This window comes from Burkholderia sp. Ax-1720, from assembly GCF_011753035.1.
In the GTDB taxonomy this organism is placed as follows: Bacteria; Pseudomonadota; Gammaproteobacteria; order Burkholderiales; family Burkholderiaceae; genus Burkholderia; species Burkholderia gladioli.
In genome coordinates, this window is the sequence record NZ_VWWK01000029.1 from 1 (window position 1) to 57,671 (window position 57,671).

Sequence of the window (57,671 nt, forward strand, 5' to 3'; positions counted from 1 at the left end):
GGCTTCCTCGATTTCGTCGGCGAGGGCTGCCTCGGCTAGCCAAGTGGCGGCGGCTGCGGCTTTAGCCGCGTCGTCGGCGACGGCCGCATCGCGCAGTCAACTCGCGGCAGCGGCCCCGGCTTCCGCCGCGAGCGCCGGCTCGGCCGCTGCCGCGTCTTCCGCGTCCGTTGCGCAGCACGGCGCCGCCGCGGACAAGTCGCCGCTGGTGGTGGCCGGCACGCTGTCGGTGGTCAATGCCGCGCCCGGCACGCTGGCCGAGGGCAAGGTCCCGCTGGTCGACATCCACGCCAGGCTGCGCCTGGATGCCCACACGCAGCGCATCGACGATTTCGTGATGCGCATGCTGCGCGAGGGCAGCGTGACGGGCGGCGGCGCGCTGGCCGCCTCGCGCGGCCGCTTCGACCTGAAGCTGGCGAATCTCGACCCGACGCTGTTCTCCAGCGCGGTGCGGCCGATGCGGCTCGGCGGCCCGGTCGCCGTCACGCTCGACGGCGGCTCGCAGCGCGCCACGGTCGAACTGAGCGATCCGAAGCTCGCGCTGGGCCTGAGCGCTGACGTCACCACCGACGCGAACGCCACCACCATCCAGCGCGCGCGCGTGTCGGCGGGCAAGGGGCGCGTCGACCTGAGCGGCGTGCTCAAGCACGACAAGAACTCGAGCTACGAGCTCAAGGCGAACCTGGTCGACTTCAATCCGCTGGCCTTCTCGACGCTGAACCCGGGCAGCTCGGCCGCGCCGAAGGGCGGGGCGGGCGGCAAGGGCCGGGCCGCCGCGACGGCCAACGCGAAGCGCGGCGCGACCGCCACCGCGAAGACCGCGAAGACCGCGACGGCAAGCGCGACCAGGACCGCCGCGGCGCCGTCCCGCGCGGGCCGGCCCGTCGATGCGCGCGTCAACGGCACGCTCACGGCGAGCGGCGCGCTCGCGCCGGCCCTCACCACGAAACTGCAGTTCCGGCTCGGCGACAGCGTCTACGACGGCGTGCCGATGACAGGGCAGGGTACCGTGCAGGTGGCCGGCACGCGCCTGTTGCCGAGCACGGCCGAACTCTCGGTGGCGGGCAACCAGGTCTCGCTGAACGGCAGCTTCGGCGCGCCGGGCGACCGGCTGCGCTTCGCGATCGACGCGCCGCAGCTCGACCGGCTCGGCTTCGGCCTGCAAGGGCTGGTCGCCGCGCACGGCGAGGTGACCGGCAGCATCGCGCATCCGAACCTCGCGGCCGACTACCGGGCCACCGGCGTGGTGGTCGGCAGCAACCGGATCGGCTCGGCCGAGGGCAGCGCCGAGATTCGCGACGGCGCGAATGGCGCGCTGTCGCTGACGGTCGATGCCAGCGACCTGGCGCTCGGCTCGCTCGACCTGAAATCGGTCAAGGCGAAACTGGCCGGCACCCGCGCGCGACATACGCTGCAGGCCTCGGCGATCGGCAATGCCGAAGGGCGCGTGATCAACCTGCAACTGGCCGCGGCGGGCGGCCTGGTCGAGACGGGCGGCGGCAGCCGCTGGGACGGCACCGTCTCGCAACTGGTCAATCGCGGCACGCCGGCGGTTTCGCTCGACGCGCCGCTGACGGTTTCGGCCGGCGCCGATCGCGTGATCCTGGGCGCCAGCAAGCTGACCGTCGAGGGCGCGGTGCTCACGCTGCGCAGCTTCGCGCTCGACCACGGCACGATCCGCACCGCCGGCACGCTCAGCAACCTGTCGATCGCGCGCGCCCTGCAGGTGCGCGAGTTCCTGACCGGCGAACGCGCGCCGGTGCGCACCGACCTCGTGCTCGATGGCGACTGGGACCTGACGCTGGCCGCCAACGCCAGCGGCCACGTGCAGATCCGCCGCCGCGCCGGCGACGTGACGATCGAGGCCGGGCGCGGGATCGCCTCGCTCGGCATCACGGCGCTGGAGGCGCGCGCCGAGTTCGGCGCGGGCAACCGGCTCAATGCCACCGTGCATGCCAAGGCGAGCCGGATCGGCACCGCCGACGCGACGCTCGGCATCCCGTTCGCGATGCGCGACGGGGTGATCGGCGTGGCCGAGAACGGCCCGCTGTCGGGCAAGATCGACGTCGACCTGCCGGCGCTGCGCACCACCGGCGGCCTGCTCGGGCCGAGCTACCTGTTCGACGGGCGCGCCGCGCTCAAGCTGAGCGTGGACGGCACGCCGGCCAAGCCGGACCTGTCGGGCATGCTGACCGGCGACAATCTCTCGGTGACGGTGGTCGACCAGGGCGTGCAACTGAAGGACGGCATCGTGCGCGTGAAGCTGACCGACAACCTGGTCGATTTCCAGCAGGTCGAGTTCCACGGCGCCGACGGCACGTTGCGCGCGCTGGGCCGCGTGCGGCTCGACGGCAGCGCGCCGGACCTGGCCGCCAGCGTGGTGGCCGACAAGCTCGAGCTGTTCGCCTCGCCCGATCGCAAGCTCTCGCTGTCGGGCAGCGCCAGCGTGAAGAACGACGGCCCGCGCGGCCAGCTCGCGATCGACGGCAAGTTCACGGTCGATCGCGCGCTGTTCGACCTGCCGGAATCCTCGGCGCCCTCGCTGTCGGACGACGTGGTGATCGTGCGCCCGGACGGCACCGTGCCGGGCGAGGTCAAGACCGTGGCCGGCGTGCCGAAGTCGATCGGCGAGAAACCGGCGCCGGCGCTCGGGCCGCGCGCCAACGTCGATATCGACCTGGGCAACCAGTTCCGCTTCAAGGGGCACGGCGCCGACCTCGGCCTGCGCGGCACCATCACCGTGATGAGCGCGCCGGGCACGCCGCTGCGCGCGGTCGGCAACGTGCGCGTGACCGAGGGCTCCACTTACTCGACCTTCGGCCGCAAGCTGTCGATCGAGAACGGCTTCTTCACCTTCAACGGGCCGATCGCGAACCCCGGCATCAACATCCTCGCGATGCGCCGCAACCAGGAGGTCGAGGCCGGCGTGCAGGTCACCGGCACGGTGCAGTCGCCGACCGCCAAGCTGGTATCCGAGCCGAACGTGGCCGACAACGAGAAGCTGTCCTGGCTGCTGTTCGGGCACGGCACCGACCAGGGCAACAACCTGGGCCAGCAGAACACCATGACCACCGCGCTGGCCCTGCTCGGCAGCGCCACCGGCAAGCGCGTGGCGCAGACGGTCGGCCTCGACGAGTTCACCATCGGCCGCAGCGACGTGGGCCTGACCGATCCGCAGGTGGTGCAGCTCTCGAAGGCGATCAACGAGCGCTTCGTGCTCGGCTACGAACAGGGCCTGCAGTCGGCCAGCAATGCCTTCAAGGCGACCCTCAACCTGTCGCGCTTCTGGGCCGTGTCGGCCTATGGCGGCACCTTCCAGGGCGTCGACCTGAACTACACGCGGCGCTTCGATCGCTGGTGGTGGGCGCGGCGACGCTGAAGCGCGGCCTCGATCCGGCAAGCCGCAAACCCGACCCGCTCGCTCGCGAGCGGGTTTTTTGTTGGCTGCCTGTGGGCCTTCCGTGGCGTATTGGTAAGGAATTCGAAAAAACGATTCGAGGCGGAAATATTGCGTAAATTTGCGCGGGCCGCGCGGCCGCGGCGTGTAACGAATGTGTCACGGCAGCGGGAGAAGAATCGCGGTTTTCCATCGGGAGATCGAGAACAACATGCAGCTTCAGCCAACCCGCCGCCACCTGCTCGGCCTGACGACGATCGCCGCGGCCTGCCTGCTGGCCGCCTGCAACGGCTCCGACGATTCGTCCGCGCCCGCGGCTTCCGCGCCGCCGTCTTCCCCGAGCTCGCCGTCCACGCCCGCGACGCCGGCTGCGGCCGCCTTCGCCGCCGGCAACCTGGTGGTGGCGCGCACGGTCTACGACCCGGCCCTGGTGGTGAGCGGCGCGCTGCCCTTCGACGCCACGCCCGAGGCGAGCAATCCGCCGGTCTCGACGGTCAACGCGGTGACGCCCGGCACCTTCCCGAACGTCTTCACCAACGACAGCAACGACGCCGACTTCGGCGTCACCACCAGCATGTACCTGGACCAGTGGGTGCCCGCCGCCGCGAGCCCGGCCCAGACCACCAACGTGACGGCCGCGGCCGCCGCGCTGCCCGCGCCGGAGAATTTCTCGGTGAGCTTCGCCTCGCAATCGGGCATGGGCCTGAACGTCTCGCAGGACGGCAAGTCGCTGGTCTTCATGGGCTACAACGCGGCGACCGACCGGCTCGACGTCTCCAATTCGAACACGCCCGGCGTGGTGGACCCGAGCAACAACGACATCCAGGCCGCGACCTACCGCAGCGTCGGCCAGCTCGCCTTCGCCACCGGCCAGCTCGCGTTCACGCATACCAATGCCTACAGCGGCGACGATGCGCGCGCGGCGGTGCTGGCCAACGGCATGTACTACATGGTGGGCGCGGCCGGCAACTCGGGTTCGAGCCCGAACCCGACCTACGGCGCGCTCGACACGCTGTCGATGGACACCGGCCTGCAGAGCATCGTGCCGGGCAGCGCTTGCGCCTTCACCCAGGTGATCGGCGCGTTCCAGACCGGCAACGGCAGCAGCTACGCGCCGGCCGCGGCGGGCAGTTGCGCGCTGGGCACCCTCACCGACGCGCTGGCGAGCCAGACCTATGCCAAGAAGACCAGCATGGGCGGCAACCAGTTCGGCTTCACGCTGGCCTCGCTGAGCGGCCAGAGCTTCGACAAGACCAGCAAGGACGACAACCTGCGCGGCCTGTTCGTCGACGCGAACGGCACGATGTACGTGTCGAAGGACAGCGGCAGCAACGGCGTGGACACGGTCTATCAGGTCGGCGCCGCGGGCGCGCTGGCCGGCGGCAACACGCTGGCGCAGAACACCGCGATCACGATCGCGCCGGGTTTCCCGACCTCGACGCTGAGCGCCGCGCAGGGCGAATCCTCGTTCCCGAATCCCTGGCCGCTGGCCAACGGCGTGGGCTTCCCGTCCGGCATCTGGGTGCCGTCGAACAATACCGGCCTGATGTTCGTGGCCGACGAGGGCGACTACGACGACAGCGGCACCCAGTCCTACGCGGCGCTCGGCAGCGGCGGCCTGTGGGTCTATCGCAACCAGGGCGGCACCTGGAGCCCGATCGCGCATCTCACGGCCGGCCTGAACCTCGGCACGCCCTACACGGTCACCGATACCGCGGGCACCTACGGCACGCCGGGCGCCAGCTATACCACCGCGCCCGACGGCCTGCGCCACGTCACGGGCCGCATCAACGCCGACGGTTCGTACACGCTCTACGCCACCACCTCGACGATCGGCAACAGCCTCGGCAAGGCCTTCGATCCGGGCGCGGACTCGAACCAGCTGGTCGCCGTCACGGTATCGGTCAACGGCTCGACCGTCACCGCCACGGGCGGCGGCTTCGCCGTGATGCAGACGGCGCCGTTCGGGCAACTGCTGCGCGGCGTGGCCGTGGTGCCGGGCGCGGCCTCGTAGCCAGGGCGCGCGCCATCCCGCCGGGCCGCTCGCGGCCGGGCGGGGCGCGATGGCGGCGCGGCATGAAAAAAGCCCGCTCACGAGGAGCGGGCCTTGCGTTTCGACCAGCCTGGCGGCGTGTCGATCAGCTCACGCGCATGCCGGGCTTGGCGCCGCTATGCGGCTCGAGGATGTAGAGACCCGGTTCGGCGTTCTCGTCCTTCGACGAGGCGGCCAGCACCATGCCTTCCGACATGCCGAACTTCATCTTGCGCGGCGCGAGGTTGGCGACCATCACCGTCAGCTTGCCGACCAGGTCTTCCGGCTTGTAGGCCGACTTGATGCCCGAGAACACGTTGCGGGTCTTGTCCTCGCCGACGTCGAGCGTCAGTTGCAGCAGCTTGTCCGAGCCCTCGACGGCCTGGCAGGCGACGATCTTCGCGATGCGCAGGTCGATCCTGGTGAAATCGTCGATCGAGATGGTGCCGTCGCCGGCCGGCGCGGCGGCTTCCTTGGCAGGCTTCTTCTTCGCGTCCTTGGCGTCCTTCGAGGCCTTGGCCGCGCCCTCGGCGCCGGCGGCCGCGTCGGTGGCGCCCAGCGAGTCGCGGTTGGCGGCCAGCAGCGCTTCGATCTGCTTCGGGTCGACGCGCGTCATCAGGTGCTGGTAGGCGTTGATCGGCTGCGTCGAGGACAGCGGCGTGGCCGCGCTGGCCCAGCTGAGCGGCGCGATGCCGAGGAAGGCCTCGACGGCCTCCACCAGCGTCGGCAGCACCGGCTTGAGCGCGAGCGACAGCAGGCGGAACGCCTCCAGGCTGACGCTGCAGGTCTCGTGCAGGGCCACCGCGTTGGCCGGGTCCTTGGCCTGCTCCCAGGGCTTGGCGGTATCGACGTAGCCGTTCACCGCGTCGGCCAGCTCCATGGTCTGGCGCAGCGCGCGGCTATACTCGCGCGCCTCGTAGTGCGCGGCGATCTGCGGGATCGCCTCGCGCAGCGAGGCCAGCAGCGGGTGGTTCATCGCGCTGTCCTGCACGCGGCCCTCGAAGCGCTTGATCAGGAAGCCCGCCGCGCGGCTCGCGATGTTCACGTACTTGCCGACCAGGTCGCTGTTCACGCGCGCCTGGAAGTCCGCGAGGTTCAGGTCGAGGTCCTCCATGGTCGCGTTCAGCTTGGCCGCGTAGTAGTAGCGCAGCCATTCCGGGTTCATGCCGGTGTCGATCACGCTCTTGGCGGTGATGAAGGTGCCGCGCGACTTCGACATCTTCGCGCCGTCCACCGTCAGGAAACCGTGCGCGAACACGTTGGTCGGCGTGCGATGGCCCGAGAACTCGAGCATCGCCGGCCAGAACAGCGTGTGGAAGTACAGGATGTCCTTGCCGATGAAGTGGTACTGCTCGGCGGCCGAGCCGGGGCGCGTCCAGGCCTCGAAATCGAGGCCGAGCTTGTCGGCGAGGTTCTTGAAGCTCGCGTAGTAGCCGACCGGCGCGTCGAGCCAGACGTAGAAGTACTTGCCGGGCGCGCCGGGGATCTCGAAGCCGAAGTAGGGCGCGTCGCGCGAGATGTCCCAGTCGGCCAGCCTGGCCTCGCCTTCGTCGCCGAGCCATTCGCGCATCTTGTTGGTGGCCTCGGGCTGCGCCAGGCCGCCCACCCAGCCGCGCAGGAAGTTCTCGCAGCGCGGGTCGGACAGCTTGAAGAAGTGGTGCGTCGAGGTCTTGCGCACCGGCGTGGCGCCGGACACCACCGAGTAGGGATTGATCAGCTCGGTGGGCTGGTAGGTCGAGCCGCAGACCTCGCAACTGTCGCCGTATTGATCCTTGGCGTGGCACTTCGGGCACTCGCCCTTGATGAAGCGGTCCGGCAGGAACATCTCCTTGACCGGGTCGTAGGCCTGCTCGATGTCGCGCTCGGCGATCAGGCCCGCTTCCTTCAGCGCGAGATAGATGTTCTCGCTGAGGACGCGGTTCTCCTCGGAATCGGTGGTGTAGAAATTGTCGAAGGAGATCCCGTAGCTGTCGAAGTCGCGCTTGTGCTCGCCCCAGACGCGCTCGATCAGCTGCTTCGGGCTCAGGCCTTCCTGCTCCGCGCGCAGCATGACCGGCGTGCCGTGCGTGTCGTCGGCGCCGATGTAGTAGACCTCGTGGCCGTGCATTCGCAGCGTCCGCACCCAGATGTCGGTCTGGATGTACTCGACCAGGTGGCCGATGTGGATTTGCCCGTTCGCATAGGGCAGTGCGGAGGTGACGAGGATCTGGCGGCGGCTCGAAGGCGCGCCGGCCTGCACGGTATTGAGGTCGGATGCGGACATAGGGTCGTCTGGAAAGCCGCGAGGTGCGCGGCGGTACGGGGAAACGCGTAGGAATCTGCGATTCTAGCAGGCGGGCGGGAATCGATCGCCGCCTCGCGCGCGGGCCGCCGGAATGGGCCGTTTTCGTGCTGTTTTCAGCCCGGAAACGCGGCAAAGCGCGGATTCTTCCGCGACGACCGTGACAGTCTTACGACGTGCTTTCGTCGATGCCGGGCTCGATGGCGGTAGCGGTTCGCCGGCACTGGGCAGCCGCTTCGGGAAGGGAAAAGCCTGGAGGAAATCGACGCGTCATCGCCTGGATTGCTGCGTTGCAGCAGGCGAGCGGCAGGCAAAAAAAACCGGGGCGACTTTTGCCCCGGAGCAACAACGACAAGAGGAGAATGGTGACGCGTCTGCAAAGCAACAGTCGCGTACCGTAAGGAAAGACCCGGCGCTTTCGAATAAGTTCGAAAAAATTTGCGAATCTTCACAGACAGCCGTGAAAGCCTTGCCGGGCGGGCCTGTGCGCATCGCGCACGGCGGCCCGCCCGTCCTCCCGCGAGTCGTCCTCGCTTATTGCTGCTGCTGTTGCGGCGCGCGCAGGTAGATCTCGACGCGACGGTTCTGCGCGCGGCCGGCCTCGGTGGCGTTGTCGGCCACCGGGTTCGAGGCGCCCATGCCTTGCGCGCCCAGGCGGCCGCCCGCGACGCCGCGCTGCACCAGCGCGGTCACCACGCTGGTCGCGCGGTTCTGCGACAGCGACTGGTTATGCGCGGCCGAACCGGTGCTGTCGGTGTAGCCGACCACCGAGGCGGTGACCTGCGGGTTCTGGTTCAGCGTCGAGGCCAGGTCGTTGAGCAGCGGGGCGAAGGCCGGCGTGATCGCGTACTGGTCGGTCGCGAATGTCACCGAGCTCGGCACGTTCAGCTTCAGCGAGCCGTCCGGCTGTTCCGTCACCTGGGTGCCGGTCTTCTGGGCCGACGGTGCCAGGCGGTTCTTGATCGCCTGCCAGTTGTAGCCGGTCACGCCGCCGACCAGGGCGCCCACGCCGGCGCCGATCGCCGCGCCCTTGCCGCCGCCCGCGAGAGCGCCGATGCCTGCGCCGAGTGCCGCGCCGGCACCCGTGCCGACGGCGGTGTTGTTGCCTTGCGGCGAGGCGCAGCCAGCCAGCAGGGCGCCTGCGAGGGCGAAGACGGACAGGCGCGTCGCGATTTTGGTATTCATGTCGAGTTCCTCTCTGAAGTGAACGAGTCGGTCACTACGCGGTGGAGCGCCTCGCGTTGACGAGGCGCCTCAGGCGGGCCGCATGCCCCGTTCGGGACCAAGGCTGTTCGGACGGAGCGGCGTCCAGCCTCTACAATATAGGCGCTGCGGGGCCGATGTGGCCCCGACCTGCGCCGCTCGCGATCATTGCGCCGCGGCCGGTTTCGCGCAATGTCGTGCAATAAATTCTTTCACTTTTCCCGCCCGCCGCGCCGCAATCTGACGATTGATGACGTTTCGTCGGCAGAATCGTCGGTATCGAGGCGATTTCGTGACATGCGGGCGAGGTGGTACCCACGGAGTTTCGATGAGTATTGAACGGGCCACTGTCGACGCCGCGCTCGCGGCGCTCGTCGACCCCAACACCGGCCGCCCCTATGCGGCCAACAAGGGCATTCGCGAGGTCTCGATCGACGGCGACACGGTTTCCGTCAGCGTGGTGCTCGGTTACCCGGCGCTCAGCCAGCACGAGGACGTGCGCCAGCGCGTGGCCACCGCGCTGGCCCAGGTGCCGGGCGTGCGCGCCGCGCGCGTGGCGGTCAGCCAGGACATCGTCGCCCATACCGTGCAGCGCGGCGTGAAGCTGCTGCCGAACGTGAAGAACATCGTGGCGGTGGCCTCGGGCAAGGGCGGCGTGGGCAAGAGCACCACCGCCGTCAACCTGGCCCTGGCGCTGTCGCAGGAAGGCGCCTCGGTGGGCATCCTCGACGCCGACATCTACGGCCCCTCGCTGCCGACCATGCTCGGCGTGCACGGCCGCCCCGACTCGCCCGACGACAAGTCCATGAACCCGCTGGTGGGCCACGGCCTGCAGGCCAACTCGATCGGCTTCCTGATCGACGAGGACAATCCGATGGTCTGGCGCGGGCCGATGGCGACCTCGGCGCTGGAACAGTTGCTGCGACAGACCAACTGGCAGGACCTGGACTACCTGATCGTCGACATGCCGCCGGGCACCGGCGACATCCAGCTCACGCTGGCGCAGCGCGTGCCGGTGACCGGCGCGGTGATCGTCACCACGCCGCAGGACATCGCCCTGCTCGACGCCAAGAAGGGCCTCAAGATGTTCGAGAAGGTGGGCATCCCGATCCTCGGCATCGTCGAGAACATGAGCATCCACGTCTGCTCGAACTGCGGGCACGAGGAACACGTGTTCGGCGCGGGGGGCGCCGCGCGCATGGCGGCCGACTACGGCGTGCCGGTGCTGGGCAGCCTGCCGCTGGACATCGCGATCCGCGAGCAGGCCGACAGCGGCACGCCGACCGTGGCCGCCGCGCCCGATTCCGCGGTGGCGGCGCGCTATCGCGAGATCGCGCGGCAGGTGGCGATCGCGATCGCCGAGCGCGCGAAGGACATGAGCGCGAAATTCCCCTCGATCGTGGTTCAAAATACGTAAAACCAGGCGCGCGGCGATGTTTCACGCGGGGCAGCCGGGGTATGATGACGACTTTTCCCCTGGTCCCCTTTTTCTGTACGGCCAGCGCGGCTGCCTACCCGGCAAGCGCGCCGGCGTGAGGATCGCATGAAACAACGATTCGACGGGACGGCTGGCGTCACCGCGCTCGCCGTCCTGGCCGCGACGGTCCTGCTCAATGGCTGCACCTCCTTCGCGTCGACCCACGAGAAGCGCGCCGACGCGATGCTGCAGCCGACCGTCGGCAGCCAGACGCGCGGCGCGGTGAGCTTCGTCGAGCGCCCCGACGGGGTGCAGGTCACCTACAACATCGTCGGCCTGCCGCCCAACAGCGACCACGCGCTGCAGATCCACGAGCGCGGCGACTGCAACGCCGTGGACGGCTCCAGCGCCGGCCCGGTGTTCGCGCCCGCGGCCGACCGGCTGCGCGCCGGCGCGCGCGTGGCGGGCGACCTCGGCAACCTCCATGCCGATTCCACCGGCGTGGCGGCCGGCTTCATCGTGGCCCCCGACCTCGCGCTCGACGGCGTGCGCTCGGTGCTCAACCGCTCGGTCCTGATCCATCGCGACGCCAGCGACCCGGCCTTCCCCCAGCACGGCGCGGGGCCCGGCCTCGCCTGCGGCGTGGCGCGCCAATGACGCGCCGCCGCGCGGCGGCCGCGATCGCGTAAAATGTGCGCCTTTCCCAGCCGTCGGCCCGCCCGGCGGCGCGACCCCGATCTGTAGCCCTATCTGGCGCCTTTTTATGAGCATCAAGTCCGACAAGTGGATCCGGCGCATGGCCGAGCAACACAAGATGATCGAGCCCTTCGTGCCCGACCAGGTCCGCGCGTCCGAGGACGGCCGCAGGATCGTCAGCTACGGCACCTCGAGCTACGGCTACGACATCCGCTGCGCCGACGAATTCAAGATCTTCACCAACATCAATTCGACCATCGTCGATCCCAAGAACTTCGACGAGGGCTCCTTCGTCGACTTCAAGGGCGATGTCTGCATCATCCCGCCGAACTCGTTCGCGCTGGCGCGCACCGTCGAATACTTCCGGATCCCGCGCACCGTGCTGACGGTCTGCCTGGGCAAGTCCACCTACGCGCGCTGCGGCATCATCGTCAACGTCACGCCCTTCGAGCCCGAATGGGAAGGCTACGTGACGCTCGAGTTCTCGAACACCACGCCGCTGCCGGCCAAGATCTACGCGAACGAGGGCGTCGCGCAGGTGCTGTTCTTCGAGAGCGACGAGGTCTGCGACGTGTCCTACGCCGATCGCGGCGGAAAGTACCAGGGCCAGCGCGGTGTCACGCTGCCGAAAACCTGATCTGGTTGTTTACCCGCTACGCCAACCAGTGACCGGGTGACCGCTGTGCTTCGCGCGCCGCGGTCGTTCTTTTTGGAGATTCGCCCATGAAGTTTCGTTTTCCCGTCGTCATCATCGACGAAGATTTCCGCTCCGAGAACATCTCGGGCTCCGGCATCCGGGCACTTGCCGAAGCGATCGAGAAGGAAGGGGTGGAAGTCCTCGGCCTGACGAGCTACGGCGATCTGACCTCGTTCGCGCAGCAGTCGAGCCGCGCGTCGTGCTTCATCCTGTCGATCGACGACGACGAGCTGATGCTCGGGGAAACCGGCCCGGACGGCGAACTGCCCGAACTGGCCACCGCCATCCTGGAACTGCGCGCCTTCGTGACCGAAGTGCGCCGCCGCAACGCCGACATCCCGATCTTCCTGTACGGCGAGACGCGCACCTCGCGCCATATCCCGAACGACGTGCTGCGCGAGCTGCACGGCTTCATCCACATGTTCGAGGACACGCCGGAGTTCGTGGCGCGCCACATCATCCGCGAGACCAAGGTCTACCTCGATTCGCTGGCGCCGCCGTTCTTCAAGGAACTGGTCAAGTACGCCGACGAGGGCTCCTATTCGTGGCATTGCCCGGGGCACTCGGGCGGGGTGGCCTTCCTGAAGAACCCGCTCGGCCAGATGTTCCACCAGTTCTTCGGCGAGAACATGCTGCGCGCCGACGTCTGCAACGCCGTCGACGAGCTCGGCCAACTGCTCGACCATACCGGCCCGGTGGCCGCCTCGGAGCGCAATGCCGCGCGCATCTTCAGCGCCGACCACCTGTTCTTCGTCACCAACGGCACCTCGACCTCGAACAAGATCGTCTGGCACGCCAACGTGGCGCCGGGCGACATCGTGCTGGTCGACCGCAACTGCCACAAGTCGATCCTGCACGCGATCACCATGACGCATGCGATTCCCGTGTTCCTGACGCCGACGCGCAACCACTTCGGCATCATCGGGCCGATCCCGCGCGACGAGTTCAAGCCGGAGAACATCCGCAAGAAGATCGAGGCGAACCCGTTCGCGCGCGAGGCGCTGCAGAAGAACCCGAACGCCAAGCCGCGGATCCTGACGATCACCCAGAGCACCTACGACGGAGTGATCTACAACGTCGAGCACATCAAGGACCTGCTGGGCGACCTGCTCGACACGCTGCACTTCGACGAGGCCTGGCTGCCGCACGCGGAGTTCCACGAGTTCTACCGCGACATGCACGCGATCGGCGCGGGCCGTCCGCGCACCGGCTCGCTGGTGTTCGCCACGCACTCCACCCACAAGCTGCTGGCCGGCATCTCGCAAGCCTCGCAGATCGTGGTGCAGGACTCGGAGAACCGCACCTTCGACAAGCACCGCTTCAACGAGGCCTACCTGATGCATACCTCGACCAGCCCGCAGTACGCCATCATCGCCTCGTGCGACGTGGCCGCCGCGATGATGGAGCCGCCCGGCGGCACCGCGCTGGTCGAGGAGTCGATCGCCGAGGCGATCGAGTTCCGCCGCGCGATGCGCAAGGTCGACGCCGAATACGGCGACGACTGGTTCTTCTCGGTGTGGGGCCCGGACACGCTGCCCGAGGAAGGGATCGGCTCGCGCGAGGACTGGATCCTGCGCCCGAACGACCGCTGGCACGGCTTCGGCCCGCTCGCGGAAGGCTTCAACATGCTGGACCCGATCAAGGCCACCATCATCACCCCGGGCCTGGACGTGGACGGCGAGTTCGGCGAGACCGGGATCCCGGCGGCGATCGTCACCAAGTACCTGGCCGAGCACGGCATCATCGTCGAGAAGACCGGCCTCTACTCGTTCTTCATCATGTTCACGATCGGCATCACCAAGGGCCGCTGGAACTCGATGGTCACCGAGCTGCAGCAGTTCAAGGACGATTACGACAACAACCAGCCGCTCTGGCGCGTGCTGCCCGAGTTCGTGGCGCAGTTCCCGATCTACGAGCGCGTCGGCCTGCGCGACCTCTGCACGCAGATCCACGACGTCTACCGCGCCAACGACATCGCGCGCCTGACCACCGAGATGTACCTCTCGGACATGGAGCCGGCGATGAAGGCCTCGGACGCGTTCGCCAAGCTCGCGCACCGCGAGATCGACCGCGTGCCGCTCGACGAGCTGGAAGGGCGCGTCACCAGCATCCTGCTCACGCCGTATCCGCCGGGCATTCCGCTGCTGATCCCGGGCGAGCGCTTCAATGCCACGATCGTCAACTACCTGCGTTTCGCCCGTGATTTCAACGAGCGTTTCCCGGGTTTCCATACCGACGTGCATGGCCTGGTGGCCGAGGAAGTGAACGGGCGCGTCGAGTACTACGTCGACTGCGTGCGCGACTGACGATGAGCAGGCTCGGGACCTCGGCCCAGGCGCGCGGCTGGCGCGCGCACGCTGCCTTCGCGTCGGCGGTGCTGGCCTTCGCGGGCTGGCTCGGCGCGGCCGCGCCGGCGCGGGCCGAGGTCGCGGCCGCCGATCCGGTCGACGTGGCGATGCGCCAGTGCCTGGCGCGGCGCGACCGCTCCTCGACGGTCGGCCAGATCCAGTGCATGGACGAGGCGCGCACCAAGTGGCTCGCGGCCGTCGACGAGGCCTTCCAGCAACTGACGAACGTGGCGCCGCCGGCCGCCAGGCGCGGCTGGCAGGAAAGCCAGCGGCGCTGGCTGCTGTGGCGCAAGGACGAGACCCTGCTGACGCAGGCCGTCTACGCCACCACCAGCGGCACCATGTACGCGATGGCGAGCGCGGACATGCGGATCCAGCCGGTGCGCGATCGCGCGCTGTCGCTGCGCGACGCGGCCGATCGTTATGCTCGGCCCAACGGCGGCGCCGATGCCGTGCATCGCGTGCGGGCCTGCTCGGACGACGCGGCCTGCGAGCACGCGCTGTTCGACCTGAACCGCTATTACGTGAAGCTGCAAAAGCGCATGCCGGCGCGTTCGCGGCCGATGCTGGTGCGCGCCCAGCGCGCCTGGGTGAGCTTCCGCGACGGCACCACGCCGATGATCAGCGAGGAGCAGCGCGTCGACCTGATCGGCGCGCGCGTGGCCACGCTCAAGCGGCTGTCGGAGACGGTCAACAACAAGTGAGCCTGGCCCTGCCGTCGGCGGGCGCCATGAAAAAAACGGACGCCGAGGCGTCCGTTTTCGTTTGGGCGGGTGCCCGCGCGCCGGGCTCAGTCGAGCGCCGCGCGGGCCGCCGCGATCGCGGCGCGCACCTGCTCGGGCGCGGTGCCGCCCGGGTGGTTGCGGCTCGCCACCGAGCCTTCCAGCGTCAGGTAGCCGAACACGTCGTCGCCGATCAGATGGGCGACGTTCGGCAGTTCCTGCTTCATTTCCTCGAGCGTCAGGTCGGCCAGGTCGATGCCGCGGTCGTCGCAGACCTTGACCGCGTGCGCGACCGCTTCGTGCGCGTCGCGGAACGGCAGGCCGCGCTTGACCAGGTAGTCGGCCAGGTCGGTCGCGGTCGAGAAGCCCTGCAGGGCGGCCGCGCGCATCGCCTCGGCCTTGACCGTGATGCCGGCCACCATCTCGGCGAAGATCCGCAGCGTGTCGGCCACCGTGTCGACGGTGTCGAACAGCGGCTCCTTGTCTTCCTGGTTGTCCTTGTTGTAGGCCAGCGGCTGGCCCTTCATCAGCGTCAGCAGGGCCATCAGGTGGCCGTTGACGCGGCCGGTCTTGCCGCGCGCGAGCTCGGGCACGTCCGGGTTCTTCTTCTGCGGCATGATCGACGAGCCGGTGCAGAAGCGGTCGGCGATATCGATGAAGCCCACGCGCGGGCTCATCCACAGCACCAGCTCTTCCGAGAAGCGCGAGATGTGCGTCATCACCAGCGCGGCGGCGGCGGTGAATTCGATCGCGAAGTCGCGATCGGACACGGCGTCCAGCGAGTTGGCGCAGATCCCGTCGAAGCCGAGCGTGGCGGCCACCGCGTGGCGGTCGATCGGGTAGCTGGTGCCGGCCAGCGCGGCCGCGCCCAGCGGCAGGCGGTTGACGCGCGCGCGGCAGTCGCGCATGCGGCCCGCGTCGCGCGTGAACATCTCGACATAGGCCAGCAGGTGATGGCCGAAGGTGACCGGCTGCGCCACCTGCAGGTGGGTGAAGCCCGGCAGGATGATGGCGGCGTGCTGCTCGGCCAGCGTCAGCAGCGCGCGGCGCAGCTCGACCAGCAGCTCGCCGATGCGGTCGATCTCGCCGCGCAGCCACAGGCGGATGTCGGTGGCGACCTGGTCGTTGCGCGAGCGGCCGGTGTGCAGGCGCTTGCCGGCATCGCCGATCAGCGCGGTCAGGCGCGCCTCGATGTTCAGGTGGACGTCCTCGAGGTCGAGCTGCCACTCGAATTCGCCGCGCTCGATCTCGCCCTGGATCTGCGCCATGCCGCGCTCGATCGCGGCCAGGTCGTCGGCGCTGATGATCTTCTGCGCGGCGAGCATCTTCGCGTGCGCGAGCGAGCCGGCGATGTCGACCAGGGCCAGGCGCTTGTCGAAGAACACCGACGAGGTATAGCGCTTGACCAGTTCCGACATCGGTTCCGAGAAGCGGGCCGACCAGGCCTCGCCCTTTTTGTGCAATTGGGACGTCATGGCGATTCGTAAGGAGGGTGGAGCGGCGCGAGCCGCAGAGCAGATGCGGATTCTAGCATTCGACGGCGCCCGGCCCGGCCGGGCGGCGCCCGGCGCCGTGGCGGCCCGGCGGCGGCGTGTGGTCAGCGCGGCGGGGCGGCTTCGGGTTCGAGCGCGGCGGCTTGGCCCGCCTCGGCCGGCGCGCCGGGGATCAGCACCACGAATTTCAGGTCCTCGCGATGCGCGGGCTTCAGCGTGGTCTGCTGGTAGACCAGGTGGCCGTCGCGCGGGTGCGTGAAGGCGCGTTCGCCGCCCTCGCGCTCGACCACGTCCTGCGAGGCCCAGTAATGCGCGAAGGCTTCGCTGCCGGCCAGCAGCGCGTCGATCAGGCCGCGGGTGGGCGCGTCGTTCAGGTGGCGGATCGAATCGGCGCGGAATTCGGCCACCAGCCGCCGCGCGCGCGTGTCCCAATCGACGATCAGCGCGCGCGCGGCCGGCGAGAGGAAGGTGAAGCGCAGCAGGTTGCGGTCGTGGTCGCCGTCCAGCCAGCCCGCGAACAGCGCGGCGGCCGGCGCGTTCCAGGCCAGCGCGTTCCATTGGCGGTCGAGCACGTAGGCGGGCGCCGCCATCAGGTCGACCGCGGCCACCAGCGTGTCGGGCACGTCGGCGGTGGCCAGCTCCGGCTCGGCCGGGTCGCGCTGGGCCGCCAGCTCGAACAGGTAGGCGCGCTCGGCGCGCGACAGGCGCAGCGCCACGGCGATCCGCGCCAGCGCGTCGGCCGAGGCCGAGACTTGCCGGCCCTGTTCGATCCAGGTGTACCAGGTCGGGCTCACGCCGCAGAGCTGGGCCACTTCCTCGCGGCGCAGGCCCGGCGTGCGCCGGCGCGGACCCGGCGGCAGGCCGAGCGCCTCGGGCGTGAGGCGCTCGCGGTGGGCGCGGATGAAATCGCCGAGCGCGCGTGCCGGGGTGGCGTCGAGCGGGGGCGGAGCGGGGCGGGACGGGCTCATGGGCGGGGCAGGGCGGGTCAGGACGAACGCTGGGGCGGAACGGGGCGGGCGCGAGGTGCGCCGCCTTGGTGGCGGGTAGTGCAGATACCGGGATACATCCCGGATCGATACTGGTACCCGCGCGTTCGCCATTGTAGCGGGTCGTCGCGCGCGGCGTGCCGGCACTGGGCGGGACGGGGCGATGGACACGAGGGCGCGCAGCGGCGCTCGGGGCGTGGATCGTCGGCCGGGCCGCCCGCGTGAACGGCGGCCCCTGAAACGACGAGGCGCGGACGCCGTTGCCGATGTCCGCGCCTCGTCAGTGAGTACCCTGACAGCCGGCCGCGCGAGAGCGCCGCCGGCCATCGAGCTCCGTCTTGCGCCTCAGCCGGTATTGCGCAGGCCCGCCGCGATGCCGTTGATGGTCAGATGGATCCCGCGCCGCACGCGCGCATTGGTGTCGCCCGCGCGGTGCCGCTTGATCAGCTCGACCTGCAGGTGGTTGAGCGGATCGAGGTAGGGGAAGCGATTCTTGATCGAACGCGCCAGCAGCGGGTTGGCCGCCAGCCGCGCCTGGTGGCCGGTGATCTCGGCCAGCGCGGCGGCGGTGCGCTCCCATTCGGCGACGATGCGCGCAAACACGTGCTTGCGCAGCTTCTTGTCGGCCACCAGCTCGGCGTAGCGCGAGGCCACGGCCAGGTCGGTCTTGGCCAGCACCATGTCCATGTTCGACAGCAGGTGCGAGAAGAACGGCCAGCTGCGGTTCATCTTCTGCAGCAGGGCCAGGCGCTTGGCGCGCTCGGCCGCGGGGTTGGCCGAGTTGGCCGCGCCGTCGAGGTAGGCCGCGAAGGCGCTGCCGAAGCCGTACCAGCCGGTCAGCAGCAGCCGGCACTGGCCCCACGAGAAGCCCCAGGGAATCGCGCGCAGGTCCTCGATCTTGCGGTTCTTCGGGTCCTGCAGCTTGCGCGAGGCCGGGCGGCTACCGATGTTGAGCTCGGCGATCTCGCTGATCGGCGTCGAGGAGAAGAAGTAGTCCTTGAAGCCGGGCGTCTCGTAGACCAGCGCGCGGTAGGCGCCCATCGCCGCGTCCGACAGCGTCTGCATGGTCGCCTCGAAGGCCGGCAGTTGCGCGGGCGCGTTGTTGCGCGGCAGCAGCGAGGCCTCCAGCGTGGCGGCCACCACGGTTTCCAGGTTGCGCCGGCCGATCTCGGGGTTCGAGAACTTGCTGGCGATCACCTCGCCCTGCTCGGTCAGGCGGATCTGGCCGTTCACGGTGCCCGGCGGCTGCGAGAGGATCGCCTGGTAGGTCGGGCCGCCGCCGCGGCCGACCGTGCCGCCGCGGCCGTGGAACAGGCGCAGCTTGATGCCCTGGGCGCTGAACAGCTCGACCAGGGACAGCTCGGCGCGATACAGCTCCCAGTTCGAGGTCAGGAAGCCGCCGTCCTTGTTGCTGTCCGAGTAGCCGAGCATGACTTCCTGCTCGCCGCCCTGGTGGGCGACCAGCGCCTGCATGCCGGGCAGCGCGAAGTAGTCGCGCATGATCTCGGGCGCGTTCTGCAGGTCGGCGATGGTCTCGAACAGCGGAATCACCATCAGGCCGTGCCGGGCATGGCCGTGCGCGCCGAAGCTGCCTTCCAGCAAGCCGGTTTCCTTCTGCAGCAGCAGCACCTCGACCAGGTCCGACACCGTTTCGGTGTGCGAGATGATGTAGTTGCGCACCGCGCGCGGGCCGAACTGGGCACGCACGTCGCGGGCCTTCTCGAGCACGCCGAGTTCGCTCTTCGCGAGATCGGAATAGTCGAGGTAGGGGATGCGCAGCGGGCGCGGGTCGGCCAGCGCGGCCAGCAGCACGCGCAGCTTGTCGGCTTCGGCGAGCGCCGCGTAGTCGGCCTCGACGCCGGCGCGCGCGAACAGCTCGGCGATCACCGCCTCGTGGATGTCCGAGCTCTGGCGCAGGTCGATGCTGGCCAGGTGGAAGCCGAACACCTCGGCGGCGCGCACCAGCGGTGCCAGGCGCGGCGTGGTCAGCGAGGCGCCGTGATGCGCGACCAGCGATTCCTGCAGCACGCGCAAATCGCGCGCGAAGGCCTCGGAATCGGCATAGGGCGTGGCGCGCACCGGCGGCGCGCCGCGGCCGGCGCTGCGCACCGCCACCACGCCCTCGCCCAGGCGCACCCGGGCGCTGGCGGCGATGCGCGTGTAGATGCCGATCAGCGCGCGCCGGTAGGGCTCGTCGACGCGATGCGGCGACTGGTCGGGCGAGGCCGCGGCCAGCGCCTTCACTTCGTCGCTGGCGCCCACCAGCAGGTGCGAGACCGACAGCTCGGCGCCGAGCTTGTGGACCTGCTCCAGGTAGTGCTCGAGGATCACCGTGCCTTGCCGATGGATCGCCTCCTCCAGGGTGGCGGCGGTCACGTTCGGGTTGCCGTCGCGGTCGCCGCCGATCCAGCTGCCCATCTGGAAGAAGGCCGGCACGCGCGCGTCCAGGCCGTGCTCGGCCAGCGCTTCCTCGATGTCGGCGTAGAGCGCCGGCAGCTCGTCGAGGAAGGTGGCGCGGTAATAGGACAGCGCGTTGTCGATCTCGTCGCCGACCGTCAGGCGCGCGTCGCGCAGCATGCGGGTCTGCCACAGCGAGGTCACGCGCGCGCGCAGCAGTGACTCGTTGTGCGAGCGCTCGCGCGTGGTCAGTTGCTGGTCGCGCTCGGCGAGCAGGCGGGCGATGTCGTGCTGGGCGTCGAGGATGCTCTTGCGCTGCACCTCGGTCGGGTGGGCGGTCAGCACCGGCACGATCAGGGCCTCCTCGAAGAAGCGGCGGATCACCTCGGCCGAGGCGTCACCGGCGTCCTTCAGCGTCTGCAGCGCGAAGCCGACCGTGCCGGCCTGCGGCGTCGAGCCGGCCAGCGCGTGGATGCGGCGGCGGCGGTTGTGATGGCGGTCCTCGGCGATATTGGCCAGGTGCGAGAAGTAGCTGAAGGCGCGCACCACGCTGACGGTCTGCTCGGGCGTGAGCTTGCGCAGCATGCGGTCGAGCGTCTGCGCGGCCTCGCGGTCGTCCTCGCGGCGGAATTTCACGGCGTGCTGGCGGATCGTCTCGACCACCTGGAACACCGCGTCGCCTTCCTGCTCGCGCACCACGTCGCCGAGCAGGCGTCCCAGGTAGCGGATGTCCTCGAACAGCGGCAGGTCCTTGTCCTCGCGCGTACGGCCGTTCGTTTTCGGCGCGGCGGCGCGCTTGGGCGAGGTGGTCGAGCGGGTCGAGGTGGCCGGGGCGGCGGGTTTCGTGGTCGCGGCGCTTGCCTGCTTGGTTTCCGGCTTGGCGGCCGCCTTGCTGGCGGTCTTGCGGGCCGGTTTCGTCGTGACTGGGCCGGCCGGGCTGGCGGCCTGCTTGCCGCGCGCTTGCGCGGGCGCTTCGGCGGACGCCGGCGCGGTGACGTTGGACGAGGCAGTATTGCGGCGCGCGGCGCGCGCCGATCCGGAGGACTTCACGATGGGTTTCCTTGGGAAAGCACGAGTGAACGGGAGACTTCGGGCACTGACTGCGATACGGGAAACAGCGGCGGCGGACCGCCGCGCACCACGCCGGCCGCCGGCGGGCGGCCTCGCTCGCGCGCCGCGCCGCCCGGGAAAAGGGGACGGGCGTGCGTGCTACCATTGTCCGATCCTGATTCCCGTCCTTCGATGCCGCTGCAATGAATTCCGAGACTCTTACGGCCGACGCTCCGGCGACGCTCACCATCGCTTCGCGGGAAAGCCGCCTGGCGATGTGGCAGGCTGAACATGTGCGTGATGCGCTGCGCAAATTATATCCAGCTTGCGACGTGAAAATCCTCGGGATGACCACGCGCGGTGACCAGATTCTCGACCGTACCTTGTCAAAGGTCGGCGGCAAGGGTCTATTCGTGAAGGAACTGGAGAATGCGCTGGCCGACGGCCGGGCCGACCTGGCGGTGCATTCGCTCAAGGACGTGCCGATGTCGCTGCCCGAGGGCTTCGTGCTGAGCACCGTGATGAGCCGCGAGGATCCGCGCGACGCCTTCGTCTCCAATGATTACGCCTCTCTCGACGATCTGCCCACCGGTGCGATCGTCGGCACCTCCAGCCTGCGCCGCGAGGCGATGCTGCGCGCCCACTATCTGGACTTCGACGTGCGTCCGCTGCGCGGCAATCTCGATACGCGCCTGGCCAAGCTCGATCGCGGCGACTACGCGGCGATCATCCTGGCCGCGGCCGGGCTCAAGCGGCTCGGGCTCGGCGATCGGATCCGCGCGCTGATCGACGTCGAGACCAGCCCGCCGGCCGCCGGCCAGGGCGCGCTCGGCATCGAGATCGCGGCCGCGCGCACCGACGTGGCGCGCTGGCTCGCGCCGCTGCACGACAGCGCCACCGCGCTGGCCGCCGAGGCCGAGCGGATGGTGTCACGCGCGCTGGGCGGCAGTTGCTCGGTGCCGCTGGCCGCGCATGCGATCTGGCACGGCGAGCGGCTCGAGCTGACGGGGCGCGTGTCGAACACCAGCGGCACGCGCGTGCTGACGGTGCGCCAGGACGCGGCCGTGACCACCCCCGACGAGGCGCTCGCGCTCGGCAAACAGGTGTCCGACGAACTCGAACGGCAGGGCGCCTTCGAGATCATCGAGGCGCTGCTCGGAGACCAGACCCGATGACCCGGACCCGCGCGTTCACGGCAGTGCTGACGAAGCCCGAGGGGCAATCGGCTGCGCTCGCCGCGCAACTCGCGGCGGCCGGCATCGAGGCCTTCGACTTCCCGCTCATCGACATCGCGCCGGTGGCCGATCCGGCGCCGCTCGACGCGGCCTTCGCGCGGCTCGATGCCTATGCGCTGGTGGTGTTCGTCTCGCCGAACGCGATCGACCGGGCGCTGGCGCGTTTCAACGCGATCTGGCCGCATTCGCTGCCGGTCGGCGTGGTCGGTCCCGGCAGCGTGGCCGCGCTGGCGCGCCACGGCATCGCGGCGCCCGCGCATCGCGTGATCGCGCCCGGCACGCAGCCCGAGGACAAGGGCGGCGACGAACCGCGCTACGACTCGGAAAGCCTTTACGCGCAGATCGAGCGCGCCTTCGTGCCTGTCGTGCCGCGTGCTTCGTCGGGCGCCGGCGCGGGCGTCGCCACCGACGACCATGGTCGTCATGGCGGCGATGAATGCAGCAGCGAGGGCGCGAAGCCTGTCGTTCCCGGCGATCCAGCCGGCGCCGCGGCCCAGCCTCTCGCGAACCCGGGCCCCGATTCCTTCCCTTCGTCCGATTCCCCCGCAGCGTCGGCCGCGGTCGGCCCGCTGGCCGGCAAGCGCGTGCTGATCGTGCGCGGCGACGGCGGCCGCGACTGGCTCTCGAACCGGCTGCGCGAGGCCGGCGCCGAGGTCGAGCTGGTGGCCGCCTACCGCCGCATCGTGCCGGAGCCTTCGATCGGCGCCTGGGAGCGCGTGCACGCGCTGCTGGCGGGCGAGCCGCATGCCTGGCTGGTGACCAGCTCGGAAGGCGTGCGCAACCTGCGCGAGCTGGCCGACGAGCACCTGACCGGCACCGAGCGCGACGCGCTGCGGCACGCGCCGCTGGTCGCGCCCCATCCGCGCATCGCGGATACGGCGCGGGCCATGGGTTTTGATACGATTACGCAGTCCGGCGCGGGCGATGAGCGCATCGTCCACGCCTTCCGAACGTTGGCCGACTCGGCCGCTCACGCGGCGCAAGCCGCATCGGTGCCCTCTCGCATGACAGATACCAACGATTCCAGCAAGGCTTCCTCCCAGGCCGCCGCCGCGCCCCCGCGGCCCACGACGCCGTCCAATGCCCCCTTCACGCCCTTCGAGGCGCAGCCGCCGCGCCGCTCGGGCGGTACCGCCGGCGTGCTGCTGTGGTGCGTGGTGGTGGTGCTGGCCTGCGCGGCAGGCGCGGGCGGCTTCGTGCTGAACCGCAAGATCGAGAAGCTCGACCAGCTCGCGGTGCAGCGGCAGAAGGCGCTCGACGCGGCGACCGCCGAGATCCGCAACAAGTCCGACCAGGCGCTGGCCAACGCGCACCAGGTGGACGGCCAGCTCTCGCAGCTCGCCGGCAAGCTGTCCGACGCGCAGGCGCAGCAGCAGGCGCTGCAGCAGCAATACCAGGATCTCTCGCGCAATCGCGACGCCTGGCTGCTCGACCAGGTCGAGCAGACCCTGTCCGGCGCGAGCCAGCAATTGCAGTTGACGGGCAACGTCCCGCTGGCCCTGGTCGCGCTGCAGAACGCCGATCAACAATTGGCGACCTCGCAGGGCGCGCAGGCGATCGCGGTGCGCAAGGCCATCGCGCAGGACATCGACAAGCTCAAGGGTGCGCCCTCGGTGGATCTCACCGGCCTGGCCATCAAGCTCGACGACGCGATCGGCCGGATCGACGCGCTGCCGCTGTCGGGCGAGGCGCCGATCGGGCAGGCGCGGCCGCGCGCCGCCCACCCGGGCGATATCGCCAGCGAGGCGGCCGCGACCGGCCAGCCGCGCTGGAAGGTCTGGTGGCACGAGGTGAGCACCGGCATCGGCGCGCAACTGACCAGCCTGGTGCAGGTGCGCCGCATCGACAATGCCGATGCGATGCTGACCTCGCCCGAGCAGGGCTACTTCGTGCGCGAGAACGTCAAGCTGCGCCTGCTGACGGCGCGCCTGTCGCTGCTCGCGCGCAACGATTCGGCGATGAAGTCGGACCTGCACGCGGCGCAGGCGGCGCTCGCCCATTACTTCGACGCCTCGTCGAAGGACACCCGGACCGTCGAGGATCTGTTGAAGCAGGTCGATGCCGCGTCGCTGTCGGTGGCGGTGCCGAACCTGAGCACCAGCCTCAACGCCATCCAACAGTTCAAGAGCCGGGGTTGACGATGACGCTGCGAGGAATCCTCTGGCTGGCCGTGCTGTTCGCGATCGCCGTGGCGCTCGCGACGGTCGGCCGCTTCGACGGCGGGCAGGTGCTGATCGTCTACCCGCCGTATCGCGTCGACGTATCGCTGAACCTGTTCATCGTCTCGATCGTGGTGCTGTTCGTGGTGATCTACGCGCTGTTGCGCATCGTGCGCAACATCTGGCGCATGCCGCAGCGGGTGGCCGCCTATCGCAAGCGGATGCGCCACGAGAAGGCGCATGCCTCGCTGCGCGAGGCGATCGCCAATCTCTACGCGGGCCGTTTCTCGCGCGCCGAGAAGGCCGCGCGCGACGCGCTGTCGGTCGACGACAACCAGAGCGCGGCGGGCCTGGTGGGCGCGGTCGCCGCGCATCGCATGCACGAGTACGCGCGCCGCGACGAATGGCTGGCCCGCGTCGATGCCAACGAATGGCAGGAGGCGCGCCTGCTGGCCACCGCCGACATGCGCGCCGAGGCGCGCGACGCCGAGGGCGCGCTGGCCGCGCTGGCCGAGATGCAGGCTTCGGGCGGCAAGCGCATCCATGCGCAGCAGGTCGCGCTGCGCGCCCAGCAGCAGTTGAAGAACTGGGCCGAGGTGCTGAAGCTTGCCAAGGCGCTGGAGAAGCGCGAGGCGCTGCATCCGGCCGCCGCGGTGCGGATGCGCCAGCAGGCCGCCGAGCATCTGCTGCGCGACCGTCGCCACGACGCCGATGCGCTGCTGGAAGTGTGGCAGTCGCTGTCGGCCGCCGAGCGGCAATCGCCGCGCCTGGCCGACCTGGCCGCCGAGCTGCTGGTCACGCTGGAGCGCCAGCCCGAGGCGCGCCGCATCGTCGAGGACGCGCTGGCCCACAACTGGGATGCGCGCCTGCTGCGTCGTTATCCCGACACGGCTGGCAGCGATGCGCTACCGCTGATCCAGAAGGCCGAAGGCTGGAAGCGCGATCATCCCGACGACGCCGAGCTGCTGGTGGCCCTGGGCCGGCTCTGCCAGAAGCAGCAGCTGTGGGGCAAGGCGCAATCCTTCCTGGAATCGGCGCTGAAGCTGTCCGACAGCGAGGCGCTGAAGGTTCGCGCGCATCGCGCGCTGGCCAGCCTGTTCGAGCATCTCGGCGACCAGGAGAAGGCCGCGCGCCATTACCGCGAAAGCGCGCTGGCGGCACAGCTCGGCTGAGGCAGGCGCTTCGCGCGCCGCAAACGCAAACGGCAGCCCTGGAGGCTGCCGTTTTGCATTGTCGGCCTCGGCCGGCTGGCCTCAGCGGTTCACCAGCGCCTTCGGCACCGACAGCGCCAGCAGGCCGCCCAGCACGCAGAACGCGGCCAGCATCACCATCCCCGCGTCGTTGCTGCCGGTGGCCTGCTTGAGCCAGCCGATCATGTAGGGGCTCAGGAAACCGGCCAGGTTGCCGATCGAGTTGACCAGGGCGATGCCGGCCGCCGCCGCGGTGCCGCCCAGGAAGGCGGTGGGCAGGCTCCAGAACAGCGGCAGGGTGGTGAGGATGCCGATCGTGGCGAGCGTGAGGCCGACCATCGCCAGCGCGGTCTGGTGCGCCCAGACCACCGACAGCAGCAAGCCGATCGCGCCCAGCGCGGCGGGCAGCGCGACGTGCCAGCGGCGCTCGCGGCGGCGGTCGGCGCTGCGCGCGATCAGGATCATGCCGACCACGGCGGCCGCGTAGGGGATCGCCGAGAGCAGGCCGATCGTGAACGAGTCGGTCACGCCGGTCGACTTGATGATGGTCGGCAGCCAGAAGCCCACGCCGTACAGCCCCATCACGAAGGAGAAGTAGATCAGCGCCATCAGCCACACGCGCGGGCTGGCCAGCACGCGGCCGATCGAATGGTCGTCCTTGAGCGCCTCCTCGGCCTGCACGTTGCGTGTGAGCAGCGCCTTTTCCTCGTCGCTCAGCCAGGCGGCCTTGGCGATGCGGTCCTCGAGCGCGGCCAGCACCAGCAGGCCGACCAGGATCGAGGGAATCCCCTCCAGCAGGAACAGCCACTGCCAGCCGGCCCAGCCGTTGCTGCCGTGGAAGGTCTTGAGGATATAGCCCGACACGGGGCCGCCGATCACGCCCGACAGCGCGATCGCGGTCATGAAGAAGGTGGTCATGCGCCCGCGCCGGTTGGCCGGGTACCAGTAGGTCAGGTAGAGGATCACGCCGGGGAAGAAGCCGGCCTCGGCCACCCCGAGCAGGAAGCGCATCACGTAGAACATCGCCGGCGTGGTGACGAACATCATCAGCGCCGAGATCAGCCCCCAGGTGATCATGATCCGCGCGATCCAGACGCGCGCGCCCACCTTGTGCAGGATGATGTTGCTCGGCACCTCGAACAGGAAGTAGCCGAAGAAGAAGATGCCGGCGCCCAGGCCGTAGACGGTGTCCGACAGGTTCAGGTCGGCGGCCATCTGCAGCTTGGCGAAACCGACGTTGACGCGGTCGAGGTAGGCGACCACGTAGCAGAGCATCAGGAGCGGCGCGAGCCGCCAGGTGACCTTCCTGTAGGTGGCCGTCTCGAACGCGGACGGCTGGCCGGGATAGGCCGGTGCGGTGCTTGCCATGGGTCGTCTCCTTGCGTTGTCTTGATTTTTGAGGTCCTGCCGGTGCTGCCGGTACCGCTTTGCCGGAAGGGCCGGGCGCATCGCGGCGCCGCGGTCTCCGCGCCGCTCAGATGCAGCGGCCGCCGTCCACCTCGAGGCAGGTGCCGGTGATGAACTCGGCTTCGTCCGAAGCCAGGTAGAGCGCCGCGTTGGCGATGTCCTGCGGGGTCGAGAGGCGGCCCAACGGGATCGTCGCGAGAAAGCGCTGGCGGTTCTCGGGGGTGTCCTCGACGCCCATGAACTCGGTCATCAGGCCGGTCTCGCCGAGCACCGGGTTGATGCAGTTGACGCGGATCCGGTCGGCGCCGAGCTCGGCCGCCAGCGCCTTGCTGGCGGTGATCATCGCGCCCTTGGTGCTGTTGTACCAGACCAGTCCCGGGCGCGGCCGGATGCCGGCGGTGGAGGCGATGTTGACGAACACGCCGCCGCCGGCCTGGCGGAAATACGGCACCAGGGTCTGCACGCTCCAGAACAGGCTCTTCATGTTGACCGCGTAGACGCGGTCGTACTCGGCCTCGCCGACCTCCAGCACCGGCTTGTTGCGATGCGTGGTGCCGGCGTTGTTGACCAGGATGTGGACCTGGCGGAAATCCTCCAGCGTGGCGGCCAGCAGGGCGCGCCAGTCCTCGCCGCGCGAGACGTCGCCGGGCACCGCGATCGCCTTGCCGCCCGCCACCGCGATCTCGCTGGCCACGCGCTCGGCGGCCGCGCCGTTCAGGTCGTTGACCACCACGTTCGCGCCCTCGCGCGCGTAGGTTTTGGCGATGCCCTCGCCGAATCCCGAGCCGCCGCCCGTGACGATGGCTGTCTTGCCCGCAAGCCGCATGAATCGTCTCCTGTCTCGTGTCGATGATCGGAAGGCGCGCCGGCCTCGCCGCCGGGCGCCGCTTGAAACGTGCCGCGCCGCGTGCCGACTAGCCGTGCTTCAGCGCGATGGTCTTGAGCACGGTGAAGCCGTAGAGCGCCTCGAAGCCCTTCTCGCGCCCGTGGCCCGAGCGCCCGCTGCCGCCGAAGGGCAGCTCGACGCCGCCGCCCGCGCCATAGTTGTTGACGAACACCTGGCCGGCGCGCACGCGCCGCGCGAGGCGCATCTGGCGCGCGCCGTCGCGGGTCCAGATGCCGGCCACCAGGCTGTAGGCGGTGCCGTTGGCGAGCGCCAGCGCTTCGTCTTCGTCGCGAAAGCGCATCGCGGCCAGCACCGGGCCGAACACCTCTTCCTGCGCGAGACGATGCCCGGGCGGCACGTCGCGCAGCAGGGTGGGCGCCTGGTAGAAGCCGCTTTCGGGCGCCTCCGGCACCACCTCGCCGTGCGCGGCCATGGCGATGCCGTCGTGCTGCGCGTCGGACAGGAAATCCCAGACGCGCTGCTGCTGTTTCGCGTTGATCAGCGGGCCGCAGTCGAGGTCGGCCAGGCCCGGGCCCACGCGCAGCGCGTTGAAGGCGGTCGCGAGCCGGTCCAGCAGCGGCTCGTAGACGCCGTGCTCGATCAGCACGCGGCTGCCGGCCGAGCAGGTCTGCCCGCCGTTCTGCACGATCGCCGAGACCAGCACCGGCAGCGCCGCGTCGAGGTCGGCATCGGCGAACACGATCTGCGGGGACTTGCCGCCCAACTCCAGCGTGACCGGCACGTGGCGCTCGGCGGCGGCCTGCGCGACCAGCCGGCCGGTGTCGGGCGAACCGGTGAAGGAGATGTGGTCGATGCCAGGATGCGCGGACAGCGCGGCGCCGGCCTCGTGGCCGTAGCCGGTCACGATGTTGAGCGCGCCGCCCGGCAGGCCCGCCTCGGCCGCCAGGCGCGCCACCAGCAGCAGCGACAGGCAAGCGTCCTCGGCCGGCTTGACCACGCAGGCATTGCCGGTGGCCAGCGCCGCGCCGACGCTGCGGCCGAAGATCTGCATCGGGTAGTTCCAGGGCACGATATGGCCGGTGACGCCGTGGGCTTCGCGGATCGTCAGCACGGTATAGCCGTTCTGGTAGGGCAGGGTCTCGCCGTGCAGCTTGTCGGCCGCGCCGGCGTAGAACTCGAAGTAGCGCGCCAGCGCCGCGGCGTCGGCGCGCGCCTGCTTGAGCGGCTTGCCGGTATCGCGGCATTCGAGCTGGGCGAGCGCCTCCTGCTGCTCGGCCACGCGCTGCGAGAGCCGGAACAGCAAGCGGCCGCGTTCGGCCGCGCTGGTGGCGCCCCAGGCGCCCTCGAAGGCACCGCGCGCCGCGCGCACGGCGGCGTCGATGTCGGCGGCGCTGCCGCGTGCCAGGCGCGCGAACGGCGCACCGTCGGACGGGTCGATCACGGCGATCGTCTCGCCGTTCGCGGGCGCGACCCATTCGCCCGCGATGAAGTGCCTTGCCTCTTCCATGCCTGCTCCTGGCTCCTGGGTATCGAGGTACGACCGAAGCTGCTGCGGATGCTGGGGCGGTGATGCATGGCAGGCCAGGCGCGGCGATCACGGCAGCCGCGGGGCCTGCATTTTGTTCGCGCCGCGGGCAAGTGTGCACCTAACTTCGCCGGAGCGCCATCGGGTGATTGGCTATAATGGCGGCTCTTCGCGGGGGCGAGATCGTTTGCGCCCCGTCCCGTTTTCCCATCGTCATGCAGAGAGCGCTCATGAGCTTCAGCAATGTTCCGGCCGGCAAGGATCTGCCGCACGATTTCAACGTCATCATCGAAATTCCGGCGCAAAGCGACCCGGTCAAGTACGAGGCCGACAAGGATCTCGGCCTGCTGGTGGTCGATCGCTTCGTCGGCACCGGCATGCGTTATCCGGTCAACTACGGCTTCATCCCGCAGACGCTGTCGGGCGACGGCGATCCGGTCGACGTGCTGGTGATCACCCCGTTCCCGCTGCTGGCCGGCTCGGTGGTGCGTTCGCGCGCGCTCGGCATGCTGCAGATGACCGACGAGTCGGGCGTCGACGCCAAGCTGATCGCCGTGCCGCACGACAAGGTGTGCCCGATGACGGCCAACCTCAAGTCGCTGGACGACGTGCCCGAGTACCTGAAGGACCAGATCAAGCACTTCTTCGAGCAATACAAGGCGCTCGAGAAGGGCAAGTGGGTGAAGGTCGACGGCTGGGCCGGCATCGAGGCCGCCCACAAGGAAATCTCGGAAGGCGTGGCCAACGCCCAGAAGTAAGCCCGCGTCGCGGCGCCGGGCCGGCGTGCCGAGAGGCCGCGCCGGGCTGCTGCCGCCGACTTGCGCGAAACCGCGCGTGTCCCGTCTCGGGGCCGCGCGGTTTTTTCATGGGCGCGTGCCCGGTTAGCGGGTTCAGGCGGGTTCAGGCGCGCGGGGAGCGGGTGGTGCGGGAGCGGCGGGCGCGTTTGGGCGGGGTTGCGTCGAGTGCCGGTTCGGCCTGGACCTCGATGCCGACTTCGATCGCGGCCGGGCCGGCTTCGGGTGCGGTTGCCGCGAGCGGAACCTGGGCGAGCGCTGCGTCGATGGCCATGTCGAGCGGCGTGACGGTGGGCTCGATTGCCTCGATTGCCTCGATCGCCTCGTCATCATCGACCGCGATCACGGCCGGCAGCACCGAATCCAGCGAACGCCGGCCGCCGGCCAGTTCGCGTTTCTGCGCGGGCGTCAGGCGCTTGACCCAGTATTCGGCGCGCGAGGCGCTGGAGCGGTCGGCCAGCTCGAACGAGGCCAGCACCGCACGCGGCTTGCGCGAGCGCGTGTAGCGCGCGCCGGTGCCGTTGGCGTGCTGGGCGAAGCGGGCGTCGACGTCGGTGGTGATGCCGGTGTAGACGCTGCCGTCCTCGCATTCGATCAGATACAGGTACCAGGACATGGCGCGGCCGGGGAAGCGAAGCCGTCAGTGTCTCAGAAAAACCGCGCCGCGCGCCGGCGGCCTCATCGCGTGCCGCCGTCCTTGAAGGGATTGTGCTCGCGCAGCTCGTCCACGTAGGCGTGGATCTGCCCGGTCTCGCGCTTGAGGAAATCGCCCACCGCGTCCGAGAAAGCCGGGTGCGCGAGCCAGTGCGCCGAGTGCGTGACGGTCGGCATGAAGCCGCGCGCGAGCTTGTGCTCGCCTTGCGCGCCGCCCTCGAAGGCGCCGAGCTTCTCCTCGATGCAGAACTCGAGCAGCTGGTAGTAGGCGGTCTCGAAGTGCAGGCAGGGCACGTGTTCGAGCGCGCCCCAGTAGCGCCCGTAGAGCGTGCCGCCGCCGTCCTCGCCGCGCGCGTAGACGGCCAGCGCGCTGGCGATCGGCTTGCCTTCGGCCTCGGCGATCACCAGCAGCAGGTTCTCGGGCATGGTCTCGCCGATCCGGCGGAAGAAATCGAGGTTCAGGTACGGGCTCGAATGGTGCTCGCGATAGGTTTGCCGGTAGCAGCGCGAGAAGAAGCGCCAGTCGGCGTCGCTGGCATCCTCGCCTCGCACGCGGCGGAAGCTGACACCAGCCTCGGCCACCTTGCGCCGTTCGGCGCGGATGTTCTTGCGCTTCTTCTGTTCGAGCGTGGCGAGGAAATCGTCGAAATGGCGATAGCCGTCGTTGAGCCAGTGGAACTGCACGCCCTCGCGCAGCATCATGCCCATCTCGGCCAGCAGGCCGGCTTCCTCGCCGGTCGGGAACAGCACGTGCAGCGAGGACACCTCGCTCTGCTCGGCCAGCGCCACCAGGGTGGCGGCGAGCTGGCGCCGCGCGCGCTCGTTGGCGGCGATCAGGCGCGTGCCCTGCACCGGCGTGAAGGGCACCGCGCAGAGCAGCTTCGGGTAATAGGGCACGCCATTGCGCTGGTAGGCGTCGGCCCAGGCCCAGTCGAACACGTACTCGCCGTACGAATGCTGCTTGGCATAGACGGGCGAGGCCGCCACCAGCGCGCCCGTGTCGGCCTCGCTCAGGGTGAGGAAATTCGGCGACCAGCCGGTCTCGCCGACCGCGCAGCCGGTGGCGTGCAGCGCGGCGAGGAATTCGTGGCGCAGGAAGGGCGTGGGATGCGCCTGTCGAGCCAGCAGGGCGTTCCACTCGCCGGCATCCACTTCCAGCGGAGAGCTCAGGAGCCCCATGCGATAATCGATGCGTTCGTGTTTCAACCGTCTGAGATCCGTTTCGATCGGCATGCGCGCGACAGGCGCGGCGCGCCGTTGATGCGCCCGGAGGCATTCGTCACGCGGCCCGCCCGGCCGCGCAGGTTCCGTCATGAAAACCCGTATCGCTCTTGCCCAACTGAACGTCACCGTCGGCGATTTCGCCGGTAACGTCGTCCGCCTCGTCGAGGCCGCGCGTGCCGCGCACAAGGATGGTGCGCAGCTGCTGGTCGCGCCGGAGCTGGCCTTGTCGGGCTACCCGCCCGAGGACCTGCTGCTGCGTCCGGCCTTCTTCGCGGCCGCTGCCGAGGCGCTGGCCGAGCTGGCGGCGCGCCTGGCGCCGCTGGAAGGCCTGGCGGTGCTGGTCGGCCATCCGCTGCGCGAGTCCAGCGCCGATGGTAATGCAAACCGCCCGATCGAGCGCGGCGCCGCCCCCGTCGGCACCTACAACGCCGCCTCGCTGATCGTCGGCGGCAAGGTGGTGGCGACCTATCGCAAGCAGGACCTGCCCAATACCGAGGTGTTCGACGAGAAGCGCTATTTCGCGACGGATCCGCAACCCTGCGTGTTCGAGCTGAACGGCACCCGGTTCGGCATCGTGATCTGCGAGGACGTCTGGCACGCCTCGGCCGCCCAGCTCGCCAAGGCGGCCGGCGCCGAGGTGCTGCTGGTGCCGAACGGCTCGCCGTATCACATGAACAAGGACGCGGTGCGCGTCGACATCCTGCGTGCGCGGATTCGCGAGACCGGCCTGCCGATGGTCTATGTGAACCTGGTCGGCGGCCAGGACGAACTGGTGTTCGACGGCGGCTCCTTCGTGCTCGACGGCGCGGGCGAGCTGGTGGCGCGCATGGCGCAGTTCGAGGAAGGGCACGCGATCGTCGAGTTCGAGGGCGCGCGGCCGCTGCCCGGCGAGATCGCGCCGGCGCTGTCGACCGAGGCCCAGGTCTATCGCGCGCTGGTGCTCGGGGTGCGCGACTACATCGGCAAGAACGGTTTCCCCGGCGCGCTGATCGGCCTGTCGGGCGGCGTCGATTCGGCCCTGGTGCTGGCGGTGGCCTGCGACGCGCTCGGGCCCGATCGGGTGCGCGCGGTGATGATGCCCTCGCGCTACACGGCCGATATCTCGACCACCGACGCGGCCGACATGGCGCGTCGCGTCGGCGTGCGCTACGACGAGATCGCGATCGCGCCGATGTTCGACGCGTTCCGCGCCTCGCTGGCCGCCGAGTTCGCCGGCCGCGAGGAAGACGCGACCGAGGAGAACATCCAGGCGCGGATCCGCGGCACGCTGCTGATGGCGCTGTCGAACAAGTTCGGCTCGATCGTGCTGACCACCGGCAACAAGAGCGAGATGGCGGTCGGCTACTGCACGCTTTACGGCGACATGGCGGGCGGCTTCGCGGTGATCAAGGACATCGCCAAGACCCTGGTCTATCGTCTCTGCCACTACCGCAACGCGGCCGCCGAGTTCGGCAGGCTGGCGGTGATCCCGGAGCGGATCCTCACGCGCGCGCCCTCGGCCGAGCTGCGCGAGAACCAGACCGACCAGGACAGCCTGCCGTCCTACGACGCGCTCGACGCGATCATGCGCATGTACATGGAGGAGGACCGGCCGCTGGCCGAGATCGTCGCGGCCGGTTACGACGAAGCCGACGTGACGCGCGTCACGCGCCTCATCAAGATCAACGAATACAAGCGGCGCCAGGCGCCGATCGGGATCCGCGTCACGCACCGCGCGTTCGGCCGCGACTGGCGCTACCCGATCACCTCGCGCTTCACGGAACGCATCGACTGATGGGGCGTCGCGCGTAGAATCCGTCCAGGACGTCCCCTTACCCGGAGCATCATCATGAAACGCATTACCGCCATCATCAAACCGTTCAAGCTCGACGAAGTGCGCGAGGCGCTCGCCGAGGTCGGCCTGACGGGCCTCACCGTGACGGAAGTGAAGGGCTTCGGCCGCCAGAAGGGTCATACCGAGCTCTATCGCGGCGCCGAATACGTGGTCGACTTCCTGCCCAAGATGAAGATCGAGGTGGTGGTGGCGGCCGACCAGGTCGACCAGGTGATCGACGCCGTGATCGGCGCGGCGCGCACCGGCAAGATCGGCGACGGCAAGATCTTCGTGTCCGACGTCGAGCGCGTGATCCGCATCCGCACCGGCGAGGAGAACGAAGCGGCGGTCTGAGCGCCGTTTTCGTGACGGCTCGCGCGCTGCCGCGCGGCGAGCCGGTTTCGGCATGGCCCGGGTTCGCCGGGCCATTGTCGTTTACGGCGACGGCCGGCGCGAGGCCGGTGTTCGTCGTCGGGAATTCCATCAAGTTGCGCGCGCACCAAATAAAAAACGGTGCGATACCCCTTCGGGTACCGCACCGATACGCGCCTCTCGCAGCAGCGTGAAACTCGATGTCTTGTAATGCCTGATGCGTCTCGCGACGATCAGAACAGGTGCTGGATACCTGCGTAGACGCCGGTCTGCGAACCGCCAGCCTTCGGGTTGCCGGTCGAAACCGCCGTGCCCGCCGGATTGGCGTTCAGGCCGAAGTTGGCCGTCTTGCTGTTGCGCAGCGTGGCAGCCTGCAGGTCGAGCAGGGTGCGCTTGGACAGGTTGTACGAACCGCCGATCGTGTAGATCGTGGCATTGCCGCCGCCGTTGTTGGCGTTCACGTGGTAGACCGCCGCGATCAGCGCTGCCGCCGGCGTGGCTTGCCACGTCACGCCGCCCCAGACCTGCTGCGTCGTCGTGATGCCGTTGTTGGCGGCCGGTGCGCCGTCAGCGTGCGACGACTGGTACGAAGCCTGCAGCTTGAACGGGCCGAGGAACACGTTCGCACCCGCGAAGTATTCGCGCGAGTAGTTGAACACGTCGTCGAGCTTGCCGTTGGCCGGATCGCGCGCTTCGTCGTACAGGCCGCGCAACTGGAACAGCGAGTTCGTGTAGGTCAACTGCAGACCGGCGCTGCGGCCCTGGTTGGTGGTGCCGTTGCCGTTGAAGTTGGTGGCGTTCGACAGCGCGTACTGGCCGTAGGCGTCGAAGCCGTAGATGTTCGGCGACTGATACGAAATGTTGTTGCTGGTCTTGTTCCAGTTACGGCCACGCACCAGCGAGGCGGTCGACCAGTTCGACTGACCGAACGGATCGAAGTCCCACACGCCGTTGGCGATCGCGAGTTCGCGACCCAGCAGCAGGGTACCGTAGGCGTCGTTCGAGATACCGACCGTCGCGAAACGATCCCAGATCGTGCCGCTCGAGCCCATGCCGCCGGTCATGGTGTTGAACGCACCTTCGAGGTGGAACAGCACCTTGTAACCGCCGCCGAGGTCCTCGACACCCTTGATGCCCCACAGGCTGGTGCCCCAGTCACCGCTTTCCGCGCGGATCGTGTGGCCGGCCTGGCCGCCGTTCAGGTATTCGAGCCCTGCGTCCAGGCGACCGTACAGCGTCACGCTGCTTTGCGCCTGCGCTGCCACCCCGGCAGTCATCAATGCTGCCGCGAGCAATGCTTTCTTCATCATCTCCTCCATACCCTGTCAAAAAGTCAACCCACCAACTGCGCAAGATGCCGGATGCGCAATGCATCCGGTCAACATGGGATAACCAGGGAGACCACCTGCGGCTGCCGGGTAGGCTGGCGCGTTTCTTGTGCGGACGAACCGTTTTGCAGGCCGTTTTGCCGATCGGGCAAGCCGGGGGTCTCCTGTGTCATGAAGTCAAACTACATTTCATGACTTTCGTTTTGCTACTTTGGTTACTAATTTAGCAAAAATACACTTTCGTGGCGACGAAAATCGTTGTTTGACTAGCTGGTGTCGCCAAATTGCCATAATGACGGGGCGCGACCGTTCCGGGAGGGTTCGGAAACATGCCGCAAAGGCTTGCTGCACAAGGCGTTCACGGTTTCCGGGAGGGGGGGTCAAGGATTGCCACTATTGACGCGATGACACGACCGGCGTACCTCGGCGAGAGGCTGAATTCGTTAGCTATCCGTAAAAGAATGACCGGATAGTGGGAGTGCCGGCCTTGTTTGTTTACTTCGTTTTTCTAAACAAATGCGATGCCGCAGCGGTTTGCGCGAGGCAAGCGTGGAGAAGGGGGAGGTGGAGGTCGGGAAGCGCGATGCGTCGATCGCATCGGTAACGAAAAGAAGGGCGGGAGACTGCCGGCACCGCGCCATGCGATGCCGGCCAGGGAAAGGGGCGATTACTTCAGGCTGCCCGACAGGAACTGCTTGAGGCGTTCGCTGCGGGTATTGCCGAACACCTCGGCCGGCGCGCCTTCTTCCTCGACGCGGCCCTGGTGCAGGAACATCACGTGGTTCGAGACGTTGCGTGCGAAGCCCATCTCGTGCGTCACCACGATCATGGTCCGGCCTTCCTCGGCCAGCTTCTGCATCACCTTCAGCACCTCGCCCACCAGCTCTGGATCGAGCGCCGAGGTGGGCTCGTCGAACAGCATCACGTCGGGCTGCATGGCCAGCGCGCGGGCGATCGCCACGCGCTGCTGCTGGCCGCCGGAAAGATGCGAGGGATACTGCTTCTCGAGGCGCGGCGCGAGGCCCACCTTCTCGAGATATTCGCGGGCGCGTTCCTCGGCCTCGCGGCGCGACAGCTTCAGCACGTTCACCGGCGCCTCGATCACGTTCTCGAGCACGTTCATGTGCGACCACAGGTTGAAGTGCTGGAACACCATCGCCAGCTTGGTGCGCACGCGCTGCAGTTGCCTGGTGTCGGCCGCCTTCAGCGCGCCGCCCTTGTCCTTCGCGGTGCGCACCTCTTCGCCGTCGACGAAGATGCGCCCGGCGTTCGGTTGTTCGAGGAAGTTGATACAGCGCAGCATGGTGCTCTTGCCCGAGCCGGACGAGCCGATCACGCTGATCACGTCGCCGGCGTGGGCCTTCAGCGACACGCCCTTGAGAACTTCGTTGCTGCCGTACTGCTTGTGGAGATCGTCGACGAAAAGCTTGTGCATCTGGGAATTCATCAGGAGTCCTCGCGCCGTTTATTTGCCTTGCGGGCGCAGGTAGGCGAGCCAGCGTCGCTCGGCCTGGCGGAACAGCCACACGAGCGTAAACGAGATCGCGAGATAGAGGAGCGCGGCGATGCCGAACGCGTGGAACGACATGTAGGTCGCCGAATTGACGTCGCGCGCGATCTTGAGGATGTCGGGCACGGTGGCCGTGAACGCCACCGTGGTGGCGTGCAGCATCAGGATCACTTCGTTGCTGTAGAGCGGCAGCGCGCGGCGCAGCGCCGAAGGCAGGATCACGCGGCGATACAGCGTGAAGGTCGACATGCCGTAGGCGCGCGCGGCCTCGATCTCGCCATAGGCCGTCGACTTGATCGCGCCGGCGAAGATCTCGGTGGTGTATGCGCAGGTGTTCAGCGTGAAGGCCAGCAGCGTGCAGTGCATGCCGTCGCGGAAGAACTGGTTGAGCATGGTGGTGTCGCGCACCACCTGCAGGCTGTAGAGGCCGGTGTAGCAGAGCAGCAGCTGCACGTAGAGCGGCGTGCCGCGGAACACGTAGGTGTAGAGCCACACCGAGCCCGACAGCCAGCGCCGCTTGGACACGCGCGCGCAGGCGAGCGGCACCGACAGGCAGAAGCCCAGCCCGATCGACACCACCAGCAGCCACAGTGTGATCGCCACGCCGGTGAAGCGGTACCCGTCCGTATACAGGTAGTTGCGCCAGTATTCCTGAATCAGCTCGATCATAGTTCCGCCTTGCGCACACCCGTGGAGTAGCGCTTTTCCAGCCACATCAGCACGAAGTTCGAGATCGTCGTGATCGCGAGGTAGATGGCCCCCGCGAGCAGCGTGAAGAAGAAGAAACGCAGCGTGCCCTTGCCGGCGTCCTGCGAGGCCTTGACCACGTCGGCCAGGCCGATGATCGACACCAGCGCGGTGGACTTGACCAGCACCTGCCAGTTGTTGCCGATGCCGGGCAGCGCGAAGCGCATCATCTGCGGGAACATCACGCGCGTGAACACCTGCCAGCTGCTCATGCCGTAGGCGGCGCCGGCTTCCAGCTGGCCGCGCGGCACCGACAGGAAGGCGCCGCGGAAGGTTTCGGTGAAGTAGGCGCCGTAGATGAAGCCCAGCACCAGCACGCCGGCGGCGAACGGGTCGATGTCGATCTGGTCCCAGCTCATCAGGTCGGTGAGCTGGTTCAGCCAGATCTGGATGCTGTAGAACAGCAGCAGCATCAGCACCAGGTCGGGCACGCCGCGGATCAGCGTGGTGTAGAGCGTGCCGATGCCGTTCGAGAAGCGGTTGCGCGAGAGCTTCGCGCCGGCGCCGAGCAGGCCCAGGATGAACGACAGGATCAACGACAGCACCGCGAGCTTGACGGTCTGCCAGGTGCCGGAAAGTATCAGCGGGCCGTAGCCTTGGAGAAACATATGTGGTCCTCGGCGGCGCGTCGTATGCGCCGCGAAAGACGCGTGCCGCGTATCGGGCGGCACGCCCCGTGCGTGTGGGTCGGGCCGTCCGGTGATTCCGCCGGGCGGCGTGCGACTTCTTCCTGCCTGGGCGGCCGCCGTGCACGCTCGGCGCGCGGCGGCCGCCCAGGCCGAAACGTGGTTACTTCGCCGAATACACGCTGAACGAGAAGTACTTGTGCGACAGCCTGTCGTACGTCCCGTCCTGGTGCATCGCGGCGAGGGCGGCGTTGATCTTCGCCTTCAGGTCCGTGTCCTCCTTGCGCAGGCCGATCGCGGTGCCGTCCCCGATGGTCTTCGGGTCCTTCACCTCGGGGCCTGCCCAGGCGAAGCCCTTGCCGCGCGGCGTGCGCAGGAAGCCGTAGTCGGCCTGCAGCTCGTCCTGCAGCGCGGCGTCGAGCCGGCCGGTGCCCAGGTCGGCATAGACCTGGTCCTGGTTCTGGTACGGCACGATCGTCACGCCCTGGGTTTCCCAGTAGGTCTTCGCGTAGGTTTCCTGCGTCGAACCCTGCTCGACGCCGACCGTCTTGCCCTTGAGCGAGGCCACCGTCGGCAGCAGCGGCGAGCCGGCCTTGGCGATCATGCGCGCGGGCGCGTCGTACAGCTTGTCCGAGAAGTCGATCTGCTCGCGGCGCTTGTCGGTGACGGTGAGCGACGAGACGATCACGTCGAACTTGCGGGCCTTCAGCGCCGGGATGATGCCGTCGAGATCCTGGGCCACCCAGGTGCAGCGCACGGCGATCCGGGTACAGATCTCGCGAGTCAGGTCGACGTCGAAGCCGACGATGTCGCCGTTCTTCGCGACCGACTCGAACGGCGGATAGCTGGCATCGACACCGATCCGGACCGTTTTCCATTCCTTCGCGAAGGCGCCGCCCGCCATCAGGGCGAGCGCTGCGCACAGGGCGAGCTTGTTCATCAGTTTCCTCTTGCGGCTGCTGCTTGCCGGCCCGTTCGTCTCGCGCGCCGGCCCTATTCTAGGTAGCCAAAATTCGGCCTCGGCGGCTTCGGCGAACGGTCGGGCGGGGCCCGGCCGGCCAAAAGCGCGGTATTTTACCCGAGCCGGCGGCGCGCAAGCTCGAATTACGGCTCGGATCGTTGCGCATCCCGTCGCGAGGCGCAATCGGGGGCGACACGGGCAGGCGGCGCGGTGCCGGTGAGCGCCGCGCGGGACAGGCAGGCTCGGGCGACGGCGATCGTACCGCGGCGCGGGCGGCGGCAACTGTCAACAATGATGTCGGGGGAGGGCAGCGAGGGGCGGGGCAACGCAGGGGGGACGACGAGCCCGCGCGGGACGCGGACGTGTGAAGCGGGCGCGCAAGGCGCCGTGAGGCAAGGCAGGACCGGGGCCCGGCGAGCAGGCCCCGGCGAATGGCTCGCGATGCCGGCGGCACCGCGAGCCGGCCACGCCGGCGCTTATTGCGCGGCGGCCGAAGCGGCTGCCGGCTTGGCGGCCTGGTGATGGCCCCAATGCGCCTTCATCTTGTCGTGGCGCGCCTTCATCTTCGCGAACTGCTGCTTGAGCGCGGTGCTGACCTGGGTCTTCTGCTGGTCGTTCAGGCCGTCGTAGAAGGCCAGCCAGGCCTTCTCGGTCTGCTCGTGCAACTGGCGGTTCTGTTCGCCGATCTGGTGGCGGGCGGCCGCCAGCGCGTCGAGGTCGAGGATCGGCTGGTTCTGCGCGGCCTCGAACTGCGAGCGGCCCTGTTCGAAGTTCTGGCGCATCGCCTCGCGGTTCTGCTTGGCGGTGGCCTCGGCGGCCTGGTATTGCTGCTCCTGCGCCGGCGTCAGCTTGAGCTGGTCGTGCAGGCGCTTGAACACCTCCATCGGGCCGCCGTGGTGCCAGTGGTGATGCATGCCCGGGCCGCCTTGCGGGCCGGCCGGGTCGGCCGCGCGGGCGGCGGCGCCGAACGAAAGGGCCAGTACGGTAGCGGCAGCGATAGCCACGAGAGACGTCTTCTTATACATTGCGATGACTCCTGGTCGAATGAGTGGAGCGACCGGCGGGGCGGGCCTTCGGGCCGCCGCCGTCCGTATCGGTAAGACGCAGCGTAGCCAAGCGCCCCGCCCGTCGTGTTACCTCCACCCTGCCCGCGGTTACCATGCATTACATCCGGCTTGCGCGGTAATTCCCAGTAACCCATTCGCGCCTTTGTTTCAGTCGGCTTCCTCAACCCGCACGATAAAATCCACGCCATGACTACCCAGATCCTCATCGTCGACGACGACCAAGAACTGCGCGACCTGCTGCGCGACTATCTCGTGCGCCAGGGCATGGAAGTATCGGTGCTGCACGACGCGGCCACCCTGGAGAAGCGCCTGGAGCGCGAGCGTCCCGACCTGATCGTGCTCGACCTGATGATGCCGGGCGTCGATGGCCTGACCGCGCTGCGCCAGTTGCGCGCGGCCGGCGACGACATCCCGGTGATCATGCTGACCGCGCGCGCCGACGACGTCGACCGCATCGTCGGCCTCGAGCTCGGCGCCGACGACTACCTCGGCAAGCCCTTCAACCCGCGCGAGCTGCTGGCCCGCGCCCAGGCGGTGCTGCGCCGGCGCCGCGCCACGCCCTCGGCGGCCGCGCCCGAGCAGCGCGAACCCTATGCGTTCGGCCGCTTCGTGCTCGACTTCCAGGCGCGCACGCTGTCGGTCGACGGCAAGCCGGCCACGCTGTCGAGCAGCGAATTCGCGCTGCTGAAGATCTTCGTCAACAACGCGCTGCGCACGCTGACGCGCGAGCGCCTGCTCGAACTGCTGCACGGCCCGGAATACGACGGCACCGACCGCGGCATCGACGTGCAGGTGTGGCGTCTGCGGCGGATCCTCGAAAGCGATCCGTCCACGCCGCGCTTCATCCAGACAGTGCGCGGACGCGGCTACGTGTTCGTGCCCAACGGCGAGGCCCATGCGCAGACCCATTGATTCGCTGTTCGGGCGGCTCGCGCTGCTGGTGGTGGGCGTGCTGCTGCTGTCCCACTTCGCGTGGTACCTGGCGATCCGCTTCGACCGCAACGAGACGCAGATGCGCTACGCGGTGGAGGAGGCCGCCTTCCTGGTGGACGCGGTGCGCCAGCACGAGGAACGCACGCCCGACCAGCCGCTGCCCTCGCGCGTGCGGATCGTGCCGCCGGACAGCGCGGACGTGCCGCGCGAGGAGCCGGACCTGCCGCCGCCGCCCAAGCGTTTCCTGGAGGATCTGCGCGATCGCATGCCGCCCGGCACCGAGGTGCGCTTCGGCACGCCCGGCAGGCCGCCCGTGCTGTGGGTGAAGGAGCCTCACGACGCCAACTGGATCGTGGTGCCGGCGCAGCCGCTGCATGCGCGCCGCTCGCGCGACCGCATGCTGCTGTGGCTGGCGATGATCTTCTCGGCCGCCGTGATGGCGGCCCTGTTCGCCGCCTGGCAACTGCAGCAGCCGCTGCGCTCGCTGGCGCGCGCGGTCGGCCGCTTCGGCCGCGGCATGACGGTGCCGCCGGTGCGCGAGAAGGGGCCGCGCGAGTTGCGCCAGCTCACCCGCGGCTTCAACCAGATGGTGGAACAGGTGTCGCGCGCCGAGAACGATCGCGCCGTGATGCTGGCCGGCGTCGCGCACGACCTGCGCACGCCGCTGGCGCGCATGCGCCTGCGCGCCGAGATGATGGACGACGCGCGCCTGCGCGACGGCGTGGTGCGCGACGTGGACTCGATGTCCCATATCGTCGACCAGTTCCTGGTATTTGCCAACGGCGGGGCCGATCGCAGCGAGGTGGTCGAGGTCGATCCGACCTGCGAGCGGATCGCGCGCACCTATCGCGCGGTCGCGCCGAACGCGCAGCCGGTCGAGATCGCGCTGGCGGCCGGGCCGGGCTTCCGCCTGCCGACCGCCACGCTCGACCGGATCCTCTCCAACCTGCTCGACAACGCCCATGCCTACGGCGCGCCGCCGGTGCGCATCGCCACCGAGCGCGGCGCCGAGGGTTACGTGCTGACGGTCAGCGACGGCGGCAAGGGTATCGCGCAGCGCGACCTGGCCGACGCGACGCGGCCCTTCGTGCGGCTCGACCCGGCGCGCGGCGGCAATGGCCACAGCGGGCTGGGCCTGGCGATCGTCGAGCGGCTGGTGCAGCGCACCGGCGGCCAGTGCCGGATCGGCAACCAGGAGCAGGGAGGGCTGCGCGTCGAGATGGTGTTTCCGTTCGACGTGGTGCCGAAGCCGGAGCGCGAGCACGTGGGCGCATGAGCGGCGCCCGGCCGGCCCCGGCGGCGTGATGCCGTTGCGGCAAGCCAAATAAAAACCCCGGCGATGCCGGGGTTGTCCTGCCGCGCCACGCGCGCGGCCGGAGATCGAATCACGCCGCCGACGGCGCGGCCGAAGCCGCGCGCCGTGCCGCGCTCACTCGCCGAACAGCGAGCCGAGCGTCTCGGCCGCGTGGCTGTCGATCGTGTTGTAGGTGACGCTGGTCGCCTCGAAGATATACAGCGTGGTGTACTTGCCGAGCCGCTCGAGGATCTCGTCCTGCAGCGACTCCGGCACCACGTTCATGTTCAGATACCACGCGGTCGACGACAGCCGCGCCTGGAATGTGCCGTATTCCTGCATCAGCGTATAGAAAGCATCCGCGTCCTGATCCCGGCACACGATAACCAGATTTCCTGCCATTCAGCCCTCCTGCCTGTGACGTTCGTTCTTGCGTAGCAGCCTTGATCATACCTGCTTAGTCGCCGCCGCTCGCCGGCGGTTCGTTTTGTATTCGCGCGGCGCGACGGCGGCGGCCGGCGCCCGCGCGTGTTGCGTTCGCGCCCCGGCGGGTTTCCCCGCATCCCGGATCGCGGCATAATTCGCCCTTGCGCCGCGTCACGCGCGTTGCATCCCGCTTGCGACTTCTTTCAAATTCCCCGCATTCCACCCGTGAATTCCTTCGATTTGGGTGATGTTTGCCTGCGATTGGCGGGGGATGCCTTCATGTTGCGTACCGGAAGCTTGTGCCTGTCACAGGGGTTGTAGTAGTGTCGTGCCGTCGTCGCGCCCGGCCCTTTTTGGGCGGGCCCGGGATGGGTGAGCGAGCGGGGCTGCGGTAGCCGACGCTCGGGATTGTCCAGTCATAAGCAAACACCGCAATGCGCCTTACCATGAGTCACGAACGCATGCTGGCCTCAAATTTCGCTTCGAACGGCCATGCCGGGGAGGGTGCCTGATGGATTTTGGTTTCAATCCGAACCGGATCGCGAACGCCTCGGCGTGGCGCGTGCTGCCCAATCGCTGGGACTTCATCGCCTTTCCGCTGATCCTCTGCGTGATCGCGATGGCGGCGGTGGGCTTCCACGAGACCATGGCGCCGATCGGCACGCTCAGCACCCAGAAGATCTCGCTCGATCCCGCCAACCTGCCCGAATACGCGCTGCGCACCACGCTGCGCATGCTCGCGGCGATGGTCGCCTCGCTGGTGTTCACGCTGGTCTACGGCACGCTGGCGGCCAAGAGCCGCCGCGCCGGCATGGTGCTGGTGCCGATCCTCGACATCCTGCAGTCGGTGCCGGTGCTCGGCTACATCTCGTTTACGGTGACCTTCTTCCTGGCGCTGATCCCGAGCCGCGTGGCCGGCGCCGAGCTGGCCGCGATCTTCGCGATCTTCACCAGCCAGGCCTGGAACATGACCTTCAGCTTCTACCAGTCGCTGCGCACGGTGCCGCGCGACCTGGACGAGGTCTCGCGCGGTTTCCATCTGACCACCTGGCAGCGCTTCTGGAAGCTCGAGGTGCCGTTCTCGATGCCGGGCCTGATCTGGAACATGATGATGTCGATGTCGGGCGGCTGGTTCTTCGTGGTGGCCTCCGAAGCCATCACGGTGGGCAACCACTCCATCATCCTGCCGGGCATCGGCGCCTACCTGGCGCAGGCGATCTCGGACAAGAACGTCGGCGCGATCGGCTGGGTGATCCTGGCCATGACGGTGGTGATCCTGGCCTACGACCAGTTGCTGTTCCGCCCGCTGGTGGCCTGGGCCGACAAGTTCCGCATGGAGAACACCAGCTCGGGCGACGCGCCCGAATCCTGGCTGCTCGACCTGGTGCGCCGCACGCGCCTGATCCACCAGTTGCTGGTGCCGGCCGGCTGGCTGCTGGCGCGCGCCGCGCGGCTGCCGTTCCGGCTGCCCTCGTTCGACGCCTCGCGCTTCGCGCTGCCGCGCGTCGAGAAGCAGGCCTCGCGCGCGGCCGACATCGGCTGGGCGATCCTGGTGCTGATCGGCACCGCCTACGTGGTGTGGCGCGTGGTCAGCTTCGTGGCCACCGGCGTGACGCTGGCCGAGGTCGGCCATGTGTTCCTGCTGGGCCTGGCCACGCTGCTGCGCGTGCTGGTGCTGATCGCGATCGCCTCGCTGGTGTGGGTGCCGATCGGCGTGTGGATCGGCCTGCGCCCGGCGCTGGCCGAGAAGGCCCAGCCGATCGCGCAGTTCCTCGCCGCGTTCCCGGCCAACCTGCTGTTCCCGGTGTTCGTGATCGTGATCGCGCGCTTCCACCTGAACCCGGACATCTGGCTGTCGCCGCTGATCGTGCTCGGCACCCAGTGGTATATCCTGTTCAACGTGATCGCCGGGGCGACTTCCTATCCCAACGACTATCGCGAGGCCGCCACCAACTTCCGCATCCGCGGCTGGCAATGGTGGCGCCAGGCGATCCTGCCCGGCATCTTCCCCTACTACGTGACCGGCGCGATCACCGCCTCGGGCGGCGCCTGGAACGCCAGCATCGTCTCCGAGCTGGTGCAGTGGGGCGACACCAAGATCCAGGCGCACGGCCTCGGCGCCTATATCTCCGAGATGACCGCCGCCGGCGACTATCCGAAGATCATCATGGGCATCACGGTCATGTCGCTGTTCGTGACCCTGTTCAACCGCCTGTTGTGGCGCCCGCTGTACGCCTACGCCGAAGCGAAGCTGCGGCTCGACTGAGACTCATTGAGAGCGAAACGCGATGCAAAACCAGAATGCTGTCCAGACGCCGCCGGCGCCGCCGCGCCTGGGTGACGAGATCCTGAACGTCAAGGACGTCAGCCGCGGCTTCAACAAGACGCAGGGCGAGCTGCTCGTGCTCGACGGGGCCAACCTGTCGCTGCGCGAGGGCGAGATCGTCGGCCTGCTGGGCCGTTCGGGCTCGGGCAAGTCGACCCTGCTGCGCATCATCGCCGGGCTGATCGAGCCGACCGGCGGCGAGGTCACCTACCTCGGCAAGCCGCTGAGCGGCCCCGCCGAGGGCGTGGCGATGGTGTTCCAGACCTTCGCGCTGTTCCCCTGGCTGACCGTGCTGCAGAACGTGGAAGCGGGCCTGGAGGCGCTCGGCGTGGCCGCTCGCGAGCGGCGCGAGCGCGCGCTCGCGGCGATCGACCTGATCGGCCTGGACGGTTTCGAGAACGCCTATCCGCGCGAGCTGTCGGGCGGCATGCGCCAGCGCGTCGGCTTCGCGCGCGCGCTGGTGGTCGACCCGACCATCCTGCTGATGGACGAGCCGTTCTCGGCGCTCGACGTGCTGACCGCCGAGACGCTGCGTACCGACCTGCTCGACCTGTGGACGCAGGGCAGGATGCCGATCAAGTCGGTGCTGATCGTCACGCACAACATCGAGGAAGCGGTGTTCATGTGCGACCGGATCCTGGTGCTGTCGTCGAACCCGGGGCGCGTGATCGCCGAGATCAAGGTGCCGTTCAAGCATCCGCGCAATCGCCTGGACCCGGCCTTCCGCAAGCTGGTGGACGACATCTACGCGAAGATGACGGCGCGCCAGACCGGCGAGGCCACCAAGAAGGGTCTCGATTCGGGCAGCTGGCTGCCGCGCGTGTCGACCAACCTGATGGCCGGCCTGATCGAGACGCTGGCCGCGCCGCCGTACCACGGCCGCGCCGACATGCCGGAAATCGCGCGCTCGCTGCATCTCGAGGTGGATGATCTGTTCCCGATCGCCGAAGTGCTGCAGCACCTGGGCTTTGCCGACGTGCGCGAGGGCGACGTGTTCCTGACGCCGCCGGCGCGCGTGTTCGCCGAGTTCGGCACGCAGGAGCGCAAGATGATGTTCGCCGATCACCTGCTGCGTCACGTGCCGCTGGCGGCGCGGATCAAGAAGGTGCTCAACGAGCGGCCCGGCCATCGCGCGCCGCGCGTGCGCTTCGAGCAGGAGCTGGAGGATTTCCTGTCGGACAGCGCGGCCGAGGAGACGCTCGACGCGGTGATCGACTGGGGGCGTTATGGGGAGATCTTCTCGTATAACGACCAGACGGAGATCTTCAGTCTGGAGGATGTGGAGTCTTGAGGGTGGTGGGTGGGTGCCGGGGATGGGCATCCATCGTGAAGCCGAGGTGTGAGGGGTAGTGAGAAAGGCGCGATCGATCATCGCGCCTTTTTTGTTTTGTTGAATCAGGTCAAAAAAATTTCGACCCGAAGAGTGACGGCATCAAAGTAGAACAACCCGCTTGATGGCATTTTCACGAAGGGCTTCGATGGTGCGGCAGCGAGCTGTTGCCGATGTCCTTCTAGCGTGTTGCGACGGCGCTGCAGACCTATCGCGCAATTCTTTCCAATGCCTTTCGGGCGGGGATTTCCTTGATCTCCCGATGTCATTAGAATCCTCAGACAAGTGAAACCGGGGAGCCGTCCCCGCGAGAGAGCAGGCCGTGATGAGGCCGACAACAAGATGGGTAACGAATGAACGTGACCGATTTGACTCAGGCCATTCAGGGCGGACTGATTCAGCAAGATCGGCTGGTCAAGACGGACATTCCGTCGCTGCCGGCCAACACCATGGTGCCGTGTCGTGTCCTGACCGCGTCGGAACTCGGGCGTGACTTCAGCGTGACGCTCGACATGATCTCGACGGCTGGTGACGTCGAACTCAAGGCGGTGATCGCGCAGCCGATGAGCTTGTGGATCCAGCAGGCGGACCAATCCTATTTACCGATCAACGGCTATGTGCATACCGCGCGACGCCTCGGTGCAGACGGCAGTTTTACTGCCTATCAGTTGGTTTTCGCGTCGTGGATGCATTTCCTGCGATTCCGCAGCGACATGTGCTATTGGCAAGATCGGAGCGTCGACGCAATCATCACCGACGTATTCAATCAGCATCCGCAAGCCCAAGGCAATTTCCAGTTTGCCTTGTCGAAAGCGTTGCCATCGCGGTCGTATTGCCGCCAGAGCGAATCCGACTGGAATTTCGTCCATCGACTGATGGAAGAGGAAGGGTTGTTCGGGGTTTGGCGGCAAAGTAAAGACGGTAAGTCGCATATGCTCGTCGTGACGGACGATATTCATTCGCTCGAACCAGTATCGTCGAATCCGGTCCAGTTCTATCGATCGGGCACCGGCAGCGAGGTCGACGCGTTCACTCAGTGGAGCGGCTCCCGGACCTTGCAGAGCACGACCCATACGACGCGCACGTTCGACTACAAGACACCATCGACCGCTGCCAATCCGAAAGAAACGACATTGCCGACGATGGCCGGCCAAGGAGCACTACCCGAGCAAGCCGAAGTCTACGAATACACGGGAGCCTATACCTATCCCCAGCAGGATCGAGGCGAGCACCTGTCGAAGATCCATCTGGAGGAGTGGGAGTCGCAAGCGAAACGTTTCTTCGGCGTGGGCGGCGTTCGAGGGGTCGATGCGGGCCTGCGGTTCGAACTGACCGGTCATCCGGAGCACGATCGGGATTCGGCGACTCAACGTGAATTCGCTGCGATCAAGGTTCGACGGTACATCGAGAACAATCTGCCGCTGTCGAATCAGGAGGCGAGCTTTCCACATAGTTTGCAACGCGCACTGGCGCTGGCCAAGACGGGCTATGCGGGGGAATCGGTTCCCCATGATGATGGTTCGGCTGGTTTTTTTCTGGTCGAGGTGGAGGCGCAGCGCACGACGGTCCCATATCGCAGCCCGTTCGAGCACAAGAAGCCGAAAATGCATCTCGAGACGGCGATCGTCGTAGGGCCTCAGGGTGAAGAGGTGTACACGGACGAATTGAACCGTGCGAAGGTGATGTTCGTCTGGGATCGGCAAAACCAGGGCGATGCCGGTGCGTCGTGCTGGGTGCGGGTCGCGCAATCGGATACGGGGGGCGGCTACGGTGGCGTGCACATGCCGCGCATTGGCGAGGAAGTCGTCATCGGTTACGTCGGTGGTGACTGCGATCGCCCGATCGTGCTGCACCGCGTGTACAACGGAAAGGTCAAGCCTCAATGGCATAGCAACGGCATCCTGTCGGGATACCGATCGAAGGAGTATTCGGGAGCCGGCTATAACCAGATGGTGATGGACGACGCAACTGGCCAGAACCGGGTCCAACTGATGAGCAGCAGCGCGAATAGCATGCTGCACCTCGGCTATCTGATCGATCAAAGTGGCAACTCGCGCGGTGCTTACCTCGGCAGTGGCTTCGATCTGCGTACCGACGACTACGGCGCGGTGCGCGCTAGCCGTGGCCTGTATGTCACTACCTATCCCAAGACGATCAGTAGCCAACCGCTCGATGTGAAGGAGACGCAGCAACAGCTCGTCAATGCCGAGAGCGTCGTCGAGTCGCTTTCGGAAGCGAGCGTGCAGCATCAGGCCGAAAGCCTGCAGGATGCGCACGATGCGATGCGGGCGCTGACCGATGCGACTCAGAACAGCGCGAGCGGCGCGCTCGGCGCGGGGGGCAATACAGCAGGCGGGGGGACCGGCAGCGCCAATACGTTCCAGCAGCCGGTGATGGTGTTCGGCAGCCCGGCTTCGATCGGCTTGTCGTCGCAGCAATCGGTGCATGTGGCGGCGAACCAGCATGTGAACCTCGTAAGTGGGCAGAGCGTCAACGTCGCGGCGGGCAAGTCACTGGTCGCGAGCGTTGCCGAAAAGCTGAGCCTGTTCGTCCAGAACGCCGGCATGAAGCTGTTCGCGGGGAAGGGCAAGGTGGAGATTCAGGCGCAGTCGGACAACATCGAGTTGGTGGCGCAGAAGACGGTAAAGGTGCTGTCGGCGACAGATACGGTCAACTTCACCGCCAAGCAGGAAGTTTTGCTGACCAGTGGCGGTGCCTACATCCGAATCTCGAACGGGAACATTGAAATTCATGCACCCGGAAAGATCGACGTGAAGGGCGGCTCGCATAACTTTTCGGGGCCAACCCGCCTGGATCCGGCATTTCCTTCGTGGGTGGCGTCTGACGGCAAGCCGAAGCGCTCGACGCCCTTTTCCGGATAGCGCCTGGGCGCTCGACAAGGCGTGCGTAGCGCGCTACGACACCGCGAATACAATCAGGAAACACAGAGCATGGCAGCTGATACTGGTGACACCTTGACCGCGATTTCGCAATGGGCTTATCCATTCCCACAAAAGGATGCTAGCGCGGCAATCGATCCGGACGCTTACCTTGCGGCGCTGCAAGGCAGCGATGGTCCGTTTCCCCTGGGTTTGAATGGCCTCTGGCACGGTGGAATTCACTTCGATCAAGAGGGTGGTTCGTCCGCCTCCGGCGACCTCGATCACAGCGGTGGCGTGCGCTGCATTGCAGATGGCGAGGTGGTGGCGTATTGCCTCGATAGTGACTACCAGCGATTGACTTATCCGGACCAGTCGACAGCGCTGTATTCGCGCAGCTTCACCTTGGTCAAGCACAAGCTGACCTTGCCCCCGGTGCCGGCGGGTACCTCCAACGGCGCATCGAATACGCCGGCTTCGTCGAACAAGCCGAGCACCGATCCGGCCGACTCTCTGGTGTTTTTCAGCTTGTACATGCACTTGGCGCCCTGCAAGGTGTACAAGCATTCGGAGCAGGACAAGAACAAGAAGACCTGGCCCGGATACTACAACGCCGAATCGATTTACACGGTCAAGTCCACGTATACGGTCAATGCGAAAGACGCGCTAGATCAGCAGGAAAACGTCAAATCTGGCGAGCCGATCAAAGGCATTCACGTGCATCGCGACAAACGCGGGCATCCCGAGAAGAATCTCGGCATCTTGCCGTCCGGCAGCAAGGTCAAGATTCAGCGCCCCGCGCGTGCGCCGAAGGGCTGGGGACGTATCGAAGCGATCGTGTCCGGTGAAATCGCGCCGATCACGCCGGGCGGGACCGTGGAAGCCGATGCATCGAAAGGCTGGGTCTATCTCGCGGCGTTCGATGACGAGATCAATCCGGCTGCGCTCGACAAGGCCTACGTGCTGCCCAAGCCGATCCGCATCGGTGCGGGCGAAGTGATCGGCTATCTGGGCGAGTATCAGAATGTGCAACATGCGTCGACGTTGCCGCCCAGCCCGCAGCGCGCCTTGCTGCATGTCGAGGTGTTTGCCGGCGACGACCTGCCGGCGTTCATGACTCGCAGCGTGGCACGCGCGGCTCAATTGACGCAGGAGCCGAAAACTCAACTGGTATTGGAGAAGGGCGCTGTTCTGTACGGCTATAAGGCGGAAGGTGATCTGACCTTGCCGGAGAAAACCATCGTCACACCTACCAAGGATTCACCTGAACGCGGTGCGTGGACGAAGGTGCAGATCAAGGGGAGTGCAGACACGACCCCGTACTGGATTCAGCGCAGCGAGTTGGATGGCAAGGGCACGCGCAAGGCGTGGCGTGAGTTTCCTCTGTCGACGGCGAATACTCCCGCTGGCACGAATGATTACTTGCGCGTGGTCAATATCGGCGGGCTTGTGGAGTTCGTCGACGATAAGAAGCACAGCTGGTATCAAGTCGATGCAGGCGATGCTGGGCAAAAGACCGTAAACGGCTTCGTCTGTGCCTCGGGGCAAGCGCATGTGTCGTTGCAGAATAAATGGGCTTGGGCAGGCTTCAAGTTGCTGTCTTCGAACCTGAGCACGGCTGATCTCTACAAACGCTTTTTGCATCTGAAAAACGACAACGGCACCGCCGAGGAAAAGACTGCGTTCGAGGCCAGCTTCAATAGCGCCAAAAGCGATGCGTTGGTCACTCAACTCGATGAGGCCTTGATGTCGGCTGAGCACCGTCAAGGCAGGGTTCTCGGTGAGGATGTACTGAGCGCCCTGCGAGACAAGTGGCGCGCCAATCGCGTCGATCACTTGGTGGTGAAGTACGAGAGCGAATGGGGCGGGCAGATGAGCAAGTGGGATGCGCTCGATCCGCTGATGCACGACGGTTTGCCTTATTGGAAGGTTGAGAAGGATCGGATCAAGCAGTTGCAAGTGTGGGATGCATGCAAGGGAGCGCTGAAGCCTTTGTCGGGGCCGAGCGTCTATCATCTGCATCCGGTTGGATTTGTTGGGAACTTTCTAGTCAGCGGAAAATGCGATTGTGCTGGGTCGAAACTTGATTTGGCGAGTATGAGAAGAATCGCGACAATTTGCGGGGATGCAAAAATCAATGAGTATCTTGATCCGATAAATCAAGCGTTCATTGATTATAAAATCAATAAATGCATGCAAAGGGCGTATTTTATTTCTCAAATTTTAACTGAGAGTGCAGAATTTAGATATACGAGAGAGCAGTCCAAAAATAATGCTCCTCTTGAATATGATCCGTGGCGAGGTCGCGGATTGATTCAGCTTACGCATAAAGAAAATTACGATGCGTACCAAAAATATTCGGGGGAGGATGTCACGTCTGGGATGGCTGCTATCGAGAAAGTCGAAAAAACACCTCATTCCGTTTTGTCTGCGGCTTGGTTTTTCGTTGATCATGTTGATTTGCTCAAGCCTAGTGAGGATGATGATTTGATTTGGGTGACTCGTATTATAAATGGCGGATTCAATGGATATGACAATAGACTTAAATATCTAAATCGTTCCATTAAGGTTTGGGGGTTGGAAACTTGTGCAAAATTGAACCGCAATGGGGTGTACCGGTTCGAGGAGAGTCGAGCTTATAATGAAAAGCGTGCTTCTTTTGGCTGGGGGCATTGGCACGATCCTGATTCAACGGTATCAGGTACACCCAAAGATAAGGACGAAGCCATCAAAGGGTTTAGGCGATATCTTGAGCTTGATGATGCTGCGGGCAAGCCGGTAGACAAACATGGAAAACCGAAAGACCAAAATTGGTATCACACTGCTATTGTGCGACCACATGTTGAGGCGCGACTGGCAGCGCTAACTAAGTCTTGATGAGGAGTCAGGTGTGAATAAAAGGAATTTATTGACTTTTGTTTTTGTGTGTTGCTTCGCTTTTAGTGGATGGGCGCTAGCATCACCTGATAAAAATAAAATTACTGGTGATTTTGAAGGGGTTGGGAAATCCGGGGTTTTTACTTCGGAGTTGGTGTCTGGCGGCTTGAGTGTTCAATATTATTCGCCTTCGTTGCAAAAAACACTTTCGTACCGTGTCGAAAATTTCGATGAATGTAGCATGATGGGTATGTATGTTGTTCCTCATACTAAATTGTTGGCTATTGATGGCAGCTGTTCTAGTCAAGGTGGTCAAATATACCGATACATTTATAGGTGGAGTGTCGACTATAAGAATTGGTGTTTGATTCGACAAATAAACGGAGAAAAATCTGATGTTACCTCTGGAACAGTAGTGCCGACGGAAGATGTGCTGCGAGTGAGTGGGTGTGCTCCGATGGGGAAAGTAGATTCACTGACGTATGAGTCGAAGGATCGGGTGAGAAGCGAAATTCAAGATGAAATCAAGGATTTCAAAAAAGCGGCTCAAACGCCATCATCACTTGAAGGATATGTTGTTAATATGCCTGACTTTCAGGTTGCAGAGTTTGCGGGAAGTATTGATGCAAGAAATGTTGAAGATATTAATAATTTGGCTTTTTATCTTGGGAGATATAAGCGATCTGGTGATGCGGTAGAAATTCTGCAGTCACTGGTGAAGAGGTTTCCAGATCGAACCGTGGCTCGGCTGAATTTGGCGGATGCTTATTGGGATATCGATGCTAAAGATTTGGCTGTTCCGCAGTATCGGGAATATAACAGGCAAATGAATGCGAAAGGTCTATCTGCGAAAATTCCTCCTCGATCATTGGATAGAGTGAAGTAGTTTTTTGGGAGTCATTGTCGGAATGCACACCGCTCGCATCGGCGCGACGATCGCCACCGCCTTGTTACTGAGCAATGTGGCTGGCAAGCCAGTAAGCGCCGCCGCGCCATCGACAACGCTCCGGTTCGCCCTGCCTGGCGGAGCAGCGATTCTCTATAGCAAGGCTTTGGATCCTCAAACACCCTTGTCCCAGCGTTCGTGGCAGCAGGCCGTATTCCATCTCCCGAACGGCACGAAGTTCCGCCTGCAGCCGAGATCGGGTGAATCGGACTCAGACGGTACACAAATGGAGCCGCCGAGCGACAGCAATATCTCGCCATCTGGCCAATACGTCATCATTGGACGCATCGAATCCGGAACGGTCTCATTGGGGCCAGGGCAAGCAGAATCTGTTATGAGTAGAGAATACTGTACTGCCGTCGAGATTCGCACCGGTTGCATCACTGCGGACCAAACCGGTGAGATATGCGGGGCGGGTTGGCAAACAGGGCAACCCGCACAGTGGGGAACCGATGATCAGACGAGTGTGATGCTGAAAGATGACCGTCCGTCGGCAAGCCGATTGCTGCGGTTCATCAGCTCCGGTCAGCCGCCGCGATCAGTAATCGACGACGACTCCAGCGCTGATAATGTGTTGCGTTGTGATCCACCATCCTCTACCAATCGTGTTGCCTATGAGCGGATTGTGAGTGCCTTGCGAGCGGCGGGTATGAAAAACGGTGCGGGGCTACTCGACGCCGCTTTGTCAAATAAAGGGGAGGCTCCGGTGAGCACATCGGGGCCGGCAGCAACGGTAAGCGAGCATCGTGCGGCGACCATATCGGTACAGAAAGCAACGCTTTACGATGCACCTGATGAGGCTCGTGTGAGCCGAGCCTATCTGGTCAGAAACGATACAGTGATAGTGCTTAAGCAATTTCCGACCAGCTGGGCTTATGTGGATTACATCAATTCCTCCGGAAAGCACTTGCTTCGATGGATCAAGGCCGATGACCTTGCGATCAAACCGTGATGTGAGGAGGCGGGCACGATGGGGCTCGACATGCACTGAATGACTCCGTCAGGCCTGCTGTGCAGATGGCTCGCTCGAACAGATCGAGCCATAAGCCGATATGCAAATCGCATAGGAGCCGTTGATGGCAGCGAACGGATGATAAGCATGAAAAACACATTTCTTATGCTTATCTCCACGGCCCTTATGCTTTTCTCGGTGAAGGTGTTTGCCGATGGCGATATGACTCTATCGGCAAAGCAGATTCGCCCCGGCTGTTCCGTTGTCGTACACAAGGAATATCCGTCCGGGGTCGATCCAAACATCAACTCAGTCGCGTTTGATCAGCAACTGCGCTGGAAGTGTGATGGTGCTTCGACAGTCAAGATCGGGACGATCGAGGCACAAGGTAGTGGGCCGGAAATCGTCACGGTCTTCTATCGACCCAATGAGGTCCTTGTCTTGGCGCGCTGGCGTTCAGATGCAGCCAGCGCGGATTTCCACGGGGACTTCTATCAGGTCAGTGCATTTCGTCTTGAGGAGGTCGGCAAGCAGGCTACGTTCAAGGCGGTGCTGGCCGTCACCAAGGCGTTTGGCGATGGCTACGATGGCTTGCTTGATGGAAGACGGTCACGTTTCCCTACAAGAATGCTGCATCGATCCGTACACGCTTGAGATCACTCGGTCTGTGATTGGATCACGATGCCCCAACGATGCGCGCGTGGTCACACGACTCGCGCGCGTCGTCGTTTCCAGATCTCGCCTACTGCAAACTCCCCCAACGCGCCACGGCCGGCTCTGCCGAAGCCCAGGTCCAAGCAGCACCCTGCGGCGCCTCGCAGGCACTGGCGATATACCAATCCGCCTTGTCGCCATCCTTCACCGAGAACGCGAATTCCTTGCACAGCGCCAGCGGCGTCGAGAACGCGCGCGTCACGCGCACCTCGCCCTCGCCGTTGTCGATCGGGATGCGGTTCTTGACCTTCCACGGCGCCACCTGACCCACCGCGAGCCCGCCCGCGGTGCTGGCGATCACATCCTGCTGGCCCGCCTGGAACGCCTTCATGGTGCGATTGACGGCTTCGTCTGTCGCGGCCTGCACGGCGATGCCCACGCCGATGCCGATCGCCGGATTGGCGGTGACGAGGCCGGTGGCCGCGCCCGCCAGCGCGCCGCTGGCCGCGCCCGCCGAGCCGCAGCCGGGCAGCGTCGCGACGCCCGTCGCGAGCGCGCAGACGATCGCGACGGTGCGCAGCGCGATCATTGCAGCGCTCCCCAGCGGCCGGTGGCCGGCTCGGCCGAAGCCCACTTCCATTTCGGTCCGTCGCGGCAGATGGTGGCGACGTAGAACGACGCGCCGCTCGGGGCAGGGGCCGTGGCGGCCGCCGGCGCCGATGCTGCCACAGCCCCGGACGCCGCCGCGGACGAGGCGCCGGCTGCTGCCGCGGCCGCCTTCTTCGCATCGCTGTCGACCGAGAACACGATCTCCTTGCAGTCGAGCGGGCCCACGCTGATCAGGCGGCTGACGGTCACGCGGCCGAACTCGTCGTCCTCGATCGGCACCGTGTGATGGGTGGACCAGCGCGCCACGCCGCCCACCTCGAGCGGGCCGGCCGCGTCGGCGATCTGGCCTTGCGAGTAGGTATGCGCGACGCGCTGCGTGTACTGCACGCCGGCACGCGCGGCGGCCACCACGCCCAAGCCGATGCCGGTCGCCACTGCCGCGTTGTTGGTCACCTTGGCGGCCACGGCCGCGCCGGCGATACCGGCGCCCGTGGTGGCGCCTTCGCTGTAGAGGGAGTTGCAGCCGGAGAGCAGCGTCGACAGCAGCGCCGCGCCGGCGAGCGTCAGGCTCGCCGCGCGACGTGCCGGCCGCCCGGGCCTTGCAGTGCGTGAATTCATGCTGGATGCGGTCCTGTCTGGTAACCGCCGCGCCCGCTCCTGACGGCGCGGCACCGGCCGCCATTGTGGTGCAGATATCCGACCCGAATTGCAAAAGATGGATAAACGTTTGCGGCGCCGATCGGCGCACAGTGTCATACAAAAGCGTCGGCGAGGGTCGCATCGTTACAAATTGAAGGTAATTGTTACCTTCGCAGGGATCGGGCCAGCCTACACTCGTTCGTCACTGACTGTTTCCACGGCACGCCGCACAGCTCAATGAGACACCCTGCCATGCGCCGCACGCGGCGCAACCCCCGACCGCAACACGGCGAAGGCGCGAACCGCCCCGCCATGCCCACCGGGCCGTCTTCTCCCGCGCCCGCCGGCGCCGTGCCCGAGGCACCCGCCGACGGCGATCACAACCAGGGTGGCGCGCGTCCCGAAGGGATCGACTACCAGCGCGATCTGGGCTCCGAACAGGACGCCTGAACGCTTCACCGCTTGCCATCGACCTTGCCTTGGGCGACGGCGTGTCACGTACGCGCCTGCGCCGCGCTTGGCCGTCCAGTCGGCATGCGAGATCGAGAAGCGAACATCGCGCCGTCGCGCCGGGCACAGCACCTGCTCGCGACATCAGGCATCGGCGTGTTTCCTTGCGCCGTCCCCATCAAGCACAGGAGGTCAAGCCGTATGAGCAGATTGATCGTGGTTTCGAATCGCGTGGCAGCCGGCCAGGATACGCGTCCCTCGGCAGGTGGTCTGGCCGTGGGCGTGCTCGACGCGCTGCGGCAATCGGGCGGCGTCTGGTTCGGCTGGAACGGCGAGATCGTCGGCGAGGCGGGCGAGCCGGTGATCGAGCGCGAAGGCAACGTGACCTATGCGACGGTCGGCCTGGCGCGCCGTGACTACGACCAGTACTACCGGGGTTTCTCGAACGCGACGCTGTGGCCGGTGTTCCACTACCGCATGGATCTCGCGCGCTTCGATCGCCAGGAGTACGAAGGCTATCTGCGCGTCAATCGCACGCTGGCCACGCAGCTGAGCAAGCTGGTCGAGCCCGACGACATCATCTGGGTCCACGACTACCACCTGCTGCCCTTCGCGCACGCGCTGCGCGAGCTGGGCGTGCGCAACCCGATCGGCTTCTTCCTGCACATCCCGTTCCCCGCGCCCGAGGTGCTGCGCACGGTGCCGCCGCACGACGAGCTGGTGCGCTTCATGGCCGCCTACGACGTGGTCGGCTTCCAGACCGAATCGGACAAGCAGTCCTTCGTCGATTATCTCGAGCGGCGCGGGATCGGCACCGCCTCCGAGGACGGGGTGCTGCACGTGCATGGCCGGGTGGTGAAGGTCGGCGCCTATCCGATCGGCGTCTATCCCGATGCGATCGCCGAGGCCGCGGTCCAGCATGCGCAGCGCAAGCCGGTGGCCGCGCTGCGCGATGCGATCCGCGACCGCAAGCTGGTGATGAGCGTGGATCGCCTCGATTACTCGAAGGGGCTGGTCGAGCGCTTCCAGGCCTTCGAGCGCATGCTGTCGAACGCCTCGGGCTGGCAGGGGCGCGTGTCCTTCGTGCAGGTCGCGCCGCCGACCCGCTCGGACGTGCAGACCTACCAGCGCATCCGCCAGACGCTCGAACGCGAGGCGGGCCGCATCAACGGTCGATTCGC

General features: G+C 66.9%; 43 protein-coding genes (1 of these 43 running past the window's edge). 24 read left to right on the forward strand and 19 right to left on the reverse strand.

Annotation, left to right across the window (positions count from 1 at the left end; genetic code table 11):
• Both F3J18_RS11925 and F3J18_RS11930 read left to right on the forward strand, forming a co-directional pair.
• The coding region (locus F3J18_RS11925) for a translocation/assembly module TamB domain-containing protein (RefSeq protein WP_240156386.1) at positions 1-3,376 on the forward strand (3,376 nt) is incomplete at its 5' end.
• A gap of 229 nt (positions 3,377-3,605) precedes the next feature.
• Positions 3,606-5,408 carry a hypothetical protein gene (locus F3J18_RS11930; RefSeq protein WP_166912908.1) on the forward strand — a complete coding sequence of 601 codons (1,803 nt, stop codon included), beginning with the start codon at positions 3,606-3,608 and terminating at the stop codon, positions 5,406-5,408.
• Between the two features lie 124 nt (positions 5,409-5,532).
• Here F3J18_RS11930 and metG read toward each other — a convergent pair whose 3' ends face one another.
• Positions 5,533-7,689 carry a methionine--tRNA ligase gene (gene metG / locus F3J18_RS11935; protein WP_166912909.1) on the reverse strand — a complete coding sequence of 719 codons (2,157 nt, stop codon included), beginning with the start codon at positions 7,687-7,689 and terminating at the stop codon, positions 5,533-5,535.
• 552 nt (positions 7,690-8,241) lie between these two features.
• Entirely contained in the window at positions 8,242-8,892 is a 651-nt protein-coding gene (locus F3J18_RS11940; protein ID WP_025096615.1) for an OmpA family protein, read from the reverse strand.
• Positions 8,893-9,238: 346 nt separating this feature from the next.
• Between F3J18_RS11940 and apbC the strand changes: the two genes are divergently transcribed.
• From apbC to F3J18_RS11965, 5 genes are all read left to right on the forward strand, one after another.
• Positions 9,239-10,327, forward strand: coding sequence for an iron-sulfur cluster carrier protein ApbC (gene apbC / locus F3J18_RS11945; RefSeq protein WP_036041144.1), 1,089 nt, complete (start codon positions 9,239-9,241; stop codon positions 10,325-10,327).
• A 126-nt stretch (positions 10,328-10,453) separates the two neighbouring features.
• Positions 10,454-10,984 (forward strand): superoxide dismutase family protein, encoded by a 531-nt coding sequence (locus tag F3J18_RS11950; RefSeq protein WP_013699056.1) that lies wholly within the window; start codon positions 10,454-10,456, stop codon positions 10,982-10,984.
• Between the two features lie 106 nt (positions 10,985-11,090).
• The gene (gene dcd / locus F3J18_RS11955; protein WP_013699055.1) at positions 11,091-11,660 is read left to right on the forward strand and encodes a dCTP deaminase; all 570 of its coding nucleotides are present in this window, start codon (positions 11,091-11,093) and stop codon (positions 11,658-11,660) included.
• Between the two features lie 86 nt (positions 11,661-11,746).
• Positions 11,747-14,026 carry an arginine/lysine/ornithine decarboxylase gene (locus tag F3J18_RS11960; RefSeq protein ID WP_013699054.1) on the forward strand — a complete coding sequence of 760 codons (2,280 nt, stop codon included), beginning with the start codon at positions 11,747-11,749 and terminating at the stop codon, positions 14,024-14,026.
• A 2-nt stretch (positions 14,027-14,028) separates the two neighbouring features.
• Entirely contained in the window at positions 14,029-14,772 is a 744-nt protein-coding gene (locus F3J18_RS11965) for a lysozyme inhibitor LprI family protein (protein WP_166912910.1), read from the forward strand.
• 86 nt (positions 14,773-14,858) lie between these two features.
• Here F3J18_RS11965 and argH read toward each other — a convergent pair whose 3' ends face one another.
• The 3 genes from argH to ppc form a co-directional block, all read right to left on the reverse strand.
• Positions 14,859-16,265 carry an argininosuccinate lyase gene (gene argH, locus F3J18_RS11970; protein ID WP_166912911.1) on the reverse strand — a complete coding sequence of 469 codons (1,407 nt, stop codon included), beginning with the start codon at positions 16,263-16,265 and terminating at the stop codon, positions 14,859-14,861.
• Between the two features lie 122 nt (positions 16,266-16,387).
• Positions 16,388-17,251, reverse strand: a complete 864-nt coding sequence (locus tag F3J18_RS11975; RefSeq protein ID WP_166912912.1) for a helix-turn-helix transcriptional regulator — start codon at positions 17,249-17,251, stop codon at positions 16,388-16,390.
• A gap of 363 nt (positions 17,252-17,614) precedes the next feature.
• Positions 17,615-20,716, reverse strand: coding sequence for a phosphoenolpyruvate carboxylase (ppc, locus tag F3J18_RS11980; protein WP_166912913.1), 3,102 nt, complete (start codon positions 20,714-20,716; stop codon positions 17,615-17,617).
• A gap of 203 nt (positions 20,717-20,919) precedes the next feature.
• On the opposite strand from ppc, the gene hemC reads away from it, so the two are divergent.
• Genes hemC through F3J18_RS11995 form a run of 3 tightly spaced genes read left to right on the forward strand, consistent with a single transcriptional unit; the run spans position 20,920 to position 25,282 of the window.
• Positions 20,920-21,891, forward strand: coding sequence for a hydroxymethylbilane synthase (gene hemC / locus F3J18_RS11985; RefSeq protein WP_025096609.1), 972 nt, complete (start codon positions 20,920-20,922; stop codon positions 21,889-21,891).
• Entirely contained in the window at positions 21,888-24,089 is a 2,202-nt protein-coding gene (gene hemDX, locus F3J18_RS11990; protein ID WP_166912914.1) for a fused uroporphyrinogen-III synthase HemD/membrane protein HemX, read from the forward strand. The genes hemC and hemDX overlap by 4 nt, the downstream gene beginning before the upstream one ends.
• 2 nt (positions 24,090-24,091) lie before the next feature.
• Positions 24,092-25,282, forward strand: a complete 1,191-nt coding sequence (locus F3J18_RS11995; protein WP_166912915.1) for a heme biosynthesis protein HemY — start codon at positions 24,092-24,094, stop codon at positions 25,280-25,282.
• An 81-nt stretch (positions 25,283-25,363) separates the two neighbouring features.
• On the opposite strand, the gene F3J18_RS12000 is transcribed toward F3J18_RS11995, so the two are convergent.
• The 3 genes from F3J18_RS12000 to F3J18_RS12010 all read right to left on the reverse strand — a co-directional run bounded on the left by F3J18_RS12000 (position 25,364) and on the right by F3J18_RS12010 (position 29,061).
• Complete coding sequence (locus tag F3J18_RS12000; protein WP_017920073.1) at positions 25,364-26,668, reverse strand: MFS transporter; 1,305 nt, start codon at positions 26,666-26,668, stop codon at positions 25,364-25,366.
• Between the two features lie 106 nt (positions 26,669-26,774).
• Positions 26,775-27,533, reverse strand: a complete 759-nt coding sequence (locus F3J18_RS12005) for an SDR family oxidoreductase (protein ID WP_166912916.1) — start codon at positions 27,531-27,533, stop codon at positions 26,775-26,777.
• 88 nt (positions 27,534-27,621) lie between these two features.
• Positions 27,622-29,061 (reverse strand): aldehyde dehydrogenase family protein, encoded by a 1,440-nt coding sequence (locus F3J18_RS12010; RefSeq protein ID WP_025096604.1) that lies wholly within the window; start codon positions 29,059-29,061, stop codon positions 27,622-27,624.
• A 248-nt stretch (positions 29,062-29,309) separates the two neighbouring features.
• On the opposite strand from F3J18_RS12010, the gene ppa reads away from it, so the two are divergent.
• Positions 29,310-29,837: an inorganic diphosphatase gene (gene ppa / locus F3J18_RS12015; RefSeq protein WP_013699041.1), complete on the forward strand. Its 528-nt coding sequence runs from the start codon at positions 29,310-29,312 to the stop codon at positions 29,835-29,837.
• Between the two features lie 142 nt (positions 29,838-29,979).
• Here the strand turns inward: ppa and F3J18_RS12020 are convergent, their stop codons facing one another.
• Together F3J18_RS12020 and F3J18_RS12025 are read right to left on the reverse strand one after the other, a co-directional pair.
• Positions 29,980-30,489: a GIY-YIG nuclease family protein gene (locus tag F3J18_RS12020; RefSeq protein ID WP_166912917.1), complete on the reverse strand. Its 510-nt coding sequence runs from the start codon at positions 30,487-30,489 to the stop codon at positions 29,980-29,982.
• A 62-nt stretch (positions 30,490-30,551) separates the two neighbouring features.
• Complete coding sequence (locus tag F3J18_RS12025; RefSeq protein WP_166912918.1) at positions 30,552-31,733, reverse strand: GNAT family N-acetyltransferase; 1,182 nt, start codon at positions 31,731-31,733, stop codon at positions 30,552-30,554.
• Between the two features lie 106 nt (positions 31,734-31,839).
• On the opposite strand from F3J18_RS12025, the gene F3J18_RS12030 reads away from it, so the two are divergent.
• Together F3J18_RS12030 and F3J18_RS12035 are read left to right on the forward strand one after the other, a co-directional pair.
• A complete protein-coding gene (locus F3J18_RS12030; RefSeq protein WP_025096601.1) occupies positions 31,840-33,525 on the forward strand; it encodes an NAD+ synthase in 1,686 nt (561 codons plus the stop codon).
• Between the two features lie 54 nt (positions 33,526-33,579).
• Positions 33,580-33,918 carry a P-II family nitrogen regulator gene (locus tag F3J18_RS12035; protein WP_013699037.1) on the forward strand — a complete coding sequence of 113 codons (339 nt, stop codon included), beginning with the start codon at positions 33,580-33,582 and terminating at the stop codon, positions 33,916-33,918.
• A 251-nt stretch (positions 33,919-34,169) separates the two neighbouring features.
• On the opposite strand, the gene F3J18_RS12040 is transcribed toward F3J18_RS12035, so the two are convergent.
• The 6 genes from F3J18_RS12040 to F3J18_RS12065 all read right to left on the reverse strand — a co-directional run bounded on the left by F3J18_RS12040 (position 34,170) and on the right by F3J18_RS12065 (position 40,133).
• Entirely contained in the window at positions 34,170-35,243 is a 1,074-nt protein-coding gene (locus F3J18_RS12040) for a porin (RefSeq protein WP_025096600.1), read from the reverse strand.
• A 688-nt stretch (positions 35,244-35,931) separates the two neighbouring features.
• On the reverse strand, positions 35,932-36,711 hold the full coding sequence (locus F3J18_RS12045) for an ATP-binding cassette domain-containing protein (RefSeq protein WP_025096599.1): 780 nt from the start codon (positions 36,709-36,711) through the stop codon (positions 35,932-35,934).
• Between the two features lie 18 nt (positions 36,712-36,729).
• Positions 36,730-37,443, reverse strand: a complete 714-nt coding sequence (locus F3J18_RS12050) for an ABC transporter permease (protein ID WP_013699034.1) — start codon at positions 37,441-37,443, stop codon at positions 36,730-36,732.
• Positions 37,440-38,129 (reverse strand): histidine ABC transporter permease HisQ, encoded by a 690-nt coding sequence (gene hisQ, locus F3J18_RS12055; RefSeq protein ID WP_025096598.1) that lies wholly within the window; start codon positions 38,127-38,129, stop codon positions 37,440-37,442. The genes F3J18_RS12050 and hisQ overlap by 4 nt, the downstream gene beginning before the upstream one ends.
• A gap of 181 nt (positions 38,130-38,310) precedes the next feature.
• On the reverse strand, positions 38,311-39,087 hold the full coding sequence (locus F3J18_RS12060) for an ABC transporter substrate-binding protein (RefSeq protein WP_013699032.1): 777 nt from the start codon (positions 39,085-39,087) through the stop codon (positions 38,311-38,313).
• Positions 39,088-39,584: 497 nt separating this feature from the next.
• Positions 39,585-40,133: a periplasmic heavy metal sensor gene (locus F3J18_RS12065; RefSeq protein ID WP_046577271.1), complete on the reverse strand. Its 549-nt coding sequence runs from the start codon at positions 40,131-40,133 to the stop codon at positions 39,585-39,587.
• A gap of 228 nt (positions 40,134-40,361) precedes the next feature.
• Between F3J18_RS12065 and F3J18_RS12070 the strand changes: the two genes are divergently transcribed.
• Both F3J18_RS12070 and F3J18_RS12075 read left to right on the forward strand, forming a co-directional pair.
• Positions 40,362-41,087, forward strand: coding sequence for a response regulator (locus F3J18_RS12070; RefSeq protein ID WP_013699030.1), 726 nt, complete (start codon positions 40,362-40,364; stop codon positions 41,085-41,087).
• Positions 41,071-42,384: an ATP-binding protein gene (locus F3J18_RS12075; protein ID WP_025096596.1), complete on the forward strand. Its 1,314-nt coding sequence runs from the start codon at positions 41,071-41,073 to the stop codon at positions 42,382-42,384. Before F3J18_RS12070 ends, F3J18_RS12075 begins: the two co-directional genes overlap by 17 nt.
• 153 nt (positions 42,385-42,537) lie before the next feature.
• Here the strand turns inward: F3J18_RS12075 and F3J18_RS12080 are convergent, their stop codons facing one another.
• Complete coding sequence (locus F3J18_RS12080; RefSeq protein ID WP_013699028.1) at positions 42,538-42,804, reverse strand: hypothetical protein; 267 nt, start codon at positions 42,802-42,804, stop codon at positions 42,538-42,540.
• Between the two features lie 535 nt (positions 42,805-43,339).
• Here F3J18_RS12080 and F3J18_RS12085 point away from each other — a divergent pair.
• The 7 genes from F3J18_RS12085 to F3J18_RS12115 all read left to right on the forward strand — a co-directional run bounded on the left by F3J18_RS12085 (position 43,340) and on the right by F3J18_RS12115 (position 54,792).
• Positions 43,340-45,094, forward strand: coding sequence for an ABC transporter permease subunit (locus F3J18_RS12085; RefSeq protein WP_025096595.1), 1,755 nt, complete (start codon positions 43,340-43,342; stop codon positions 45,092-45,094).
• 22 nt (positions 45,095-45,116) lie between these two features.
• Entirely contained in the window at positions 45,117-46,445 is a 1,329-nt protein-coding gene (locus tag F3J18_RS12090; RefSeq protein WP_025096594.1) for a nitrate/sulfonate/bicarbonate ABC transporter ATP-binding protein, read from the forward strand.
• 392 nt (positions 46,446-46,837) lie between these two features.
• Positions 46,838-49,366: a type VI secretion system Vgr family protein gene (locus F3J18_RS12095; RefSeq protein WP_166912919.1), complete on the forward strand. Its 2,529-nt coding sequence runs from the start codon at positions 46,838-46,840 to the stop codon at positions 49,364-49,366.
• Between the two features lie 69 nt (positions 49,367-49,435).
• Positions 49,436-52,240, forward strand: coding sequence for a hypothetical protein (locus F3J18_RS12100; protein ID WP_166912920.1), 2,805 nt, complete (start codon positions 49,436-49,438; stop codon positions 52,238-52,240).
• Positions 52,241-52,253: 13 nt separating this feature from the next.
• On the forward strand, positions 52,254-53,126 hold the full coding sequence (locus F3J18_RS12105; RefSeq protein ID WP_166912921.1) for a tetratricopeptide repeat protein: 873 nt from the start codon (positions 52,254-52,256) through the stop codon (positions 53,124-53,126).
• A gap of 22 nt (positions 53,127-53,148) precedes the next feature.
• Entirely contained in the window at positions 53,149-54,138 is a 990-nt protein-coding gene (locus F3J18_RS12110) for a hypothetical protein (RefSeq protein ID WP_166912922.1), read from the forward strand.
• A 147-nt stretch (positions 54,139-54,285) separates the two neighbouring features.
• The gene (locus F3J18_RS12115) at positions 54,286-54,792 is read left to right on the forward strand and encodes a hypothetical protein (protein ID WP_166912923.1); all 507 of its coding nucleotides are present in this window, start codon (positions 54,286-54,288) and stop codon (positions 54,790-54,792) included.
• A gap of 88 nt (positions 54,793-54,880) precedes the next feature.
• Here F3J18_RS12115 and F3J18_RS12120 read toward each other — a convergent pair whose 3' ends face one another.
• Complete coding sequence (locus F3J18_RS12120; RefSeq protein WP_166912924.1) at positions 54,881-55,381, reverse strand: hypothetical protein; 501 nt, start codon at positions 55,379-55,381, stop codon at positions 54,881-54,883.
• Positions 55,378-56,019 carry a hypothetical protein gene (locus F3J18_RS12125; RefSeq protein WP_166912925.1) on the reverse strand — a complete coding sequence of 214 codons (642 nt, stop codon included), beginning with the start codon at positions 56,017-56,019 and terminating at the stop codon, positions 55,378-55,380. Before F3J18_RS12125 ends, F3J18_RS12120 begins: the two co-directional genes overlap by 4 nt.
• 258 nt (positions 56,020-56,277) lie before the next feature.
• Between F3J18_RS12125 and F3J18_RS12130 the strand changes: the two genes are divergently transcribed.
• Both F3J18_RS12130 and otsA read left to right on the forward strand, forming a co-directional pair.
• Positions 56,278-56,490: a hypothetical protein gene (locus F3J18_RS12130; RefSeq protein WP_025096587.1), complete on the forward strand. Its 213-nt coding sequence runs from the start codon at positions 56,278-56,280 to the stop codon at positions 56,488-56,490.
• A 201-nt stretch (positions 56,491-56,691) separates the two neighbouring features.
• Positions 56,692-57,671, forward strand: partial view of an alpha,alpha-trehalose-phosphate synthase (UDP-forming) gene (otsA, locus tag F3J18_RS12135; RefSeq protein WP_025096586.1) — the 5' portion only. Its footprint extends 439 nt past the window's final position; only the first 980 of its 1,419 coding nucleotides appear in the window; it begins with the start codon at positions 56,692-56,694; its stop codon lies beyond the right edge, outside the window.

Bases quoted from the DNA above. Each gene is read 5' to 3' on its own strand.
- ppa (WP_013699041.1), top strand. From the start codon at position 29,310: ATGAGCTTCAGCAATGTTCCGGCCGGCAAGGATCTGCCGCACGATTTC.
- F3J18_RS12010 (WP_025096604.1), bottom strand. From the start codon at position 29,061: ATGGAAGAGGCAAGGCACTTCATCGCGGGCGAATGGGTCGCGCCCGCG.
- F3J18_RS12070 (WP_013699030.1), top strand. From the start codon at position 40,362: ATGACTACCCAGATCCTCATCGTCGACGACGACCAAGAACTGCGCGAC.
- F3J18_RS12125 (WP_166912925.1), bottom strand. From the start codon at position 56,019: ATGAATTCACGCACTGCAAGGCCCGGGCGGCCGGCACGTCGCGCGGCG.
- F3J18_RS12060 (WP_013699032.1), bottom strand. From the start codon at position 39,087: ATGAACAAGCTCGCCCTGTGCGCAGCGCTCGCCCTGATGGCGGGCGGC.
- F3J18_RS12040 (WP_025096600.1), bottom strand. From the start codon at position 35,243: ATGAAGAAAGCATTGCTCGCGGCAGCATTGATGACTGCCGGGGTGGCA.
- F3J18_RS12065 (WP_046577271.1), bottom strand. From the start codon at position 40,133: ATGTATAAGAAGACGTCTCTCGTGGCTATCGCTGCCGCTACCGTACTG.
- F3J18_RS12120 (WP_166912924.1), bottom strand. From the start codon at position 55,381: ATGATCGCGCTGCGCACCGTCGCGATCGTCTGCGCGCTCGCGACGGGC.
- F3J18_RS12045 (WP_025096599.1), bottom strand. From the start codon at position 36,711: ATGAATTCCCAGATGCACAAGCTTTTCGTCGACGATCTCCACAAGCAG.
- F3J18_RS12030 (WP_025096601.1), top strand. From the start codon at position 31,840: ATGAAAACCCGTATCGCTCTTGCCCAACTGAACGTCACCGTCGGCGAT.
- F3J18_RS12035 (WP_013699037.1), top strand. From the start codon at position 33,580: ATGAAACGCATTACCGCCATCATCAAACCGTTCAAGCTCGACGAAGTG.
- F3J18_RS11930 (WP_166912908.1), top strand. From the start codon at position 3,606: ATGCAGCTTCAGCCAACCCGCCGCCACCTGCTCGGCCTGACGACGATC.
- F3J18_RS11940 (WP_025096615.1), bottom strand. From the start codon at position 8,892: ATGAATACCAAAATCGCGACGCGCCTGTCCGTCTTCGCCCTCGCAGGC.
- F3J18_RS11965 (WP_166912910.1), top strand. From the start codon at position 14,029: ATGAGCAGGCTCGGGACCTCGGCCCAGGCGCGCGGCTGGCGCGCGCAC.
- F3J18_RS12100 (WP_166912920.1), top strand. From the start codon at position 49,436: ATGGCAGCTGATACTGGTGACACCTTGACCGCGATTTCGCAATGGGCT.
- F3J18_RS11960 (WP_013699054.1), top strand. From the start codon at position 11,747: ATGAAGTTTCGTTTTCCCGTCGTCATCATCGACGAAGATTTCCGCTCC.
- F3J18_RS12115 (WP_166912923.1), top strand. From the start codon at position 54,286: ATGAAAAACACATTTCTTATGCTTATCTCCACGGCCCTTATGCTTTTC.
- F3J18_RS12085 (WP_025096595.1), top strand. From the start codon at position 43,340: ATGGATTTTGGTTTCAATCCGAACCGGATCGCGAACGCCTCGGCGTGG.
- argH (WP_166912911.1), bottom strand. From the start codon at position 16,265: ATGACGTCCCAATTGCACAAAAAGGGCGAGGCCTGGTCGGCCCGCTTC.
- F3J18_RS11975 (WP_166912912.1), bottom strand. From the start codon at position 17,251: ATGAGCCCGTCCCGCCCCGCTCCGCCCCCGCTCGACGCCACCCCGGCA.
- F3J18_RS12095 (WP_166912919.1), top strand. From the start codon at position 46,838: ATGAACGTGACCGATTTGACTCAGGCCATTCAGGGCGGACTGATTCAG.
- F3J18_RS12130 (WP_025096587.1), top strand. From the start codon at position 56,278: ATGAGACACCCTGCCATGCGCCGCACGCGGCGCAACCCCCGACCGCAA.
- F3J18_RS12110 (WP_166912922.1), top strand. From the start codon at position 53,149: ATGCACACCGCTCGCATCGGCGCGACGATCGCCACCGCCTTGTTACTG.
- apbC (WP_036041144.1), top strand. From the start codon at position 9,239: ATGAGTATTGAACGGGCCACTGTCGACGCCGCGCTCGCGGCGCTCGTC.
- F3J18_RS11995 (WP_166912915.1), top strand. From the start codon at position 24,092: ATGACGCTGCGAGGAATCCTCTGGCTGGCCGTGCTGTTCGCGATCGCC.
- F3J18_RS12050 (WP_013699034.1), bottom strand. From the start codon at position 37,443: ATGATCGAGCTGATTCAGGAATACTGGCGCAACTACCTGTATACGGAC.
- F3J18_RS12090 (WP_025096594.1), top strand. From the start codon at position 45,117: ATGCAAAACCAGAATGCTGTCCAGACGCCGCCGGCGCCGCCGCGCCTG.
- F3J18_RS12005 (WP_166912916.1), bottom strand. From the start codon at position 27,533: ATGCGGCTTGCGGGCAAGACAGCCATCGTCACGGGCGGCGGCTCGGGA.
- F3J18_RS12080 (WP_013699028.1), bottom strand. From the start codon at position 42,804: ATGGCAGGAAATCTGGTTATCGTGTGCCGGGATCAGGACGCGGATGCT.
- F3J18_RS12075 (WP_025096596.1), top strand. From the start codon at position 41,071: ATGCGCAGACCCATTGATTCGCTGTTCGGGCGGCTCGCGCTGCTGGTG.
- hemC (WP_025096609.1), top strand. From the start codon at position 20,920: ATGAATTCCGAGACTCTTACGGCCGACGCTCCGGCGACGCTCACCATC.
- F3J18_RS12020 (WP_166912917.1), bottom strand. From the start codon at position 30,489: ATGTCCTGGTACCTGTATCTGATCGAATGCGAGGACGGCAGCGTCTAC.
- F3J18_RS12000 (WP_017920073.1), bottom strand. From the start codon at position 26,668: ATGGCAAGCACCGCACCGGCCTATCCCGGCCAGCCGTCCGCGTTCGAG.
- metG (WP_166912909.1), bottom strand. From the start codon at position 7,689: ATGTCCGCATCCGACCTCAATACCGTGCAGGCCGGCGCGCCTTCGAGC.
- hemDX (WP_166912914.1), top strand. From the start codon at position 21,888: ATGACCCGGACCCGCGCGTTCACGGCAGTGCTGACGAAGCCCGAGGGG.
- hisQ (WP_025096598.1), bottom strand. From the start codon at position 38,129: ATGTTTCTCCAAGGCTACGGCCCGCTGATACTTTCCGGCACCTGGCAG.
- F3J18_RS11950 (WP_013699056.1), top strand. From the start codon at position 10,454: ATGAAACAACGATTCGACGGGACGGCTGGCGTCACCGCGCTCGCCGTC.
- dcd (WP_013699055.1), top strand. From the start codon at position 11,091: ATGAGCATCAAGTCCGACAAGTGGATCCGGCGCATGGCCGAGCAACAC.